The following is a 57,131-nucleotide window of genomic DNA, read 5'->3' on the forward strand; positions in this document are numbered from 1 at the left end:
GTGTGCAACGTCTGCGAAACCGAGCTGCCCTGGCTGATGGAGCAGTGCGAGGTCTGCGCCCTGCCCTTGCCGATGGACGGTCTGATCTGCGGCCAGTGCCAGAAACACCCGCCGGCCTTTAAACAGGTCATCACCGCCTGGACCTACAGCTTCCCCATCGACACGCTGATCAGCCGGTTCAAGCATCAGGCGCGCTGGCCCCTCGGGCATCTGCTGGGCCGTTTGCTCGGACGCCACCTGCAACACCGCCTCGACAACACCGAACTGCCGCGCCCCGACTGCCTGTTGCCGGTGCCCATGGCGCGCAAACGCCTGCGCGAGCGCGGCTATAACCAGGCGCTGATGCTGGCGCGCTGGCTCAGCGCCGAGCTGCACATTGCCTACGATGAACACCTGTTGTTACGCCCCCATGAAACCGTCGCGCAACAGGCGCTCGACGCCAAGACCCGCCAACGCAACCTGCGCGGCGCCTTCGCCCTGGCGCGCGACATACCGGTACACGACCGCCACTTTGCGCTGGTCGACGACGTGCTCACCACCGGCGCAACCGCCCACAGCCTGGCACGCCTGTTGATGGACGCCGGGGCGCGGCAGGTTGACGTGTACTGCCTGGCCCGCACGCCCAAACCGGGCACCTGACTTGACTCCGCCCGGCCTTGCCCGCAACGTTCCGTTCATCTCATCGAAGCGTAGTCCCATGTCTCTGCCGACCTCCCTCAGCCAACACATCATCCGCCGCCCCCAGCGCATCGCCTTGCTGGCGCATATCGCCGAGCAGGGTTCGATCACCCGCGCGGCGAAGAGCGCCGGCTTGAGCTACAAGGCCGCCTGGGACGCCATCGACGAACTGAACAACCTCGCGCAAAAACCGCTGGTGGAACGCAGCGTTGGCGGCAAGGGCGGCGGCGGCGCCAAGCTGACGGCCGAAGGTGAGCGCGTACTGCGCCTCTATCAGCGCCTGCAAGTGTTACAGGCCGAAGTGCTCGGCTCGGACGAAGCCGCCAGTGACTTCAACCTGTTGGGCCGCCTGATGCTGCGCACCAGTGCGCGCAACCAGCTGCATGGCCAGGTCGTCGCCATCGAGCCTCACGGCCGCAATGATCTGATCCGCCTGCAACTGGCCGGCGGCCTGACCCTGACCGCGCAGATCACCCACGACAGCACGCAACGGCTGGAGCTGGAAGCCGGTGTTGAAGTGGTCGCCCTGATCAAGGCCGGCTGGCTGGAAGTGTGCGCCAGCGAGCACCCCGAAACACCTGGACACAATTGCCTGATCGGCAGCGTCGACGCCATTCTCGACGCCGAGGACGGCCCCAGCGAAGTGCGAATCGCCCTGCCCAACGGCCAGGTACTTTGCGCCCTGGCCCAGCCCCACGCGCTCAAGACCCTGGGCGCCGCCGAAGGCCAACCGATCCAGGTGCAATTCGCCCCGAGCAATGTGTTGCTCGGCACGCCCGTCTAGGCGGTAGCACTGCTGCGCCCGCCGTCAAACTGCAACAATTTCGTCATGCCCGCTCCTTATGGTGTCTGCAAAAACCGCAGGGAGCCTGACATGAGCCTATTAGAAGAAAACCAAGCCACCGACCTCGAACAGATGGTCGGCCTCACCCGCCGCCGCTTCATCGGCGCCGGTGCCCTGTGCGGTGCCGCAATGTTCCTCGGCGGCAACCTGCTGAGCCGCAGCGCGCTGGCCGTGAATGCCGCCAATGCCAGCCCGCTGCTGGGGTTCGCCAGCATCGCCGCCGCCACCAGCGACAGCATCACCCTGCCGCCCGGCTACAGCGCCTCGGTGCTGATCAGCTGGGGCCAGCCGCTGCACAAGAACGCCCCGGCGTTCGACCCGTCCGGCAACGGCACGGCCAAGGCCCAGGAGCAGCAGTTCGGTGACAACAACGACGGCATGAGCCTGTTCGCCTTCCCCGGCGACGACAACCGCGCGCTGATGGCGATCAATAACGAATACACCAACTACCGCTACCTCTTCGCCCACGGCGGCGCGCCGCAATCGGCCGAAGACGTGCGCAAGGCCCAGGCCAGTGAAGGTGTGTCGGTGATCGAAGTGCGCCGCCAGGGCGACACCTGGCAGTTCGTCCAGGACTCGCGCTACAACCGGCGCATCCACGGCAACTCGCCGATCCGCCTGAGCGGCCCGGCGGCCGGCCATGACTGGCTGAAAACCAGCGCCGACAAATCCGGCAAGAAAGCCCTCGGCACCTTCCAGAACTGCGCCAACGGCAAGACGCCGTGGGGCACTTATCTGACGTGCGAAGAGAACTTCACCGACTGTTTCGGCAGCAGCAACCCACAGCAAGCCTTCGACGCCGGGCAAAAGCGCTACGGCGTGGTCGCGGCCAGCAAAGACATCAACTGGCACCTGCACGACCCGCGTTTCGATATGGCCAAGAACCCCAATGAGCTCAATCGCCATGGCTGGGTGGTGGAAATCGACCCGTTCGACCCGCAGTCCACACCCGCCAAACGCACCGCCCTCGGCCGCTTCAAGCATGAAAATGCGGCCCTGGCGGAAACCCGCGACGGCCGCGCCGTGGTGTACATGGGCGACGACGAGCGCGGCGAGTTCATCTACAAGTTCGTCAGCCGCGACCCGATCAACCACCAGAACCCCAAGGCCAACAAAGACCTGCTCGACCACGGCACGCTGTTTGTGGCGATCTTCGACGCCGGCGACGGCAACGCCGACCACCCCCAGGGCAAAGGCCAGTGGGTCGAGCTGACCCACGGCAAAAACGGCATCGACGCCAGCACAGGTTTTGCCAGCCAGGCCGAAGTGCTGATCCACGCACGCCTGGCTGCCAGTGTGGTGAAAGCCACACGCATGGACCGCCCGGAATGGATCGTGGTCAGCCCCACCGATGGCCAGGTCTATTGCACCCTGACCAACAACGCCAAGCGTGGCGAAGACGGCCAGCCGGTCGGCGGTCCCAACCCACGCGAGAAAAACGTCTACGGCCAGATCCTGCGCTGGAAAGCCAATGCCGATGACCACGGCGCCGCCGATTTCACCTGGGATCTGTTTGTGGTCGCCGGCAACCCCGGCGTGCATGCCGGTACGCCGAAGAGCGGCTCGTCCAACATCAACCCGCAGAACATGTTCAACAGCCCCGACGGCCTGGGTTTCGACAAAGCCGGGCGCCTGTGGATCCTGACCGACGGCGACTACAGCAACAGCGGCGACTTCGCCGGCATGGGCAATAACCAGATGCTTTGCGCCGACCCGAGCACCGGGGAAATCCGTCGTTTCATGGTCGGGCCGGTGGCGTGCGAGGTGACGGGGATCAGCTTCTCGCCGGATCAGAAGACCTTGTTCGTGGGGATTCAGCATCCGGGGGAAACCGGTGGTTCGACCTGGCCGGAGCATCTGCCCAATGGTAAGCCGCGGTCGTCGGTGATGGCGATTCGGCGGGATGATGGGGGGATTGTTGGGGCCTGATAGACCGCCATCGGGGGCGAGCCCCCTCCCACAGTTGAAGGTATTCACAAATCAAAATGTGGGAGGGGGCTTGCCCCCGATAGCAATGCCACAGCCGCCCCCTATCTCAAGCCCGGTGCGTTACCATACCCGGCCGGACGCGGCGCCCTGCTGCGCGCAGGAGTTTGCATGGCCCATCCGTTTGAAACACTCACCCCCGACCTGGTGCTCGATGCTGTCGAAAGTATCGGCTTCCTCAGCGATGCGCGCGTATTGGCGCTCAACAGCTACGAAAACCGCGTGTATCAGGTGGGCATCGAAGACTCAGAACCGCTGATCGCCAAGTTCTACCGGCCGCAGCGCTGGACCAACGAGGCGATCCTCGAAGAACACAGCTTTACCTTCGAGCTGGCCGAGTGCGATGTGCCGGTGGTCGCGCCGATGATCCATAACGGCGCCAGCCTGTTCGAACACGCCGGGTTCCGCTTCGCCCTGTTTCCGCGCCGTGGCGGCCGGGCGCCGGAGCCGGGCAATCTGGACCAGCTCTATCGCCTTGGCCAGTTACTCGGGCGCTTGCACGCGGTCGGCGCGACCCGTCCGTTCGAACACCGTGAAGCCCTGGGCGTGAAGAACTTCGGCCACGATTCCCTCACCACCCTGCTCGAAGGCAACTTCATTCCCAAAAGCCTGCTGCCGGCCTACGAGTCCGTGGCCCGCGACCTGCTCAAGCGCGTGGAAGAGGTGTACAAGGCCACGCCGCACAAAAACATCCGCATGCACGGCGATTGCCACCCCGGCAACATGATGTGCCGCGACGAGATGTTCCACATCGTCGACCTCGATGACTGCCGCATGGGCCCCGCCGTACAGGACCTATGGATGATGCTCGCCGGCGACCGTCAGGAATGTCTGGGCCAGTTGTCGGAGTTGATGGACGGCTACCAGGAATTCCACGATTTCGACCCGCGTGAACTGGCGCTGATCGAACCGCTGCGCGCCTTGCGCCTGATGCACTACAGCGCCTGGCTCGCACGGCGCTGGGATGACCCGGCGTTCCCCCACAGCTTTCCGTGGTTCGGCAGCGAGCGGTATTGGGGTGATCAGGTGCTGGCGTTGCGCGAACAGTTATCGGCGCTCAACGAAGAACCGCTGAAACTGTTCTGACGGTTTCGCTTCCTGTAGGAGGGAGCAAGCCCCCTCCTACACAAAGCAAAGCAGACCCCACGCGCGGACAAATATCCTTACAATCGCGCTTTGTTAGCTGCCTAAGCAAGGATTCTGCAATGCACGCCGCCAACCCCCGCAAGGGCTACATCCTGGGCCTGAGTGCCTATGTCATCTGGGGTCTGTTCCCGCTCTACTTCAAAGCCATCGCCAGTGTCCCCGCCGCCGAAATCATCGTGCATCGCGTGCTGTGGTCAGCGCTGTTCGGCACGCTGTTGCTGATGGTCTGGAAACACCCCGGCTGGTTCCGCGAACTGCGCGACAACCCCCGGCGCCTGGCGATCCTGGCCCTCAGCGGGGCGTTGATTGCGGCTAACTGGCTGACCTATGTGTGGTCGGTGAACAGCGGACGCATGCTCGAAGCCAGCCTGGGTTACTACATCAACCCACTGGTGAACGTGTTGCTCGGCATGCTGCTCCTCGGCGAACGCCTGCGCCGCCTGCAATGGGTCGCCGTCGGGCTGGCAGCGGTGGGTGTGGCGCAGCAGGTGTGGCAGGTGGGCAGTTTGCCGTGGGTGTCGCTGGTGCTGGCGCTGACCTTCGGCTTCTACGGCCTGATCCGTAAGCAGGCGCCGGTCAAGGCGCTGCCGGGGCTGGTGGTGGAAACCTGGATGCTGGTACCGATCGCCGTCGCCTGGTTGCTGTTCAACCCCTCGGCACACAGCGCGCAACTGGCATTCTGGAGTACGTCCGAAGCCTGGTGGCTGGTGGCCGCCGGCCCGGTGACGCTGATTCCGCTGGTGTGTTTCAACGCCGCCGCACGGCACTTGCCCTACACCGCCCTGGGCTTTTTGCAGTACGTGGCACCGACCCTGGTGCTGCTCGAAGCGGTGCTGCTGTTTGGTGAACAACTGGCAACCAGCACGCTGATCGCCTTCGCCTTTATCTGGGCCGGCCTGGCGGTCTACAGCCTGGACGCGTGGCTGACAGTGCGCAAACGCTGATCAAATAACGTACAAATCCCTGCAAGCCACAGTCTGCCTGGCTTGCAGAGATCCACCCCAAGGTTATCCACAGCCTGATCCCCGCCATTTGTGTACAAGCCCTTGAAACTGCTCATTTTTTGCTCAGATGACGGAGAAGCACGGCCGGTGTGGCCTGGCGTCGGGTCTCTACAGGTTATCCACAGGCCCATGCAAGATTTCCATGCATAACCTTGTGGGTGGTTATTCCTCGCTGCGCAGTTCCAACTCCACCATCAAGTCGTCGGCCAGGGTTTCCAGCGCCGCTTGCAGGGTGTCCAGCGCCAGGCCCGCCGGCACGGCCAGTGACGCATCGGCGTGGAACAGTGGGTCGCCGCTCATCGGCGCCGGGCGCACGTCGGTGCTCAGGCGTTCGAGGTTCACCCCCTGCTTGCTCAACAGCGCGGTGATCTCACGCACGATCCCCGGCCGGTCGTTGCCCACCAGCGTCATGGTGATCGGTTTGGACGCCGCCGCCTGCCCCGCGCCGCTCTCGCCCACCAACACGCGGATGCCGTGTGTGGATAAGTCCTCCAGTGCATTCACCAGGGCCTGACGGTTCTCGGCGGGGACACTGACCCGCAGAATCCCGGCAAACTGCCCGGCCATGTGCGCCATGCGGCTCTCCAGCCAGTTGCCGCCGTGGGCCGCAATGTTCTGCGCGATGCGTTCAACCAGGCCGGGTTTGTCGGCGGCAATGATAGTGAGTACAAGATGGTCCATGGCGAAGCCCTCTGGAATTCAATCTACAAGGTGGACGCAGATGCCCTCGAAGACAAATCGTGTACCATTTTTATATTTATCTGGAACAATCCATCGCTTTCTTGAGAACATCCGATACCCCACTGTGACCATACGACCAAAGTGGGTCGCTAAACGACGTATTTAGTCTAATTTTCACAACCGCAAGTCATCATGTAGTATGCGCAATCGCGCACTACATAAACGTTGGGTCGATGTCTGCCACGGCAACCTTGCTCCGCGACACAGCCTGCCCAGCCGCCTTCACAGGCATGTACCGGCGCAGCGTGCCTGCGGTTTAAATGGCCAGAGGCTTCATTGGTAAATTGAAAAGCTGAAAAGCGCATAAGCTCCGTAGAGTGAGGCAAGCAATGACTGAACACGTTCAAGTCGGTGGCCTGCAGGTCGCCAAAGTCCTGTTCGACTTCGTGAACAACGAAGCCATTCCCGGTACCGGCGTCACTGCCGACCAGTTCTGGGCCGGTGCCGACAAGGTCATCCACGACCTCGCACCGAAGAACAAAGCCCTACTCGCCAAACGCGACGATTTCCAAGCGCGGATCGACACCTGGCACCAGACTCACGCTGGCCAGGCGCATGACCCGGTGGCCTACAAAGCCTTCCTGCAAGATATCGGATACCTGCTGCCAGAAGCCGCAGACTTCCAGGCCTCGACCCAAAACGTCGATGACGAAATCGCCCGCATGGCCGGCCCCCAGCTGGTCGTGCCGGTGATGAACGCCCGTTTCGCCCTCAACGCCTCCAATGCGCGCTGGGGCTCGCTGTATGACGCGCTGTATGGCACCGACGCCATCAGCGAAGCCGACGGCGCCGAAAAGGGCCAGGGCTACAACAAGGTGCGCGGCGACAAGGTCATCGCCTTCGCCCGCGCCTTCCTCGACGAAGCCGCGCCGCTCAGCGCCGGCAGCCACGTCGATTCCACCGGCTACAAGATCGTTGACGGCAAACTCGTGGTCAGTCTCAAAGGCGGCAGCAACAGCGGCCTGCGCGACGATGCCCAGTTGATCGGCTTCCAGGGCGACAGCGCCCAACCGATTGCGGTCCTGCTCAAGCACAACGGTCTGCATTTCGAAATCCAGATCGATGCCAGCACCCCAGTCGGCCAGACCGACGCGGCCGGCGTCAAAGACGTGCTGATGGAAGCCGCGCTGACCACCATCATGGACTGCGAAGACTCCGTCGCCGCTGTCGATGCCGATGACAAAGTGGTGATCTACCGCAACTGGCTCGGCCTGATGAAAGGCGACCTGGCCGAAGAAGTGGCCAAGGGCGGCAAGACCTTCACCCGCACCATGAACGCCGACCGCGTCTACACCGGCGTGGACGGCCAGGGCGTGACGCTGCACGGTCGCTCGCTGCTGTTCGTGCGCAACGTTGGCCACTTGATGACCATCGACGCGATCCTCGACAAAAACGGCAACGAAGTACCGGAAGGCATTCTCGACGGCCTGCTCACCAGCCTGGCGGCGATCCACAGCCTCAACGGCAACAGCAGCCGCAAGAACAGCCGCACCGGTTCCGTGTACATCGTGAAACCGAAGATGCACGGCCCGGAAGAAGCGGCGTTCACCAACGAGCTGTTCGGCCGCATCGAAGACGTGCTGAACCTGCCGCGCAACACGCTCAAAGTCGGGATCATGGACGAGGAGCGCCGTACCACGGTCAACCTCAAGGCCTGCATCAAGGCCGCCAGCGAGCGCGTGGTGTTTATCAACACCGGCTTCCTCGACCGCACCGGCGATGAAATCCACACCTCCATGGAAGCCGGCGCGATGGTGCGCAAGGCCGCGATGAAGACGGAAAAATGGATCGGCGCCTACGAAAACTGGAACGTCGATATCGGCCTGGCTACCGGCCTGCAAGGCCGTGCGCAGATCGGTAAAGGCATGTGGGCCATGCCCGACCTGATGGCGGCGATGCTCGAACAGAAAATCGCCCACCCGCTGGCCGGCGCCAACACCGCCTGGGTGCCGTCGCCGACGGCGGCTGCGCTGCACGCGTTGCACTACCACAAGGTCGACGTGTTCGCGCGCCAGGCCGAACTGGCCAAGCGCGAGCGTGCGTCGCTGGACGATATCCTGACCATTCCGCTGGCCAGCAACCCCAACTGGTCGGACGAAGAAATCCGCAACGAGCTGGACAACAACGCCCAGGGCATCCTCGGTTATGTGGTGCGCTGGATCGACCAGGGCGTCGGCTGCTCGAAAGTGCCGGACATCAACGACATCGGCCTGATGGAAGACCGCGCCACCTTGCGCATCTCCAGCCAGCACATCGCCAACTGGCTGCGCCACGGCGTGGTCACTCAGGACCAGGTGATGGAAAGCCTCAAGCGCATGGCGCCGGTGGTGGACCGTCAGAATGCCGGGGATAAACTGTATCGCCCACTGGCGCCGGATTTCGACAGCAACATCGCGTTCCAGGCGGCGGTGGAGTTGGTGATTGAAGGCACCAAACAGCCGAATGGGTATACCGAGCCGGTGTTGCACCGCAGGCGTCGGGAGTTCAAGGCTAAAAACGGCCTGTAAATGAAAAAGCCCTGATCTTGCGATCAGGGCTTTTTCTTTGAGGCTTGTGGTGACCGGAATGGCCTCATCGGGGGCAAGCCCCCTCCCACAGTTGACCGCGTACATCCTGTGGGAGGGGGCTTGCCCCCGATGAGGCCTTTACATACACCGCAAAAATCAGGAGACCATCCCCAACTCCCGCTTCACCATCTTCGCCAACTTCACGCTATCAATCGGCTTGAGCAAAAAGTCCACCACGCTCAAATGCATCGCATCGATCACATCCAGCGCTTCGGCGTTCCCGGACACAACGATGATCGGCAACGCCGCGCGCTCGGATTCGCGCACTTCGCGAATCAACTGGAGGCCATTGCTCGGCTCCATGCGCAGGTCGGTGATCAGCAACCCAATGGAGCGGCTCGATTCCAAGAGTTTCAAGGCCGCGTCACCACTCTCGGCGGTCATGCAGCGAATACCGTCCAGCCCCAGGATCTCCGCCAGCAGTTCGCGCGCGTCCTTGTCGTCGTCGACAATCAACACGCGTTGTGGCGGTAAATCAGGCTCCAGCATCACGGCGCTCAGCGCCTCGCGCTCGGCATCACTCAAAATATCGTGGTCGGACATACGGTTCTCAGCTAGCTCTCATCAATCTCCCTGCACACCCGTCAGACATCTGCGGAAGGCCGAACAATGTGCCCTTCGTCGGAAAGTTTGCCTAGTGGGCGTTCTACGGGGTTTAGACGATTGTCGTGTAAGGTTTTTCCCTAGTTATGCGCCATTTTCATCGACCTAGACTTACGTCCAATGGGCACCCGCCGTGCAGGAGTCGACCATGCAGAACGATAACGACAAAAACATCGCGGTCATAGTTATGAGTAAAGCTGATGCATTCGCCCAGGCGGGAAAAACTGCGGTGTTGCAGAACATCCACGGCACCTTGCAGTTCCTGCAACGCTTCCCACCGTTCAACCAAATGGAAAACGCGCACCTCGCGTTCCTGGTAGAGCAGTGCCAATTGCGCTTTTACGGCCCCGGCGACAGCATCCTCAAGCCGGCGGACGGGCCGGTGGAGCACTTCTATATCGTCAAGCAGGGGCGGGTTGTCGGCGAGCGGCCGGATTCGGCCGAAACCACCTTTGAGATTGCCACCGGCGAGTGCTTCCCCCTCGCGGCACTGCTGGGCGAACGCGCGACGCGCACCGAGCACAAGGCCGCCGAAGACACCTTCTGCCTGCAACTGAACAAGCCGGCGTTTATCAAGCTGTTCGCGCTGTCCAGCGAGTTCCGCGATTTTGCCTTGCGCGGCGTCAGCAGCCTGCTCGATCAGGTCAACCAGCAAGTGCAGCAAAAAGCCGTGGAAACCCTCGGCACCCAATACTCCTTGAATACCCGCCTGGGCGAGTTGGCCATGCGCCACCCGGTGACATGCGGCCCGGATACGCCGCTGCGCGAAGCGGTGACGCTGATGCACGAGCAACAGGTCGGCAGCATTGTGATCGTGGATGAGCACAAGGCGCCCCTGGGGATTTTCACCCTGCGCGATCTGCGCCAGGTGGTGGCCGACGGCACCAGCGATTTCACCCTCGCGATCGACGCGCACATGACCCACGCACCGTTCTTCCTCACGCCGGACCACAGCGCCTTCGATGCCGCCATCGCCATGACCGAGCGGCATATCGCCCACGTGTGCCTGGTCAAAGACCATCGCCTGTGCGGCGTGGTGTCCGAGCGCGACCTGTTTTCCCTGCAGCGTGTGGACCTGGTCCACCTGGCCCGCACCATCCGCAATGCACCCAAGGTGGAAAACCTGGTGGCGATACGCGGTGAGATCGGCCAGTTGGTGGAACGCATGCTGGCCCATGGTGCGTCGTCGACCCAGATCACCCACATTATTACCCTGCTCAACGATCACACCGTGTGCCGGGTCATCGAGTTGACCCTCGCCGACAAAGGCGACCCCGGCGTGCCGTTCACCTGGTTGTGTTTCGGCAGCGAAGGCCGGCGCGAGCAGACGCTCTACACCGATCAGGACAACGGCATCCTGTTCGACGCCAAGGACGCCGCCGAAGCGGCTGAGATTCGCGCGCGCCTGCTGCCCCTCGCGCAGCAGATCAACCAGAGCCTGGCGCAGTGCGGCTTCACCCTGTGCAAAGGCAACATCATGGCCGGCAACCCCGAGCTGTGCCTGTCGCGGGCCGAATGGGCGCGACGGTTTGCGGCGTTTATCCGCGAAGCGACGCCGGAGAACCTGCTGGGGTCGACCATCTATTTCGACCTGCGGGTAGTGTGGGGCGATGAGCAGGGTTGTGAACAACTGCGCCAGGGCATTCTCGATCAGGTCGCGGATAACCGCCTGTTCCAGCGCATGCTGGCGGAGAACGCCTTGCGCCAACGCCCGCCGGTGGGCCGCTTCCGCGAGTTCGTGCTGACGCGCAAAGGCAGCGAAAAAGCCACCCTCGACCTCAAGGTGCAAGGCCTGACGCCCTTTGTCGACGGCGCGCGCCTGCTGGCCCTGGCCAACGACGTCCACGCCATCAACACCCTGGAGCGCTTGCGCCAGTTGGTGGTCAAGGAGGTGATCGAGCCGCTGGATGGCGCCGCCTATGAAGAGGCGTATCACTTTATCCAGCAAACCCGCATGCAGCAGCACCAGTTGCAAACGCGGGAAAACCTGCCGTATTCCAACCGCGTCGACCCCGATAGCCTCAACCACCTGGACCGGCGCATCCTGCGTGAATCCCTGCGCCAGGCCCAGCGCCTGCAAAGCAGCCTGACCGTGCGGTACCAGCTGTGAATTTGTTTGGTTGGTTGCGCACGGCCAAACCCCATCTCGACGCAACGCAACGCCAGCGCCTGGAGCAATTGCCCCTGCCTGCCGCGCTGGGCGACGTTGCCTTGCGCAGCCAGCGCTGGGTGGTGCTGGACCTGGAAACCAGCGGCCTGAACCTGAACCGCGACCAAGTGTTGTCCATCGGTGCGGTGGTGATCGAGGACGGCGCGGTGGACTTTTCGCAAATGTTCGAGCGCACGCTGCAACGCGCCGAAACAAAACTGAACCCCGCCGTGCTGATCCATGGCCTCGGCCCCAGTGCACTCGCCGCCGGCAGTGACCCAGTGGATGCGCTGCTGGATTTCATGGACTTCGTCGGCGACAGCCCTTTGCTGGCCTTCCATGCGCCGTTCGATCAACACATGTTGGGTCGAGCGCTCAAGGACAGCCTGGGTTATCGCCTGGCCCATCCGTTCCTCGACGTGGCCGATATCGCCCCGCTGCTGTGCCCCGAGGCGCCGATCCGCGAAGCCGGGCTGGATGACTGGATCGACCACTTCCACCTGCAGGTAGGCGAACGCCACCACGCCAGCGCCGACGCCCTGGCCACAGCGGAACTGATGCTCATCCTGCTCAGCCGCGCGCGCCAGCAGCACATCGACACGCCACGCGCCCTGCAAGCACGTTTGAGCCAATGGAAACGGCGTAAACAAGCGCACTCGTTTTAATAGCGTCTCCCGACAGACGCCAATTGCGCCGGCTCCACGCCTCTGACACAATCGCGAATAATTCTCGTTATTTTAAACTTGTTTATTCGGTGATGCCTTGTCGTCGGTCCAGCCCCCCCACAGTGAGCTCGTTGGCGCGTTGTATCGCGACCATCGCGGCTGGCTGCTGGCGTGGCTGCGACGCAACGTGGCCTGCCCGAGCCGCGCCGAAGACCTGAGCCAGGACACCTTCATGCGCCTGCTCGGCCGCGACGGGTTGCGCGAACCCCGCGAGCCGCGCGCCTTTCTGGTGGCGATCGCCAAGGGCTTGCTGTTCGACTACTTCCGCCGCGCCGCCCTGGAACAGGCCTACCTCAGCGAATTGATGCTGATCCCGGAAAGCGAACACCCGTCGCCGGAAGACCAGCAACTGATCCTCGAAGACCTCAAGGCCATCGACCGCCTGCTCGGCACACTGTCGAGCAAGGCCCGCGCCGCGTTCCTCTACAACCGTATCGACGGCCTGGGCCACGCCGACATCGCCCGGCGCCTCGGCGTGTCGGTGCCGCGCGTGCGCCAGTACCTGGCCCAGGGCATCCGCCAGTGCTACATCGCGCTGTATGGCGAGCCGTTATGAGCGCGGTCAGTTGCAAACCGGTGGCGGCCCGGGTGCTGGATGCGGCGATTGCCTGGCAACTGTCCCTCGACTCAGGCGACGGCAGCACCGTGGAACAGGAGGAATTCGCCAAGTGGCTGGCCAGCGATGCCGAACATGCCCGCGCCTGGCACCAACTGGGCCTGCTCGACCAGCGTTTCAGCGTGGCCTCTGGCCCAGCGCGCGCGGCGTTGTTGCAGTCACGCGAAGGCATTCGCCAGCGTGTGCGCAAACTCGGCAGCGGCCTGGCGAGTATCGCGCTGGTGTGCGGCCTGGCCTTGTTTGCCGCTGAACGCTATGGGCCGCTCGACTATTGGCTGGCCGATCAACGCACCGCCACCGGCGAACAACGCACGCTGACACTGGCGGACGGCACGCAGATCAACCTCAACACCCACAGCGCCATCGATGTGCGTTTCGATGAAAACCGCCGGCTGATCGTGTTGCAGGCAGGCGAAATCCTCGTCGAAACCGGCCACAACGATGCGCGCCCGTTCTATGTGCAAACCCGCGACGGCAGCCTGCGCGCGCTGGGCACGCGGTTTATCGTCAAGCGCGAGGACGCCGCCACGCGCCTGAGCGTGCTGCAATCGGCGGTGGCCGCCCAACCCGAGGCGCTGCATCAGGAGCAGATTTTCAAGGCCGGCCAGCAAGTGCTGATGCGCAGCGACGGCCTCGGCCCGCTGCTGGCCGTCACCCCAGGCACCGACGCCTGGACCCGCGGCATGCTGGTGGTGGACAACGCCCGCCTGGGCGATGTGGTCGAGGAACTGAGCCGTTATCGCCGTGGCCACCTGGGTGTGGATAACCGCGTGGCCGACCTGCGCATCACCGGCAGCTTCCCGCTGCACGACACCACTCTGGCGCTGAACGCGCTGCTGCCGACCCTGCCGGTGCAGATCGAGCAGCGCACGCCGTGGTGGGTGACGGTGAAGGGTAGGCCCTAGGTCCGGCGGTGTCTGGGATATTGCTATCGCGGGCAAGCCCGCTCCCACCTTTGATCCCGTTACATCTGGCTGAACGCGGTCGAATGTGGGAGCGGGCTTGCCCGCGATGAGGCCCTCAAGAACACCGAATAGCCCCAGGCAACAATTATTTTCCCCAAGCCCTATCACTTTTCAAATCTCGCTCGGCACAGGGGTAATTGCGAATTACTTCCATTCAGGAGCCGCCCCATGTCCCGCACGCTAGACACCTTGTTGCGCCCCAGCCTGTTAGCCGTGGCCATTGCCCTCAGCACCCCGCTGGCAAGCACCGTGCTGATCGCCGCCGAGCAAGCGTCCAACGTGCGCGTCTACAACCTACCCGCCGCGCCATTGGCCGCCACCCTGAACCAGATCGCCAGCCAGGCCGGCCTTGCGCTGACCCTCAGCCCGGCACTGGCCGCAGGCAAAACCTCCGCGCCGGTGCAGGGCCAGTTCGATGCGCAAGGCGCACTGAGCGAGGCACTGCGCGGCACCGGCTTGCAGGTGGAGCAGAGCAGCGCGGGGACTTACACGCTGGTGGCGATTGCGGAAGGGGTCGTGGCGTTGCCGCAGACCAATATCGTTGCCCAGGGCGACGCTGAAAGTGCCTGGGGCCCGGTGCAAGGCTACCTGGCGACGCGTACCGCCGCCGGCACCAAGACCGACACCGCGCTGGTCGAAGCGCCGCGCTCGATCTCCGTCGCCACCCGCGAGCAGATGCAGGACCGCAACGTGCAGAACCTGGACGACGCGGTCAAATACATGCCCGGCATCGTGTCCGCCAGCTACGGCAGCGACACCCGCTACGACTGGATGCGCGTGCGTGGCTTCGAGCCCACCCAGTTCCTCGACGGTCTGCCGTTGCCACGCGGCGTGTACGCCAACCCGAAAGCCGAAACCTGGAACCTCGACCGCATCGCCCTGCTGCGCGGCCCGGCGTCGTCGGTGTATGGCCAGACACCGCCGGGCGGCCTGCTGGACATGGTCAGCCGGCGTCCCAGCGCGGAATCGAACCATGCCATTCAAGTGCAATACGGCAGTGACAACTATCGCCAAATCAATTTCGCCAGCACCGGCAAGATCGATGATGAAGGCCAGTTCCTTTACGGCGTCAGCGGCGTGGTACGGGATGCCGGCACCCAGGTCGACCATATCGACAACAAGCGCTACAACATCGCCCCCAGCCTGACCTGGAACATCGACACCGACACCCAGCTGACCCTGCTCTCGCAGTTCACCCGCGACGATACCGGCACCACCAGCCAGTTCCTGCCGATCCAGGGCACCAAGATCAAATCGGCCCTGGGCGAGGTCTCCCACCACAAGAACCTGGGCGATCCGGACTATGAATTTTACGACCGCACCTACTACGCGCTGGGCTATGCCTTCGAGCATCGCTTCAACGACACCTGGCAGTTCAAGCAGAACCTGCGCTACACCAAGTCGGAGTTGTCGTTCCAGCAACTGACCGTGGGTTCCTATGCCTACTCCCCGGCTGACGCGGCGGGCACCATCACCCGCTCGACCACCAACGTTGACGAGAACATCGGTCAGCTTGCGCTGGACAACCACTTCCAGGCTGACTTCACGACCGGCGACGTGACCCACACCGTGTTGCTCGGCCTGGATCACCAGCGCACCGATACCGCCTTCCGGACGATCTACGGTACAGCGTCGAGCATCAACATTTTCAACCCGGTCAACACCGGGCCCACGGTCCGCCCGACCGGCGATGCGTATTACGACTACAACCAGAAAACCGTACAGACCGGCCTCTACGCGCAAGACCAGATGGCCCTGGACAACTGGCGCCTGACCCTCGGCGGACGCGAAGACTGGGTGCACCAGGGCACCACCTACTTCAACAAACTGGATGCGACCAACACGGATCGCAGCAAGAATTTCAGCGGCAACGCGGCGCTGAGCTATGTCTTCGATTCGGGCTTCGTGCCGTACCTGTCCTACGCCGAATCGTTCCAACCGGCGAGCAACGCCAGCGTCGACCCGGTCAAATCGTACAAACCCACCGAAGGCCAGCAATGGGAACTGGGGATCAAGTACCAGCCGCCCGGCTCCACGACGCTGCTGAGTGCGGCGGTCTATGACCTGACCCAGAAAAACGTGCTGGTGACCCGAATCGGCTCGGGCAACCAGTCGATCACCGACCAGGCCGGCGAAGTGAAGGTCAAGGGCCTGGAGCTGGAAGCGGTGTCTGACGTGACCGAGAACCTCAAGGTCATCGCCGCCTACACCCTGGCCAAGTCCGAGGTGCAAACAGGCACCTACAAAGGCAACCGCCTGCAACTGATGCCCAATCAGCAAGCCTCGCTGTGGACCGATTACACCTGGCACAGCGGCGTGCTCGACGGTTTCGGCATCGGCTTCGGTGCCCGTTACACCGGCAATACCTATGGCGACCAGGCCAACACCTGGCTGGGCAAGGCGAATGCCTACACGGTGTTCGACGGCGCGGTGCATTACGACCTCGGCCGCCTGGACAACAGCCTCAAAGGTGCCTCGGTGAAGTTGAACGCCACCAACCTGTTCAACAAGGACTACCTGTCGACCTGCGATGGCAGCTACTGCTACTTCGGCGACCAACGCAGCGTCGTGGCCAGTGCCACCTACCAGTGGTGACCGACTGCGTTAACCGCCAGCCGTCCCCAGGGGCGGCTGTGGCGTGTCTGAAGGCCAACAAATGAAAAGCACAACCATCCGCCGCTGGTCCTTTATCCACACCTGGACCAGCCTGATCTGCACCGTGTTCCTGCTGCTGCTCGCCCTCACCGGCCTGCCGTTGATTTTCCATCACGAGATCGATCACCTGCTGGGCAACGAACCCGCGCTGCAGTCGATGCCTGCCGACACGCCACAACTGAACCTTGAGCAACTGGTGGCCAAGGCCCAGGCTCATCGCCCCGGCGAAGCCCTGCAGTACCTGGCCTGGGACGAAGACGACAAAAACGGCGTGATCGCAATCATGGCCGCCACCGCCGGCACCGAGCCCAACGCCTCCCACACCTTCATGCTCGATGCGCGCACCGGCGAAGCCGTCGAGATGCCATCGGCCAACGGCGGCTTGACCCTGTTCCTGCTGCGTCTGCATGTGGACATGTTCGCCGGCCTGCCGGGCAAGTGGCTGCTGGCGTTCATGGGCCTTCTGTTTGTGCTCGCGATTGTCTCGGGCACGGTGCTGTACCTGCCGTTCATGCGCCGCTTGAAATTCGCCACCGTGCGCCAGGACAAGTCCACCCGCCTGCGCTGGCTCGACCTGCATAACCTGATCGGCGTGGTCACCCTGACCTGGGCGCTGGTGGTCGGCGTGACCGGCGTGATCAGCGCCTGTGCCGATCTGATCATCGCCGCCTGGCGCACCGACAGCCTCAGCGCGATGGTCGAACCGTACAAGCACGCCCCGCCGCTGACCCAGCGCGCACCGGCCAGCGATCTGCTCAAAATCGCCGCTGAGGCCGCGCCCGGCATGCAGCCCGACTTCATCGCCTTTCCCGGCACACGCTTTTCCAGCGAGCACCATTACGCCGTGTTCATGAAGGGCAGCACCCACCTGACCGCGCACCTGCTCACCCCCGTGCTGATCGACGCCAGCACGCTGGCCGTCACCGCCATCGCCAAACGGCCGTGGTACATGGACGCGATGGGCATGTCGCAGCCGCTGCACTTCGGCGACTACGGCGGGATGCCGATGAAAATCCTCTGGGCAGTGCTGGATGGGCTGACCCTCATCGTGCTCGGCAGCGGCGTCTACCTGTGGGTCGTCAGACGCAAGGCAGGCAAGGCATGAGGCCGCGTCAGTCGAGTTTCTGGAAGGTGTTCGGCGTGCCGCTGGGGATCGGCCTGCTCAGCGCGGCCGGTTTGTTTGCGGCGCTGCTGGGGGATGGGTGGTGGGATGCGCTGAGCTGGGTCGGGTTGGGGATTCCTGCGGTCATTGGGAGTTGGGGGTTGTTCAGGCGGCGTGGCTGAGGACGCCATCGGGGGCAAGCCCCCTCCCACAGGGAAATGCATTCCAACTGTGGGAGGGGGCTTGCCCCCGATGAGGCCCTCAAGAACCCCAAAAATCCCCCTCGCCAGCCACTGCGCAACCCTCTAGGCTAGCGACTGCCCATCCAGAGGAATGCCTATGTCCGCTCCCAGCATGACCCTGTTCCACAACCCCGCTTCGCCGTTCGTGCGCAAAGTCCGCGTGTTGCTGGCTGAAACCGGCCAGCAGGACCGTGTGGCCCTGCAGCTCTGCATGCCGACACCCGTCAACCCGGATGTACAACTGGTCAACGAAAACCCGGTGGGCAAGATCCCGGCCCTGCGCCTGGCCGATGGCACGGTGCTGCACGATAGCCGGGTGATCCTCGATTACCTCGACCACCAGCACGTCGGCAACCCGCTGATCCCGCGCGACGGCTCGGCCCGCTGGCGCCGCCTGACCCTGGCCTCGATGGCCGACGGCATCATGGACGCCGCCGTGCTGGTGCGTTACGAGAGCGCCCTGCGCCCACCGGAAAAACACTGGGCGCCGTGGCTCGACGAACAGCGCAACAAAATCCGGCGCACCCTGGCGGAGCTGGAAGCGGATGCGATTGCCGAACTGACCAGCCACTTCGATATCGCCGCGATCAGCGTGGCCTGCGCCTTGGGTTACCTGGACTTCCGTCACCCGGACCTGCACTGGCGCGACGCCAACCCCCGGCTTGCCGCCTGGTACGCCGAAGTCAGCCAGCGGCCTTCGATGCTTGAGACACAACCGCCGGTTTAACCCTGCGCACAGGTGGCGCGGGCAACAACGCCACAATCCTCGCCACCAACTGCGCTCGCTCCCGCTGGTCCTCACGCAACCCGATCATTGCACGGCCTCCAGATCGAATGCCAACGGCTCGGCCGCCTTGCGCTTGCCCACGCCGTACCAATCCAGTTTGCGCGTCAGCACCATCACCGTACCCAGCAGGCCGAACAGCAGCAGCGAGCCCATCAGCAGCGCGTAGTCCTCGGCACTCAACAGCCCGTACAACAAGCCATACAACGCCGCCAGCCCGGCCGAAAACCCCAGGCCGTGGGCGACGCTGCGCAGCACATAGCACACGTAGAAACCAATCAACAACACACAGGCACTGGCGGAGATCAGGTACGCCAAGGCAAAGCCCAGGTGCTCGGACAACGACAGCAACAGCAGGTAGAAAAACGCCAGGGCAACACCTACCAGGGCGTACTGGATCGGATGCACCGCCAAGCCCTTGAGCACTTCGAACAGGAAGAAACCGGCAAAGGTCAGCGCGATGAACAGCAGCGCATATTTGATCGCGCGGTCGCTCTTGAGGTACTGGTCCACCGGGTCGATGAAGTTCACCCCGAAGCTGCGGTTGTTGAAGTCGTCACAGCCGCGTTCGGCCAGGCAGCCGCGCAGGGCTTCTTCGAGGTTGGTGGAGAAGAATGAGGTCTGCCAGTTGGCAGTGAAGCCCTTGTCGGTGACGTTCCGTTGCGCCGGCAGGAAGTTGCCGATGAAGCTCGGGTGCGGCCAGTTGGAGGCGAGTGTGACCTGGCTGGTCTTGCCCACCGGCACCACTTGCAGTTGCTCGGTGCCTTGCAGGCGCAGGTCGAAGGCGAAGTCCAGCGCGACCGGTTTTTTGCTGTCCTGTTCGGGGAGCGCCACATGCACGCCCTCGCCCAGCCATTCCACTTGGGTGCCTGGCGCGAACTCCAGGCGCTGGCGGCCCAGCTCCAGTGTCAGTGCGTTTTCGATCCCGCGAATATCGCTGATACCCACCGCCAGAAACGCCGGCTCAAAGCGGTAATCGGCGAAATTTTCCTTGATCCCCCATTGCTCCGGCAAGACGAAGCGCCCGCTGATGCGGTTGTCGGCGTGGAACAACCGCGCCTGGTAGATGCCACGCGCACGCAGTTCGGTTTGCACCCGCCCATCGAGCTCAAAATGCTCCGGCAGGAAATACAGACGACCGCGCACTTCACGGGTCTCCTCGTAGCGCTTGTTGAGTTTTTCATTGAGCTTCCACTCGCGCACAGTCTTGCGGTACGGCACCACCATCACCGGGCCGGTGAGGCGCTGGCTGTAGCTGGAGCTGCGGGCGATGTCCGTCAGCACCGTGTCGCGAGTGTATTGGCGGTCGGCGATGATGCCGTTGATCATCAGCAATGGAATCAGCAATAGCAGGATCAACAGCGCAATCGCGCCCAGTTTGAAAAGCAGGTGGCGGTTCATGGGACTCTCCCTGTTTGGATGGGCAGAGCGTGAGCCGCGCATGTGGGGGATTTATGTGGGCAATGTGGAGACTGTGTGGAGATGCAGCACCACTTGCACGCCACCGGGTACATTGCCGATCTGCAGCGTGCCGCCATGCAGCTTCATCACTTCCTCGACAAAGTTGAGGCCCAGGCCGGTGCTCTTGCGCCCGCTGGCCGGGCGCGGCAGCGAGTAGAAACGCTCGCTCAGGCGCGGCAAGGCGTAGTCGGGAATCGGCGCGGCCTGGTTGAACAGGCTGACCTGCACAGCGTTGTGCCGGGTCTGCGCGCTGAACCGCAACACCCCGCCCGCCGGCGTGAAGTCCAGGGCGTTGTCGAGCAGGTTGCCCAGGGCCTGGCGCAGCAGGAACGGTTCGCCGAAGACCTTCACCTCAGCGTCGATCGTTTGTTCGACGTGCAACCCGGCGCTTTCGATGCGCGCGCATTGGGCCTTGAGCACATCGTCCACCAGCGCGGCCAGCGACAGGCTCGCCTGCGCCTCCAGCCCCTGGCGTTGCTCGACTTGCGCCAGGTTCAGCAAGCGCTCGATCAACTGCTGCAGGCGCGTACTTTCGCTGTCGATATTGCCGACAAAGCGCTGTTGCTGCTCGCGGCTCATGTCGCCCTGCAACAGCTCGGCCGCGCCGCGAATCGCCGCCAGCGGGCTCTTCAATTCGTGGGTCAGGGTGTGGACGTAATGCTCGACGTAGGCCTTGCCTTCCAGTTGCGTGCGCATGTGCTCCACGGCGGTGGACAACTGCTTCAGCTCGCCGCCACGGTAATGCGGCAATTCGGCGCGTCGACCCTCGCTGACCGCCTCGGCATACGCGGTGAGCCGGCGCAGTGCCACGCTCAACCACCACGACAACAGCGCGCCGAGCAGCAGGCCGAGGATCACCAAGCCGGCGCCGTACCACAGCAATCGGCGCTCGGTGCGGTCGATATAGGGCTGCAGCGAACTGTTCGGCTTGGCCACCGTGACCACGCCGATGATCTGCCCGTTGTCGCGAATCGGCGCGCCCACGTGCATCACCGACGAGGACGGGTCATCCGGCGCGCTGCGGGTGGAACGCGCGCCGTACTCGCCGCGCAGGGTCAGGTACACGTCGTTCCATTTGGAATAGTCCTGGCCCACGGCTTCGCCGCTGGAGTCGAGCAACACCGTGCCATTGGCGTCGGTCACGTAGATGCGGTGGTTGACCTGGTTTTTCGGCAGGCCCCAGATGGTCGCGCCCGGCTGGCGGGTGCCGTAGGCCCTGAGCAGTTCCGGCCAGTGGCTTTGGCCGAGGGTGCCGTTCTTGACGTCGTTGCGCAGGATTTCGGCCAGCAGGTTGGCGGTGTCCACCAGGGTTTCCTCGGTGGACTGGCGCACGCCGGGGCGGATTTCCTTCATCACGGTGCTCAGCACGAAGTAACCGGTGAGGCCGATAAACAGCGCGTAGACCAGGAAAATCCGCAGCCCCAGGCGCATCAGCTATGGCTCGGGCTGTAGCTGTAGCCCAGGCCGCGATGGGTCTGGATCGGTTCGGCCTGCGCCGCCACGCGGCGTAGTTTGCTGCGCAGGCTTTTGATATGGCTGTCGATATTGCGCTCGTAACCGGCATCGGCCGGCACGCCGACCGCGTCCAGCAGTTGTTCGCGGCTGAACACGCGCTCGGGCTGTTCCAGCAGGCTTTGCAGCAGGCGGAACTCATGGCGGGTCAGGCTCAGTGCCAGGCCCCGGTAGCTGATCTGCATGCGCTCCAGATCGACCTGGAACAACGCCGGAACGATGCCAGGGCCGACGCGCTTGAGGATCGCCCTGACCCGCGCCGCCACTTCCCGCGGGCTGAACGGCTTGACCACATAATCGTCGGCACCGATCTCCAGCCCGACCACGCGGTCGATCTCGCTGTCGCGGGCACTGAGAAACATCACCGGCACTTCACTGAAACGCCGCAGTTGCTTGCAGGTTTCAAAGCCGCTGATGTCGGGCAGGCCGATGTCGAGGATGATCAGGTCGGCCGGGGTCTGGCGCTGGTGGGCCAGCGCCTCCTGGCCAAGGCTCAGCCAGGTGGTGGAAAAGCCTTCGCCTTGCAGGGCAAAGACCAGCGTGTCGGCTATCGCCGCTTCGTCTTCGACAATCAGGATGTGCGGCATGGCGGTCCGTCAGCAGTCCGGTTTGTCGGCGGTGTAGCGACGCGCCGGGTTCACCGCTGCGCCGAATTCACGCAGGGCCTTGGCACCGATCAGCAGCGGGTAGTTGAAGCTGCTGCGGTCGGTGAGGTTGACCTCGACGGTGCGCTTGACGTTGCCCAGGCACATTTCCAGGTCGATCACCGGGCGCTTGGCCACGGTGGCGTCTTCCTTGTCCTCGTCTTCGTCGGCGCGGCTCTTGATCTTGCTGATGCGCGCCACCTTGTGTTCGTAGACTTTGTTGCTGGCGTCCTTGCCACCAACGCGGAAGCGCACCCAATCGTCGCCGTCACGGGTGAAGGTCTCGATGTCACGGGCCGACAGCGAGGCGGTCAGCGCGCCGGTGTCCATTTTGGCCTTGAAGGTTTCGCCGATCTCCGGCAACTGGATGTATTCGTAGCGACCGTAAAGGGTCGGTTCGGCGGCCATGACGGGCAAGGCCGCCAGAGCGAGCGAGGCAAGGAGCAGTTTCACGAAGTGATTTCCTCGGAAAGAAGTAGACGAATTCTAGACCGCAACGGCAGCACTTAGTTAGTTCTACGACCATACCCGGCACATTGTGAAACATTCGTCGGACGATTTGCGATTTGGCCTCTAGACGCCGCTCTCTTATCATGGCCCGCCCACAGGATTCCAAGAGTTACTTATGCGCCGCCTGCTCACCGGCTGTTTCGTCTCACTGCTGCTCCTGCTCAACACCCTGGTCCTGATCGGACCGCTGACGGTGTTTGCCCTGCTCAAGCTGGTGGCCCCCGGTCGCTATCGCGATTACGCATCATGGGCCGTGATGTGGATCGCCGAGACCTGGGCCGAGATCGACAAACTGATCTTCGCGCTGTGCATCCCGACCCAATGGGACATTCGCGGCGCAGACGACCTGCGTCGTGACACCTCCTATCTGGTGATCAGCAATCACCAATCCTGGGTCGATATCCCCGCGCTGATCCAGGCCCTCAACCGCCGCACGCCGTTCTTCAAGTTCTTCCTGAAGAAAGAACTGGTCTGGGTGCCCTTCCTGGGCCTGGCCTGGTGGGCGCTGGATTATCCGTTCATGAAGCGCTACAGCAAGGCGTTCCTGGCCAAGCACCCGGAACTGGCGGGCCAGGACCTGAAGATCACCCGCCAGGCCTGCGAGCTGTTCAAACGCCAGCCGGTGACGGTGGTCAACTATCTGGAAGGCACACGGTTCAGCGCGGCCAAGCGTGCCCAGCAACACTCACCGTTTACCCGCCTGCTCAAGCCCAAGGCCGGTGGCGTGGCGTTCGTATTGGCAGCGCTGGGCGAACAACTGGACGCGGTGCTCGACGTGACCGTGGTCTATCCGCAAGCGAAGATCCCGGGGTTCTGGGACTTGATCAGCGGCGCGGTGCCGAAGGTGATCATCGACATCCGCACCCGTGAACTGGACCCGGCGTTATGGCAGGGGGATTACGAAAACGACCCGGCGTTTCGCCAGGTCGTGCAGAACTGGGTCAACCAGCTCTGGAGGGAGAAAGATGCGCGCATCGAAACGCTGCATCGCTATACGGAGCAGCAATAGGGCATCGTCTGAAAACGCATAAAAACTGTCAGAGTTAACAGTTTCGCCCGCCTTGGGCGGCTGATTAGGCTAAAGGCCCCATCTCAGCCGAGTGCCCTCATCATGAGCATCAAAGTCCTCTTCGCCGGCATGGCGTTACTGACAGTAGCGAGCATTGCCCATGCAGAAATGGCCACGTGCCCCGCAGTCAGCTCGATAAGCGCCGCAGCGTATACCGACCCGTCCCTCCCTTCAGGCTACAACGAAGGCTTCAAATACACGGCCCCCGGGCCCGGCGGCATGATGTGGGAGGGCCAGTCCACAGCCACAACCGACACGTATCTTGAGCCTCAATACAACCTGATGTTAGTCGGTGCAGAAATGAGCAACGGGAAAATACTCTGCAGTTATGGCGGTACCGCGCAAAGAGAAAGCGCAGAGCCCGCGGACAAGGTTTCCAGACCCTATGTTCAACTGCGCCTGCCGTTGAACAACCTGATGGCGGCGCCCGGCACATCATGGACAGGAACCAGCTGTGGGAATCAAGGCAGCGACTTATCGATCGACGCTTCCAAATGTACTTTTGAGTACCAACCGTAACCCTGCCCCCCGCAACCTGCCGGCCACTTCAAAGCGGGGGCGAACCCGCTTTGAAGAACCACGCCCTTAGCTACCGGTGCCCCAAGCCTGGGCCAGTTTGCCCAGCAGCGAACTGTTGGCACCCTGGCCGCCCAGGTATTGCAGGATCACCGGGGCGAATTGGCCGATCATGCCGCTGTCCATGCCCAGCGCGCTGAACGCGGTGTTCAGGTCGTTGGTGTTCTTCACGTTACCCAGCAGGCCGTCCAAGCCGCTGGTCTTGCTGCCGCCGCTCTGGCCAAGCATCCCGCTCAAGGCGCCGAGGCTGCCCAACGCATTGCTGCCCGACAGTTGATCGAGGCCCGGCACGCTTTTGCCCAGTTGCGAATAGTCGGAGCCACTCAGTTGGTTCTTGGCCAGGCCGAGCATGGCGCCAGTGCCGCCGACGGCTTGCTCGGGGGTGACATTCAATTGTGAGGTCAGGGCACTCAGCAAACCGGCCGTCTCGGACGACGGCGCGACGGCAGCGGCTTTGTTGTTACCGCCCTGCATGCCGGAAATCGCATTGGCCGCATCGCCAAGGCTGAATCCGGCGGCGAACACCGGGCCGGCTGCCAGGGTCATCAGGCAGGAAAGGGCGAAACCGCGTGAAATCTTCATCGAAACAACCTCAGGATGTAGGGGTAAAAGCAGGCGTTTGACTGGCCTTTGCGTCACTTGTTCCAAACCCGCGCCGGAACCCAACTGCGATACGCCGGTCCATGAACTGACTACATAATTTGTCAGGAAGCGACTTATGACTGCGATCCAACCCCAAGTGATTGATCACAAGCCTTCATTCTGGAGCCGTCCGCGCCTGTTCATCGGCGCCTGCGCAGTCGTGGCTGCTGGCGTCGGCGCCGCGCTCTACACCCAAGACACCGTCAAATCCGCCGCCACGCTGGTGACCACCACCCAGCAGCCGGCGGCGCAGATCATGGCCCACAAGGACTACCTGGAAGTGCAGCCGATCGCCTCGACGGCGCCCGCCCCTGATCAGAGCCTGGAATTGTGGGCGATTCCCGAAGGCGGCCAACCTATATCCCTCGGCCTGTTGCCGGAAGATGGCAAAGGCATCATCGGCTTGAATCCACGCCAGCAGGAATCCATCAGCAAACCGGTGGAGTTGATGGTGAGCTCGGAAACCAAGGGTGGATCGGTGAGCAAGCAGCCGACCGGGCCGACGGTGTATCAAGGCGCGCTGGCGATTCGCTAAGCCACAGGCACCACAAAACCCTGTGGGAGTGGGCTTGCCCGCGATAGCGGAGTTTCAGTCAGTGTTGCAGGGGCTGTCACACCGCTATCGCGGGCAAGCCCACTCCCACATTTGATCGTCGGCGTCCAGGCGACTTGCTCCCGGCGAAGGATGGCGCTTATAGTTCGGCGGTCGTCCACATGGCGATACGGGTTTGGCGACCCGGTGAATGGTGCAAAAGCTTCTGCTTTTTTGCAGGTTCTTTTGCATCCGCAATAGCTGCTTTCATGGCGGCTGTGCGCGGGAGACCTTCGGGTCTGCCGGCTCCATTCCCGGTTCGCCAACCTGCGTACAGCTGCCACCCAATTCGTTTGGCGACGGATAAGTGTGTAGCCCACGCGATGGGTGTGATTTGCTCGACGTGATCAGCCGGCGCTTGCAGGCTTAAACACCAGAGGCAAAAACGGTGAGGGGGTCGACCCCTACCTGCGCCTCACAACGCTCAAATGACTAACCTATTGTCAGCGTCCGCCTGGAGTTATTTAGCCCATGTCTGAAACGCCAACAACAGATACAACCAAACAAAAAGAAATATCCCCCATGCAAAAAAGCCATAGCCAACTGTCAAATCTCACAGTATCAACAGCCAACCCGTCTATCTAGAATCGAGTTTCCAAATCAATCCGAGACATTGAGATGAACTCTAAACTTACGTTGGGAATGTTGGCCATCATGGCTCTTACTGGGAGCGCTTATGCTGCAGATATCAGTATCTGCCCAAAAGTCAAGGACATAACGGCAGTTCGTTTCAAAGACACTGACCCCGTCGTCGCGACTGAGAAAGTCGACGGCGCCGTAGAAGGAGAATTTGCCAATGCATTTAAATACACAGCCTCCTCTGGCGGAAAACAATGGACAGGTGAAGTACACGGATCCAACGACACTTACCTTGAAGACAAGTACGAACTAAAAGCAGAGACTGTTCAGGAGGTTAACGGAAAACTATTCTGCAACTACGGCGGAAAAACAATTGAAGTACCGGGGACAAATGCGAAGGGCGAGCCAGAAACTATAAAATCGACCGCTAACCTTAGACTCTCGACCCCACTCTAATTGATAAGGGCGCCCGTCGGGGCGCCCATATTTTTTGCTCTGGCATTTACGCCGCACTGAACAACTTATGCGGGTCAATCACAAACTTCTTCGGCACGCCCGCATCAAACTCGCCATACCCACGCGGCGCGTCATCCAGGCTGATCACCTCGACCCCGACGATGTCGGCGATGTGAATACGGTCCCACATGATCGCCTGCATCAACTGGCGGTTGTACTTCATCACCGGCGTCTGCCCGGTGTGGAAGCTGTGGGATTTGGCCCAGCCCAGACCAAAACGGATGCTCAGGCTGCCCATCTTCGCGGCGGCGTCGACGGCGCCTGGGTCTTCGGTGACGTACAGGCCGGGGATGCCGATCTTGCCCGCCACGCGCACCACGCCCATCAGCGAGTTGAGCACGGTGGCCGGGGCTTCGTGCTTGACGCCGTCATGCCCGTGGCCGCGGGCTTCGAAGCCCACGCAGTCGACCGCGCAGTCCACTTCCGGCTCACCGAGCAGGGCGGCGATTTGTTCGTGCAGCGGGGTGTCGGTGGACAGGTCGACCACTTCAAACCCTTGCGCCTTGGCGTGGGCCAGGCGGATGGAATTGACGTCGCCGATGATCACCACCGCCGCGCCGAGCAGGCGCGCGGAGGCGGCAGCGGCCAGGCCGACCGGGCCGGCACCGGCGATGTAGACGGTGCTGCCGGGGCCAACGCCGGCGGTGACGGCGCCGTGGTAGCCGGTGGGCAGGATGTCGGAGAGGCAGGTCAGGTCGCGGATTTTCTCCATGGCCTTGTCGCGGTCCGGCAGTTTCAGCAGGTTGAAGTCGGCGTAGGGCACCAGCACGTATTCGGCCTGGCCGCCGGTCCAGTCGCCCATGTCGACATAGCCGTAGGCGCCACCGGCACGGGCCGGGTTGACGGTGAGGCACACGCCGGTGTGTTGCTCTTTGCAGGAGCGGCAGCGGCCGCAGGCGACGTTGAAGGGCACGGACACCAGGTCGCCGATTTTCAGGTTCTCGACGTCGCTGCCCTTCTCGATCACTTCACCGGTGATCTCGTGACCGAGCACCAGGCCGGTCTGGGCGGTGGTGCGGCCGCGCACCATGTGTTGGTCGGAGCCGCAGATGTTGGTGGAGACCACGCGCAGGATGACGCCGTGTTCAATCTTCCTGCCACGCGGGTCCTGCATTTTGGGATAGTCGATTTTCTGTACTTCGACCTTGCCGTTGCCGAGATACACGACACCACGATTACCAGACATGCTTTCACCTCGCTGTTGTTTTTATGGAAGCGCGTTGCCCGTGGGTGGGCAGCGCGTTGAGTGCTCGGGTACAGATGCTGTTTCTTGTGTTGTTTGTTAGGGCCCTATCGGGGGCAAGCCCCCTCCCACAGGGGAATGCATTCCAACTGTGGGAGGGGCGGTGCGACGATTCGACTTGCCCCCGATGGCGTCAGTCAGAGCACCACCGTCCGATTGGCATTCAAAAACACCCGCCGTTCAATGTGATACCCCACCGCCCGGGCCAGGGTCAGCCCTTCGATATCGCGCCCCTTGGCAATCAGGTCCTCGGGGTAATGACTGTGATCCACCACTTCCACGCCCTGGGCGATGATCGGGCCTTCATCCAGGTCGTTGTTGATGTAATGCGCCGTCGCGCCGACCAGCTTCACGCCCTTGTTGTACGCCTGGTGATACGGCTTGGCGCCCTTGAACCCCGGCAACAATGAGTGGTGGATATTGATCGCCTTGCCATCGAGCTTGCGGCACAGCTCCGGCGACAGCACTTGCATGTAGCGCGCAAGAATCACCAGTTCGGCGCCGGTCTGTTCGATCACTTGCCACACCTGACGCTCCTGGGACGGTTTGTCGTGGGGGTCGAGGGCGAAGTGGTGGTAGGGAATCTGGTGCCAGTCGGCCAACGGTTTCAGATCGGCGTGGTTGGACACCACCGCGACCACGTCCATCGACAACTGGCCGATGCGCTGGCGATACAGCAGGTCGTTCAGGCAGTGATCGGCCTTCGACACCATGATCACCACTTTGGGCCGGTAGTTCGGCGCCGTCAGCTCGAAGATCATCCCAAACGCTTGCCCGCGCGCGGCCAGGCCATCGCGGAACGCTTGTTCATCGAAACCGTCCGGCTGACGAAACTCCACGCGGATAAAAAAGCGCGCTGACAGCCGGTCATCGAACGAGTGGTGCTCAGTGACGTAGCAACCCTGCTCGAACAGGTAGCGGGTGACCGCGTCCACCGTGCCGAGCACGCTGGGGCAGTCGGCGGTCAAAATCCATGTATCGGGTGCGCGGCTCATGACAGGTCACTCCTCAAGCAAAGCCCGGCCTCACCCACCCCTGTAGGAGCGAGCTTGCTCGCGAAAATCGTCAACGATAACGCGGGCATCCTGGATGACCGCGGTGCCCTTGAGGTTTTCGCGAGCAAGCTCGCTCCTACAGGGTGGCGGGTGAAGGGGGTGGGGGTCATATCAGGCTTGAACGCTCAGGCCGAATTCGGCCGAGGCATCCTGCAACCACAACCACCAGTAATCCGAGAAGCTGCGACGAATCACCAGCTCCCAGGTGTCTTCAGCGGTATGGCGGATCACCAATTGCGACTTGGCGAACACCGTGCCCACCGCCTTACCCACCGGGAAGTTGTTGGGATGTACGTCGTAGCTGGTGGACTTCATCAGCACGTCGCGCACGTTCGGGCCACGCAGTTCGAGGATCTGTTGACCGCCGCTGACGTTGACGATCTGGATGTGCAGATCGCCCAGGGCGGCACGCAGGTTTTGTTCGGCGGCGAATTCTTCACCGCTCGGCACCACCAGCAACCACTCATCCGGGCCGAGCCATTGCAGGCTGGTTTCGCCGTTGACGATTACCGTCAGAGCGCCGGGCAGTTCGATGCCCAAGGCTTTGTGGACGCCTGCGGCGAAGGCGGCGTCATGGCCGTCGCCACGGATAGTCAGGTGGCCGAGGAGTTTCTTTTCACGCACGGTCACGCCGGCATTCTTGCGGCCCTTGCCGACCAGGCTGGCGAGGTCGGCATGGTGCAGCGACGACTCGGCCTTGGCGCCGGTGGTGGGGCGTTGTGGGTATACGTTGGCTGCTGTCATAGAGCACCTGTTTGAATTCTGTGGTGACTGTTCTGGCCTCATCGGGGGCAAGCCCCCTCCCACAGGGGAATGCATTCCAAATGTGGGAGGGGCGGTGCGACGATTCGACTTGCCCCCGATGCAGGCGACTCGGTCCGTCAGATGTTCTGGCGTTCGCCTTTCGGGTCAAAGAACACCGAAGACACAATCTCCGCCTCGATCACGCTGCCATCGGCCTGGGGCGAAAACACCCGCTCGCCGATGCGCTTCAAGCCGCCCTTGACCACCCCCATCGCAAACGAATAACCCAGGGAGTTATGCGCATAGCTGGAAGTGACGTGGCCGACCATCTTCATCGGGATCGTCTGCTTGGCGTCGAACACCAGTTGCGCACCTTCCGGCAACCACACCGTCGGGTCGATCGGCTTGAGGCCGACCAATTGCTTGCGATCTTCGCGCACGCAGTCTTCGCGGTTCATCCCGCGCCAGCCGATCCACGAGAACGGCTTGGTACGGCCGACGCACCAGCCCATGTTCAGGTCGTCCGGGGTCATCGAGCCGTCGGTGTCCTGGCCGACGATGATGAAGCCCTTCTCCGCCCGCAGCACGTGCATGGTCTCGGTGCCATACGGGGTCAGGTTGTACTTTTTGCCGGCCTCAACGATCTGTTCGAGCACGCCCATGGCGTAGTCGGCCTGCACGTTGACTTCATACGACAGCTCGCCGGTAAACGAGATGCGGAACACCCGCGCCGGCACGCCGCCGACCAGGCCTTCTTTCCAGGTCATGAACGGGAAGCCGTCCTTGTCCAGGTCGATGTCGGTGACTTCGGCCAGCAGCTTGCGGCTGTTGGGGCCGGACAGGGTCATGGTCGCCCAGTGGTCGGTGACCGAGGTGAAGTAGACCTTGAGGTCTGGCCATTCGGTCTGTTGGTAGATTTCCAGCCACTGCAGCACACGGGCAGCGCCGCCGGTGGTGGTGGTCATCAGGAAGTGGTTGTCGGCCAGGCACGCGGTCACGCCGTCGTCGAAGACCATGCCGTCTTCCTTGCACATCAGACCGTAGCGCGCCTTGCCCACGTCGAGCTTGGTCCAGGCGTTGCTGTAGATGCGGTTGAGGAACTCGCGGGCATCCGGGCCTTGAATGTCGATCTTGCCGAGGGTCGACGCATCCAGCAGGCCGACGCTGTCGCGCACCGCCAGGCATTCGCGTTTGACCGCCGCGTGCAGGTCTTCACCGTTGCGCGGGAAGTACCACGGGCGTTTCCACTGGCCGACGTCTTCAAACTCGGCGCCATTCTTCACATGCCAGGCGTGCAGCGCGGTGTAGCGAACGGGCTCGAAGATATGCCCACAGTGCCGGCCCGCGACCGCGCCGAAGGTCACCGGCGTGTAGTTGGGGCGGAACATGGTGGTGCCCATCTGCGGGATGGTCACGTTCAGCGAGCGCGCGGCAATGGCCAGGCCGTTGACGTTACCCAGCTTGCCCTGGTCGGTGCCGAAGCCCAGCGCGGTGTAGCGTTTGACGTGCTCCACCGACTCGAAACCTTCGCGGGTGGCGAGCTCGATGGCGGCGGCGGTGACGTCGTTCTGCAGGTCGACAAATTGCTTGGGCGCCCGTGCGGTGGCTTTTTCGTGAGGCACCTGGAACAGTGCCAGGGTTGGCTCTTCCAGGCGGTTCAAGGCTTTTGGCAGCGTGCCTTGCACTGGCGCGAAACCGGCTTCGCTGGCGGCGCGCACGCCGCCTTCAAAACCATCCGCCAGGGAATCGCCAAGGCCGTAGACGCCGTTGATGCCGCCGACGCACACGCGCTTTTGCGGTGCTTCGCCCGGTACAAAACCGAGGATGTCTTCGCGCCAGGTCGGCTTGCCGCCCAAGTGCGACGCCAGGTGGACCACCGGGCTGTAGCCGCCGGAGCTGGCGACCAGATCGCAGTCCAACCACTCGCCGGGGCTGGTGACGGTATGCGCTTTGACATCGATGGCGGCAACGCGGGCGCCGGTCACGTGTTTGCTGCCACGGGCTTCGATCACGGCGCTGCCGGTGAGGATACGAATGCCTTTGGCGCGAGCTTCTTCCACCAGCGCACCGCGTGGGTTGTGACGGGCATCGGCCACGGCCACCACCTTCAGGCCGGCCTCTAACCAATCCAGCGCGACGCGGTAGGCGTGGTCGTTGTTGGTCGACAGCAGCAGCTTTTGACCCGGTGCCACGCCGTAACGGCGCACGTAAGTCGAGACCGCACCGGCAAGCATATTGCCCGGCACGTCGTTGTTGCCGTACACCAGCGGACGCTCGCACGCACCGGTCGCCAGCACCACGCGCTTGGCACGCACGCGGTGGATGCGCTGGCGCACCTGGCCGATCGGGGCGCGGTCGCCGAGGTGATCGGTGAGGCGCTCGTGAATGGTCAGGAAGTTATGGTCGTGGTAGCCGTTGACCGTGGCGCGGGGCAGCAGCACCACGTCCGGCAGGGCTTTGAGTTCGACAATCACGCTGGCGACCCATTGATCCGCAGGCTTGCCGTCGAGGCTTTCGCGGGAATCGAGCAACGAGCCACCGAACTCTTCCTGTTCATCGGCGATGATCACGCGGGCACCGCTGCGCGCGGCGGCCAGTGCGGCAGCCAGGCCAGCCGGGCCGGCGCCCACCACCAACACGTCGCAGTGACGGTTGAAGTTGTCGTAGGTGTCCGGGTCGTTTTCGGTCGGCGAGCGGCCCAGGCCTGCGGCCTTGCGGATGTACTTCTCGTAAGTCATCCAGAACGACTGCGGGTACATGAAGGTTTTGTAGTAGAAACCCGGCGGCATCAGCTTGCCGCCGACTTTGCCGAGAATGCCCATCACGTCATTGTTCACGCTCGGCCAGCCGTTGGTGCTGGTGGCGACCAACCCCTGGTACAACGCCTGTTGCGTGGCGCGCACGTTGGGAATCTGAGTGGCTTCGGTGGCGCCGATCTGCAACACCGCGTTCGGCTCTTCGGCGCCCGCAGCAAAGATGCCGCGTGGCCGCGAGTACTTGAAGCTGCGGCCGATGATGTCGACACCGTTGGCCAGCAGCGCGGCGGCCAGGGTGTCGCCTTCGAAGCCTTTGTAGGTCTGGCCGTTGAAGCTGAAGGTCAGGACTTTGTTACGGTCGATCCGACCACCGTTGGACAGGCGATTGATCTGGCTCATACCTTCGCTCCAGCAGCCTTGGCGGTGAATTGCGGCGTGGTGCCGATCTTGTAGGTTTCAAGAATTTCGTAGGTGACGGTGTCGCGGGTCGCGTTGAAGTACTGACGGCAACCGGCGGCGTGAATCCACAGCTCGTGGTGCAGGCCACGGGGGTTGTCGCGGAAGAACATGTAGTCGCCCCACGCTTCATCGGTGCAGGCGTTGGGGTCCAGCGGGCGCGGGATGTGCGCTTGGCCGGAGGCGTGGAATTCCTCTTCGGAGCGCAGTTCGCCACAGTGAGGACAGAAGATATGCAACATAGGAAATTTCTCCTGTTAGTGGGCTACGGCCGCGGCGCCGTGTTCGTCGATCAACGCACCGTTGTGGAACCGGTCGATGGAGAAAGGTGCGGCCAACGGGTGCATTTCACCCTTGGCCAGGCTCGCGGCAAATACGTTGCCTGAGCCCGGAGTGGCCTTGAAGCCACCGGTGCCCCAACCGCAGTTGAAGAACATGTTCGGCACCGGGGTCTTGGAGATGATCGGGCAGGCGTCCGGCGTGGTGTCGACGATGCCGCCCCACTGGCGGTTCATGCGCACGCGTGAGAGCACCGGGAACATCTCGACGATGGCCTGGATGGTGTGTTCGATCACCGGGTACGAGCCGCGCTGGCCGTAGCCGTTGTAGCCGTCGATACCGGCGCCGATCACCAGGTCGCCCTTGTCGGACTGGCTGATGTAACCGTGGACGGCGTTGGACATGATCACGCTGTCGATAATCGGCTTGATCGGCTCCGACACCAGCGCTTGCAGCGGGTGCGATTCGATCGGCAGGCGGAAACCGGCGAGCGAGGCCATGTGCCCGGAGTTACCGGCCGTGACCACGCCGACGCGCTTGGCGCCGATGAAGCCCTTGTTGGTTTCCACGCCGATGCACACGCCGTTTTCCTTACGGAAGCCGATCACTTCGGTTTGCTGGATCAAGTCCACCCCGAGGGCGTCGGCGGCGCGGGCAAAGCCCCAGGCCACCGCATCGTGACGGGCCACGCCGCCGCGCCGTTGCACGGTGGCGCCCATGACCGGGTAGCGGGTGTTCTTCGAGCAATCGAGGTACGGAATTTCGTCTGCCACTTGTTGCGCGTTGAGCAACTCGCCGTCCACGCCGTTGAGGCGGTTGGCGCTGACGCGACGCTCGGAATCGCGGATGTCCTGCAGGGTGTGGCACAGGTTGTAGACGCCGCGCTGGGAGAACATCACGTTGTAGTTCAGGTCCTGGGACAGGCCTTCCCACAGTTTCATCGCGTGTTCGTACAGGTGCGCCGACTCGTCCCACAGGTAGTTGGAACGCACGATGGTGGTGTTGCGTGCGGTGTTACCGCCGCCCAGCCAGCCTTTCTCGACCACGGCCACGTTGGTGATGCCGTGCTCCTTGGCCAGGTAGTAGGCGGTCGCCAGACCATGCCCGCCACCGCCGACGATGACCACGTCGTAGACCTTTTTAGGCGTCGGCGTGCGCCACATCTTCTGCCAGTTTTCGTGGTGGCTGAGTGAGTGCTTGAAGAGGCCGAAGCCCGAGTAGCGTTGCATAGTCATTACTCCAAAACCGCGCTCAGCGATAAACCGGGAAATCAGCGCACAGGGCCGACACGCGCTTGGCCACGTCGGCCTCGACATCGGCGTCGCCGAGGTTGTCGAGGATGTCGCAGATCCAACCGGCCAGCTCGATGCATTGCGGCACCTTGAAACCGCGCGTGGTCACCGCCGGGGTGCCGATGCGCAGGCCCGAGGTCACGAACGGCGACTGCGGGTCATTCGGCACGGCGTTCTTGTTGACGGTGATGTGCGCGCGACCGAGGGCGGCGTCCGCCTCTTTACCGGTGAGGCCCTGGCGAATCAGGCTGACCAGGAACAGGTGGTTATCGGTGCCGCCCGACACTACATCGTAGCCGCGTTTGATAAACACGCTGGCCATGGCCTGGGCGTTGTCGATCACTTGTTGCTGGTAGACCTTGAAGCCCGGCTCCTGGGCTTCCTTGAAGCACACCGCCTTGCCGGCGATGACGTGCATCAGCGGGCCGCCCTGGGCGCCGGGGAATACGGCGGCGTTGAGTTTCTTTTCAATCGTTTCGTTGGCCCGCGCCAGAATCAGGCCGCCACGCGGACCGCGCAGGGTCTTGTGGGTGGTGGTGGTGACCACGTCGGCGTAGGGCAGCGGGTTCGGGTACAAACCGGCAGCCACCAGGCCGGCGACGTGGGCCATGTCGACGAACAGCAGCGCACCGACCTTGTCGGCGATCTGACGGAAGCGTGGGAAATCCAGAGTTTTGGAGTAGGCGGAGAAACCGGCCACCACCATCTTCGGCTGGTGCTCCACGGCCAGGCGCTCGACTTCGTCGTAGTCGATCAGCCCGGTGTCGGTGTTGATGCCGTATTGCACCGCGTTGTACAGCTTGCCCGAGGACGACACTTTGGCGCCGTGGGTCAGGTGACCGCCGTGGGCCAGGCTCATGCCGAGGATGGTGTCACCGGCGTTCAACAGCGCCAGGTACACTGCGCTGTTGGCGGAGGAGCCGGAGTGCGGCTGCACGTTGGCGTAATCGGCGCCGAACAACTGCTTGGCGCGCTCGATGGCCAGGGCTTCGACCTTGTCCACATGCTCGCAGCCACCGTAGTAGCGCTTGCCCGGGTAGCCTTCGGCATATTTGTTGGTCAGGCCACTGCCCTGGGCTTGCATCACGCGTTTGCTGGTGTAGTTCTCCGACGCGATCAGCTCGATATGATCTTCCTGCCGCTGCTCCTCGGCATTCATGGCCGCGAGCAGTGCGTCGTCATATCCCTGGATCTGGTCTTGTTTGCTGAACATCGCGTCTCTCCCAGCCTTTCGTATTGTTAAGGCCCATGCAGAGCCCTTTGATGCGATGGTAGGGCTGGCGCCGACAGGTCAAATGCCTACGGACGCCACGCAAAGGTGCGTTTACGACATTGGATGAGCGACACGAAACAAATGTGGGAGGGGGCTTGCCCCCGATAGCGGTGGATCAGCCAGTACCTGTGCAAGCTGACACACCGCTATCGGAGGCAAGCCCCCTCCCACAGGAGATCAGGCGATGATTTGACGGACGAGTAGCAGCAGCAGGAAATGCAGGGGATAGAGGGCATACGCCCAGCGGCGCATAGCCGGTGGCGAGGTGTTTTGGGTGTGTCGCAACAGGACCAGGCCGAGCAGCGGCGCGAGCAGGCAGGCGCTCAGCCCCATCAACGCCACCGGCGTGCCGTTATCGAGCAGAATCTGCCATTGATTGGCAGCCACACACAGCAGCCCCGGCAACACGCTGAAATACCATGGCCGACGAAACACCACCAGCATCGCCCACGGCAGCAACACACCAAAAAAACCGAACATCAAGTGCGCGGAAAATACCGCTGCCACCGCCAGGGCAATCAGCGCCAATCCTCGATCAACCAGCGCCTTCTGCTGCCACCCTCGGGCAACCAGCAGGCCCAACGCCAAGGTGGGCAACACGTTCAACGTATCGGCGTCTTCGATAAACAGCCGGTACGGCACTTCGCTGATCACGCTGAACAGCACCAGCCAGCCCAGGTAACGCCATTGGCCAGTGACTGCTACGTTACGCATCCGATGCAGATTGGCCGCAATCGCCAGGCAAAACCACGGGAACGCCAGGCGGCCCGGCACATACAGGCCGTCCAGGCTCAACCCGACATAACGCAAGTGGTCCAGTACCATGCTCAGCAGCGCCAGCCACTTAAGCAAATCCAAAGCGCCATCGCGGACACGTCCGACAGGAAACGTTTCAGTACCGTGCATAATTCCCCAGTGACTTTGCATTTACAGTGCGTGCGCACGCCCGACAATCTTGGTTACAGTGCGCACCAACATCGACCACAGGAATGGGCCATGACCGACAAGAGCCAACAATTCGCCAGCGATAACTATTCCGGCATCTGCCCGGAAGCCTGGGCCGCCATGGAACAAGCCAACCACGGCCATCAACGCGCCTATGGCGATGATGAATGGACCCACCGCGCCGCCGACGGTTTCCGCAACCTGTTCGAGACCGACTGCGAAGTGTTCTTCGCGTTCAACGGCACCGCCGCCAACTCGCTGGCGCTGTCCTCGTTGTGCCAGAGCTACCATAGCGTGATTTGCTCGGAAACCGCCCACGTCGAGACCGACGAATGTGGCGCGCCGGAGTTTTTCTCCAACGGTTCCAAGCTACTCACCGCACGCACCGAAAACGGCAAGCTGACCCCGGAGTCGATCCGCGAGATCGCCCTCAAGCGCCAGGACATCCACTACCCCAAACCCCGCGTGGTGACCCTGACCCAGGCCACTGAAGTCGGCAGCGTGTACACCCCGGAAGAAATCCGCGCCATCAGCGCCACCTGCAAAGAACTTGGCCTGAACCTGCACATGGACGGCGCGCGCTTCGCCAACGCCTGCGCGTTCCTCGGCTGTTCACCGGCCGACCTGACCTGGAAAGCCGGGGTGGACGTGCTGTGCTTTGGCGGCACGAAAAACGGCATGGCCGTGGGCGAAGCGATCCTGTTCTTCAACCGCGCACTGGCCGAAGACTTCGACTACCGCTGCAAACAGGCCGGCCAGCTCGCGTCGAAGATGCGCTTCCTCTCCGCGCCGTGGGTGGGCCTGCTGGAAAACCACGCCTGGCTCAAACACGCACGCCACGCCAACCACTGCGCGCAGTTGCTGAGCAGCCTGGTGGCGGATATTCCCGGCGTGGAATTGATGTTCCCGGTGCAGGCCAACGGCGTGTTCCTGCAACTCTCGGAACCGGCCATCGCCGCGCTGACGGCCAAGGGCTGGCGCTTCTACACCTTCATCGGCAAAGGCGGCGCGCGCTTCATGTGTGCGTGGGACACCGAGGAAGAACGCGTGCGCGAGCTGGCGGCGGATATTCGCGAAGTGATGGGCGCGTGAAACGACGGCCCGCGTCGCAGGCTCATGACCTGCGACGCGGGACGGCGGTAACTCGCGGGGTCACAAGGCCTTCGGCTGAAGCGCTTGCCATTCATCAATAGGACCACGGTTGGTGAGAAGGGTCCCGCCGTTGAATTTCACCGCCAGTTTATTTACCGCGTTCAAGGCCGTCGTCACCGCCCCTTCCGCCCAGCCTCCCGTCCACGAAACATCGTCACCCGCAAGAATGAAGCCATCGGGGTTCGCGCTCGACACACCGTTCATGAACTGAGAAAACAACAAGCGCTGGTACTCGTACTGTCCCGGCAGGTTCATTTTGAACGCGCACAGGAAAAACGGCTGCTCTTCCCAGTTGATTTCAACAAACGGGTTGCTCATGCCGAACTCAGCGGCCAGATTCAACTGATGAGGGGCATACACGCTGTCCAGCAGGGTTGTGCATAACTGCACGTGGGACGGCAGCGGCGCACTGCGATCACCCAGGAATTTGAGGGCGTCATCATTCCAGGTGTAAGACAAAAACAGGCCACTGCCGTTGTGAGGCCCCTGGCTCTCGCTATAGTCCAGCAGGTAGGTGCCGCGGGTGATTCGATCCGACAACGTCACACTCATCCTGTACTGCGAATCAGCCTCCCTATCGGTCCAGAACGGTCGCTTGGTTTGCGCGAAGATTTTTGCCGACTGCATGTAATGGGTGTACATCACCGCTTCCCACTCCTTGCCGGATAACAGGTCATTCATCGCGTTGAAGCGGGCAGCGCCATCCATATAACGGAACTTGTCGAGGACCCGTTTGTGCGGGGTATAGACCACGGCAGGAAAGGTGTATTGACGGTCGCTTCCCAGGTTGTGATCAAACACCCACACGTCGAACTCGCCATCCGGCCGCCGCAGGATCTGCCGCACTTCCTGCTTCAAAGGCTGAGCGATAACCTGAGTGGTCAGGCCTTGGACGGTGGTGCCCGCAGGCCAATGGACCATGGCGTCGTCGAAGGTATCCGGGGCACGCGTCCACAGCCGGTTTGGCAGCTCGCTGGCGCCGTCATACATCAGCTTGTGGTTGGTATCCAGCCCGGTATACAGCACCCGTAACACCTCCAGGAAGCAGTTCGGGTAATCGGTATTCCAGCCGCCAGTGCCGAAGCCGATCTGGCCGAACAGATCGATATCTTCGCGACTCCAACCCGCCTGCTCGACCATCGCGGCAAAAAAACTGAGGTTGTCCCAACCCGCATCAAGGATCGCGTTCCACAAGGCTTTGATCCGGGCCTGATCAAGGCTGCCCTCGGACATTGCCGCTTCCATCTCAGTGAACTTGATCGGGTCCTGTTCAAGAAATACTTCGAATAGCTTGCGCTCGATCTCGGCGTAATCAACCGGCAGATTATCGCCTTCGTAATAAACCTGTTTTTGCTGGTAGTCGACGACCGTGCTGGGGGTAAAAGACGACCCCGGATTGGGAAAATCCGTCGAGTTGGCCCGCATGCCAACTTTGTCGAAATAGTGCATCAACGCCTTGCCTGAAACAGGAAAGCGCATGGCTCCCATTTCGCAGATAACACTGTTATCCGGATCTTGCGGATCACCCGTCACATAGGAATACAGGCGCCCACCGATGCGGCCACTGGCCTCTACCACCACCGGGTGCAACCCCATGCGCATGGTTTCATAGGCGGCCACCATTCCAGCGACTCCGGCGCCGACGATCAATACCTGGCTGCCATACGCCAGGCGGGACACCTGCGCCAACGGCGTGCCGTTCCGGGCGGCCGTATCGAGAAACCGGGCGTAATGAAAAGGAAAGTCTGGAACAAGTGCAGTGACATCGTTGGCAAGCAAGCGCGCTGCGCCTTTACTGCGGGAGGGAATAGCAGACATGGCAATCATCCTTGGCATGTAATGAGGACGTCCACCTACTGCTTAACTGCGAAGGGCGAATACGACGGGTGCGCTGCTCAGCGTAGAGAGCTGTAGGAGATGTCTCTATATCGCTTAGAAATAAAAAGCTGATTCGTAATGCAAGTCCTATGTCAGAGGGGGTTTAGGCAATCAGTTCAGAAAATCGTGAAGTGACTATTTGCGAATACCGATTCAATAATTTATTTAGTTACAAGACTCTTCGTAGCCTCACTCAATAAAAACAGACCGTGATGCCTATGAACACGCCCTCCAACCGATCGGCGGCTGCGCCATCCAGCACGCTGAAAATCGAAACCCGCTCCATTGACTACGTGCCGCGCAATGAACGCCACGGCAAGGTCTGGCATCAGGCGCCGTTCTGGTTCACCGGTAACTTCGTACTGACCACCCTGGTCACCGGGTTTACCGGCGCAGCGTTGGGGCTGAGCCTGGTGTACGCGATCCTGGCGATTGTCATCGGCGTGTGCCTGGGCACGTTCGCCATGGCATTCCACGCCAACCAGGGGCCGCGCATGGGTTTGCCGCAGATGATCCAGTCGCGGGCACAGTTCGGCCTGCGCGGGGCAATCGTGCCCTTTATCGCGGTGGTGTTCGTGTACATCGGCTTTAACGTGTTCAACGTGATTCTGGCGACCGACGCCATCAATACCGTGCTGCCCGGCAACCGCGCCCCGTGGTACGCCTTGATGATCATCCTGGCCGTGGTGATTGCCGTGATCGGCCACAACCTCCTGCACACCGTGCAACGCTGGCTGACCTACGTGATGATCAGTGTGTTCGCGGTCCTCACGGTCGCTGCCGTGATAAACCTGCAGGCCGACGCGGCGGTGGTCGACGCGCATTTTTCCTGGTCGGCCTTTCTGATCCAGCTTTCAGCCGCTGCGGGTTACCAGATCAGCTACGCCGTCTATGTCTCGGACTACTCGCGCTACCTGCCCCATGACACGCCGTCGCGCAGGGTCATCACCTGGACGTACCTGGGGGCTGCCAGTTCGGCGCTGTGGCTGATGTCGCTGGGGGCGTTTCTCGCCTCGGCGCTGCCCTCACCCGACGCCATCGGCAGCGTGCAGACGGTGGGCAACCAACTGCTTCCAGGGTTTGGCACCTTTACCGTGTTGATCGCAGTACCCGCGCTGGTTGGCATCATGGCGGTCAACTGTTACGGCGCCATGCTGACCGGTATCAGCGCGATTGACGGCTTCGTGTCGATCAAACCGGGCATCAAAGGGCGCATCGTGGGGATCAGCCTGGTGGGCGGGGTGATTTTCGCCATCGCCTTGAGTATCCCGCAGAGCTACCTGGAGAGTTTCAATACCTTCGTCTTGCTGATGCTGTATTTCCTGGTGCCGTGGACCGCCGTCAACCTCGCGGACTTCTATGTTGTCCGCAAGGGGCAATACGCAATCAGCGACATCTTCAACCCGGACGGGATCTACGGCCGCTGGTCGGGTGCCGGGCTTGTTTCCTATTTCCTCGGCCTGGGGGCGATGACACCGTTCATCTCCCTGGGGTTTTACCAAGGGCCCATCGCGAAGGCCTTGGACGGGGCCGATATTGCATTCGTGGTAGGCCTGGCAGTTTCTGCGATTGCCTACTGCCTGCTGTCGTGTACGCGTGACCTGACCGTTGAGCAACGCGCCATTGAAGCCAGCGAACGCCTGTTTGAAGGCGATGAGTCATGACACCGATACGCGTTGTCTGCCATCAGTTGGCGCCGCGCCTGGGCGACGCCGACGACAACCGTCGCCTGAGTGAAACGGCGATCCGTGGCGCGGCCAGCCTGGGTGCCCATGTGGTGGTGCTGCCCGAACTCATGCAAAGCGGCTACGCGTTCAATGACCTGGCAGAGGCCAGAGCGGTGTCGGAACCGCTCGATGGCCCGACGCTGAGTCTGTGGAGAGCCCTGGCTATCGAGTTGGGCTTGATCGTCGTCGCGGGCTTCTGCGAGCGCCTGAGTGCCGGCCGAGTGGCCAATAGCGCCGCGTTGATTGAGCCCGACGGTAGGCTGACGGTATACCGCAAGGCGCATCTGTGGGACCGCGAAAAGCTGATCTTCACCGCCGGCACTGCCCCGCCGCCGCTGGTGGAAACGGCTGTCGGGCGCATTGGCGTGGTGATCTGCTACGACCTTGAGCTGCCCGAGTGGGTCCGCCTGGCGGCCCTGGCCGGTACCGACCTGCTGTGCGCGCCAGTGAATTGGCCGGACAGCCCACGGCCCGCCGCCGAGCGCCCAGGCGAAATCGTCCGCGTGCAGGCCAATGCGGCGGTCAATCGGATGTTTATCGCCGCGTGTGATCGATACGGTGAGGAGCGCGGTGTGAATTGGGTGGGCGGCTCAGTCATTGTCGATGCGGACGGCTATCCGCTGGCCGGCGGGGTCTCCCATCAACAAGAACAGCGCCTGGTCGCCGACCTGCCGCTGCTACAGGCCCGGAACAAACACATTAGCGAGCATAACCACGTTCATCTGGACCGCCGCCCAGGGCTGTACTGAAACGCCTGGCGCCCGCGCAGGGCGCATGAGCGTGCTTAGAACTCGATCCGCACGTCGCCCTTCGGCACGCTGCAGCACGACAGGATGTAGCCTTCGGCTTCGTCTTCCTCGGTAATCCCGCCGTTGTGGTCCATCTCGACCTCGCCGCCCAGCTTGAGCACCTTGCATGTGCCGCAAATGCCCATGCCGCAGGCCTTGGGAATCAGCAGGCCGAGCTTGGCGGCGGCGGCGTGGACGGTTTCACCCGGCGCCACGCGAATGCTCTTGCCCGAGGCGATGAACTCCACCTGATGCAGATCCGCCACGTCGACTTCCGGCGCGTCGGCGGCTTGTTCGGCCTGTTCCACTGCATCGGCGCGGGCCTCCGCTGGCGTCGCGCCGAACGACTCTTCGTGATAACGCGCCATGTCGAAACCGGCGGCTTCGAGCAAGCGCTTCACCGCCGTCATGTACGGCGTAGGGCCGCAGCAGAACACTTCGCGCTCGAGGAAGTCCGGCACCATCAATTCGAGCATCTTGTGGTTCAGGTAGCCGCGATACCCGGCCCAGGGTTCGCCCAGGCCGTGTTTTTCGCAGATCAGGTGCAGGCTGAAGTTGTCGATCCGCGAGGCCATATGCTCCAGCTCGCGGTGATAGATGATGTCTTTGGGTGAGCGCGCACTGTGGATAAACGTCATGTCGACGTTGGCGTTGGTATCGTAATACCAGCGCGCCATGGACATCACCGGGGTGATGCCGACGCCGCCGCTGAGGTACAGCACCTTGGGATTGCTGAAATCGATGGCATTGAACAGCCCGACCGGCCCGTGCACCGCCAGCTCCTGGCCCTCGTGCAGGGTGTCGTGCAGCCAGTTGGAGACCTTGCCGCCGGGTACGCGCTTGATCGTCACCGAGAAGCTGTAAGGCACCGACGGCGAGCTGGAGATGGTGTAGGAACGCATGATCGGCTGACCGTCGATTTCCAGCTCCAGGGTGACGAACTGCCCCGGCTTGAAAAAGAACAGGATCGGCTGGTCGGCCATAAAGCAGAAGGTGCGCACGTCCCAGGTTTCCTGGATGACTTTGACGCAACGGACGATGTGCCGACCATTGGCCCAGGTCTGGGTGGTTACCGGATTCAGGAAGTTGCTGGACATGCTGTTCTCCACCGCCGAGGTTCGGCCTTGATAGTGGCGATTCTGCGTAACGCGAGAACCACCCATTTACCTATCTGCGACATTCACATACTTATCGCGACCAGCCCCCAACGACATAGGGTTGCGCGTCGGGAACAGATTGGGCCATGTCGCCCATGGATAAGGTTCACCGCAACAGCGGCCCCACACTCGCTGCCAACAACGACACTTTCTTTACGCCTTGCTGCAAACCTGTTCAGCCACTTTTCGCCGGCCACACAGAATGGCCATGAGGACACATACGATGGACGTCACCGCAACCTTAAGCTTGGGCGATCCGCTGGAACCCGCACGCAAGGCCACCGCGCAGATGCTGCAAGAGCGCGAGCGTACATTCTCGCTGCCACAGCCGTTCTACTCTGATGAGCGGTTGTTTGATATCGACATGCAGGAGATCTTCCAGAAAGAGTGGTTGATCGCCGGCATGACCTGCGAGATCCCCACCAAGGGCAACTTCCTGACCCTGCAAGTGGGCAAGAACCCGATCATCGTGATCCGTGGCGCCGAAGGCGTGGTGCATGCGTTCCACAACGTCTGCCGCCACCGCGGTTCGCGCTTGTGTACCAGCGACAAAGGCAAGGTCGCCAAGCTGGTGTGCCCGTACCACCAGTGGACCTACGAACTGGACGGCCGCCTGCTGTTCGCCGGCACCGAGATGGGCGCCGACTTCGACATGAAGCAGTACGGCCTCAAGCCGATCAACGTGAAGACCGCCGGCGGCTACATCTTCATCAGCCTGGCGCAGAACCCGCCGGCCATCGATGACTTCCTGTCGACCCTGAACCACTACATGGAACCCTACGACATGGAGAACACCAAGGTGGCGGTGCAAACCACCTTGATGGAAAAGGCCAACTGGAAGCTGGTGCTGGAAAACAACCGCGAGTGCTACCACTGCAACGCCTCGCACCCCGAGCTGTTGAAAACCCTGCTCGAATGGGACGACGTCACCGACCCGCGCGCCGACCAGGCCTTCAAGGACCACGTGGCCGCTAGCGCCGCCGCCTGGGACGCCGAGAAGATCCCTTACGCCCACGCCAGCTTCGGCCTGCGCAACCGCATCGTGCGCATGCCGCTGCTCAAGGGCACCGTGTCGATGACCCTGGACGGCAAACAGGGCTGCAAAAAGTTGATGGGCCGCATCAAGAACCCGGACCTGGGCTCGATGCGCATCCTGCACCTGCCGCATTCGTGGAACCACTGCATGGGCGACCACGTCATCGTGTTCACCGTGTGGCCGATCAGCGCCCAGGAAACCATGGTCACCACCAAGTGGCTGGTCCACAAGGACGCGGTCGAAGGCGTGGACTACGACGTGGAGCGCATGCGCCAAGTATGGGACGCCACCAACGACCAGGACCGTCGCCTGGCCGAAGAAAACCAGCGCGGGATCAACTCCACCGCTTACCAGCCCGGTCCTTACTCCAAGACCTATGAGTTCGGCGTGGTGAACTTCATCGACTGGTACAGCGAGCGCATGCTGAGCAACCTCGGCGCGGCGCCGGCACCCTACCTCAAAGGCGTAGCCGCCCAATAACCGCCTCTGGGGGAGCGGGCTTGCTCGCCCCCCATTGGGTTGCACACTGATCAAAACTTGATCAACCCCGCGAAACCCCTCTCGCCGCCTGCCCTCCAGCCGTTGCCTAACAACTTATCCACAGAGCCACCCACAACAATTGTGGGCAAGTGCGCCTGCCCGTGGAAATTAAATCAAGAAAATCCGTGACTTATTCGACTTGGCCGTTTCAAGACGCCACTGGTCATTTTTTGAACAACTCCGCGTAAGCTATATAAACCGTGCCCTGCAGCGGTACGCGAACACCTTATCCACAGAAGCACCAACAGACTTTGGGGGCAACTTTGACCAGGCTGTGGAAAACCTCTTCAAACCTTCATAAATCGCGGCTTTCAGGGTTTTTAACCCGCCAGAGAAGCAAATTGAGCGTTTTTTGACCACATCACTGAAAGCCTTTGTCTATATGGCTTGCAGCCGAGAGCAAACATCTTATCCACAGAAGCGCCAACAGACTTTGGGGGCAAGTCGAACCCTTGCCGACAGAAAAAATCCCGTAAAAACCGCCACTTAACCTGATCATTTTTTATACGGGCTGCTGCAACCCTTGATTCACGTGCCCTGTGGACAACCACCAACATCTTATCCACAGCCAGGCGCACAGCCTGTGTGGGTAAATGACCGCTCATCTACGACCTGTACAAAAAACACTCATATTTAAAGTTCATCTACACTCATCCTTGCAGTTAATTCCACTGGCCTGGGTTAATGCAGCAGTCCTTGGCGCAATAGAGCGAGGTAACAACAGTGATGCGGCAGGGCACGCCCAGCCATCACTGCGCCAATGGTTTTACGCTGATTGAATTACTACTGACGCTGGCCTTGCTGGCCACGCTTTCGACAGTTGCTTATCCGCTGACGGCGTTGATGGGTAAACGCGACCGAGAACTCGACTTGCAACATTCGTTGCGGGAAATACGCCGCGCGATTGATTCCTACAAAGAAGCCAGCGACGACGGCCGTATCGAAAAAAGCATCGGCGACAGCGGTTATCCACCGACCCTGCAAGTACTGGTCGACGGGGTCACGGACAAGACCGATCTCACAGGCAAAAAACTCTTCTTCTTGCGCCGCATCCCCCGCGACCCTCTCTGCGAGTGCCCCGAACTGTCGCCCGCGCAGACCTGGCAACTGCGCAGCTACAAGAGCACCGCCGATAACCCACAAGAGGGAGAAGATGTATTTGACGTTTCATCCCGAAGCCCCCAGGAGAGTTTGAATGGCACGTTATACAGCCAGTGGTGATCGGGGTTTTACCCTGATTGAGTTGCTGGTGGTCATGGCCATCATCGCCACGCTCATGACCCTGGTGACCCCCCAATACTTTCGCCAGCACACCAAGGCCCAGGAAACCGTGCTGCGCCATAACCTGTCCTCGATCCGCCAGGCGCTGGACCAATACCGCGAAGACCACGGCAGTAACCCCGAGTCCCTGCAAACCCTGGTGGAGCGCCGCTACCTGCGGGAAATCCCCCTCGACCCGCTGACCGGCAAGCGCGACACCTGGCAATTGCAACCTTCCGACGAACAGGGCCTGGGCGACGTGCGCAGCGGCGCCCCCGGCAACGCGAACGACGGGAGCACCTATGCGCAATGGTAAACAGCCCCAGCGCGGCTCGGTGTTCATGGGCATGCTGGTGACGGTGGCCGTGGTGGCCGTGATGCTGATGGAAGTGGGCAGCCTGTGGTCCAGCGTGCTGCAGCGCGAGCGCGAACGGGAACTGCTCGCCCGCGGGAATGAAATCCGCCGGGCAATCGGCCTGTATTACGCGGCCGGTAATACCTTTCCAAAAACCCTCGAAGATCTGGTGCTCGACCGCCGCCAACCGACCATCAAGCGCTACCTGCGCCGGGTCTACGACGACCCGCTGACCGGCAACGCCGAGTGGGGCGTGGTCAAAGGCCCTGGCGAAACCATCATGGGCGTGTTCAGCAACGCCCAGGGCACGCCGTTCAAGCAAGGCAACTTTTCCGTCATTAACCACAGTTTTACAGGACAGAGCAGTTATCAAGGGTGGGTGTTTCTGTATGGCCCTGGACAGAGTAACCCTGCAACCCGCACCGGTCCCGAGGGAGATCAGCCGACCCGATGATGCCAATTGAACCAACCTACTGGTCGTTCCAGCAGTTCGGAACTTGTTTATCTGAATTGAAGGTACACACACATGAAAAGCTTACAGCGGCATATACAACAGCTCCTTAAATGGGCGCTGATAGGTATAACACTACTACCCATGCTGGCGTTGGCCCACGTTGCAACGGATATCCCCATTGCACGACAACTGTACTGCTACACACAGCCGGACTTCTGGAGCGGAAACCCTGCCGACAAAGGTTGTAATGAGCTGAATAAAACCAGCGGTACTCACCCCGGCCAACAATGGAACGAAGTGGCAAAGCTGATCAAAGCAGACGATGGGTACGACTACACCAACCAGGAAACCGTAGAGACACTGATACCCAATGGAAAACTCTGCTCGGCCGCCAACCCGCTGATGGAGGGTCTCAACACACCTTCGGCGAACTGGCACAAAACACCGATGACGACAAAAAATGGTGTTGCGGAAGTGCGTATTGTCGGTACCGCACCGCATGTCAGCAGCATCGTGCAGATCTACCTCAGTAAATCCAGTTACAACCCCGCCACAATGCCATTGAAGTGGAGCGACCTGGAGTTGCTCCACGAGGAAACCGTCACGGTCGCACGAACCGATTGGGGCGAGCAGCCACCGTCAGTGGGTGGATTGCAGGGTTATTTCAAATTCAACGTCGCCATACCTAACGGGCGCACCGGCGATGCGGTGCTCTTCACCCGCTTCCAGCGCATCGATCCGGCTGGCGAGGGTTTTTATAATTGCAGCGATATCACGCTCCATAACGATGGGCCCACCCCAACACCGGAGTGGCACGCCAACGGCCTTTTCCAACCTCAGGGATTCACTCCGAAACAAGGGGATACCATCCATTTCCGGGTACTTGGATCAAGCAAGTCCTACAACGAAACGGTAGACCTGCAATACCCGATAACTAACGCGGCCCCCACTGTTTGGGGACCCGGGCTTGTACAAGCGCTGAAGCCCTACGCCTCGATTGTGCAGGTAGGAGAATTGAAAGGCGCCAGCATTGTCTACAACACCACAGACGCCACGAAGAATCTGGTCTATCTGGCTGACGAAAAATCTTCCAAAGCCATGTCAATCATTCCTGGCGGAGGACCCGAGCCTGTCAACCCCGCACCGCCGGTCGCGAGGATCACCGGCCCGACATCATTGACGTCGGGACAAACCTTTACGTTCAGTGGTACCTCATCATCCGGCAGTAATGGCCCCTTGCTCTATAACTGGGCAGTCGCCGGGATGACTGGCCCAACCGACGACGCGACGGTCAACGGCAAAGCCTACACCGTCACGCAGCCGACGATATTCAAGGCACGGCTGAGTGTTCGCGACACCCAAAACGGCAAAACCGACCAAGCGGTGTTTGACTTTACGGTCACGCCTGGTGGCGGCGGCGGCGAGCACCCGGCATACAAGGAAGGCACCGCTTATAAAGCCGGCGACATCGTGACCAACAACGGCAAAAATTATCAATGCAAGCCTCACCCTTACACCGCCTGGTGTGCAGGCGCGGCGTGGGCCTACGCCCCTGGTTCGGGCACGGCGTGGGAGCAAGCATGGGACGAAGTTCAATAAACCGTCGATGCACCTGCGCATATTCAGTTAATGGATAAGCGTAAGTTCCAAACGTTATAGGGCGCCTTGCGGCGCCTTATATCGAGCAACGCTACAGTTAACGATGTATCTGAACTGCATATGTTCTAACGAAGTTCTACCGGCGGTGCCCGTCAAAAAAACGGGCCGGGAGAGTGATACACAACCGCCGTACCTTGGCACTCCCAACAGGGTATCTCCATGCGCACACGCACCGTTATCCACAGCCCCCAACGCGGCTTCACCTTGCTGGAGTTGCTGGTCGTCCTGCTGATCATCGCCCTGCTCGCCGGCTACGTCGGCCCGAAGATGTTCGACCGCCTGGAACTGGCCAAGGTGCAAACCGCCAAGGGCCAGATGAAATCCCTGGGCGACGCCCTGCACCAATACCGCCTGGACAACGGCCATTACCCCGCCGAAACCCTCGGCCTCGGCGCCCTGACCGAACGCCCCGCCAGCGAACCGAACTGGCACGGGCCGTACCTGCCCAAAGCCGCGCCGCCGGACCCATGGAACACGCCCTACGCATACAAAAACCCCGGCACGCCGCCCAACGAGGTGGACATCATCTCCCTGGGCCGCGACGGCAAGGCCGGCGGTGAAGGCACCAACGCCGATATTGTGTTCGGCCTGTGACCCGCCATGCACACGCTGCGCATCCTCCTGACCCTGCTGTGCCTCGCAGACACCGCCCGGGCCGACTGCTGGCAATCGGCAGCCAGCCGTTACCACGTCGATCCGCTTTTGCTGTACGCCATTGCCAAGGTCGAATCCGGTCTCAACCCCGGCGCGCGCAACGTCAACCGCGATGGCAGCCAGGACATCGGTCTGATGCAAATCAACAGCCGCCACTTGCCCGCGCTGGCCCGGTTCGGCATCACCGAACAGCACCTGCTCACGCAGCCCTGTACCAGTGTGATGGTGGGCGCGTGGCTCCTCGCCGGGTTTATCCGCGAGCAGGGTTATGGCTGGCAGGCCGTGGGCGCCTATAACGCCGGAACCCGACCGGATCGGCAAGCGCGGCGCTCACGCTATGCCCTGGCGGTATGGCGCTACTACGACGCGTTGCAGCAACAGCGCCAGCAACTCGCCAGGCAAACCCCATGATCGACATCGACGCCCGCATCATCCGCGACGGCCACTTGCAGCGCCTGCGCCTGCAAGCCCTCGACCTGGCCCACGCACGCCAGCAACTGCAGGCCGACGGCGCCCAGGTCATCTCGTTGCAGGCGCGCCGCGCATTGAAACTGCCCAGCCGCCGCGCCCGGTTCGCCCTGGGGCTGTTTATCCAGGAACTGGTGGTGCTGCTGGACGCCGGGCTGGTGCTGGTGGAAGCGGTGGAAACCCTGCGCGACAAGGCGCCCCCCGGGATCAATCGCCAGGTCATGAGCGACTTGCTGGGGTCGATGTACGAGGGCAATTCGCTGTCCAAGGCCATGCAGCTCAAACCCGAGATTTTTCCTTCGCTGCTGATCGCCACCGTGGCGTCCTCGGAACACAGCGGCCAACTGGCCGTCGCCCTGCGCCGTTACCACCATTTCGAGGCGCATCTGCAAGCCGTGAAAAAACGCGTCAGCGGCGCGCTGATGTACCCGCTGGTGGTGCTCAGCGTGGGTGCGTTGATCCTGCTGTTCCTGTTGTTTTTCGTGATCCCGCGCTTTGCCTCGGTGTTCGATGCGGTCGCCGACTTGCCGGCGACCGCACGGTTCATGGTGTGGTGGGGCGCGCTGGTGGACACGCGTGGCATGGAGCTGCTGCTCGGCCTGGCGCTGGCGATCGCCGGGTTGGTGCTGTTATTGCGCAGCGCCGGGTTCAAGCGCCGCGCCGCCCGGCTGTTCTGGAAAATTCCCAGCCTGGGTGCGCAGCGCACGCTGTTTATCCTCGCGCGCTTCTACCGCACCGTCGGCATGCTGCTGATGGGCGGGATGCCGGTGGTCACGGCGGTGGAACTGTCCGGCGCGTTGCTGCCTGCCGAGCGTCAAGGCGCGCTGCGTCAGGCCATGACCGACATCCAGGCCGGCCAGCCGCTGTCCACGTCGCTGGCGCGCCATCAACTGACCACCGCCGTGGCCGAACGCCTGTTACGGGTGGGTGAGCAAAGCGGTGAGTTGGCGGCCATGTGCGAGCGCATCGCGCAGTTCCACGATGAAGCACTGGAGCGGGCCATCGAGCTGTTCAGCAAGGTCTTCGAGCCGCTGTTGATGTTGGTGGTGGGCGGGTTGATCGGGTTGATCGTGTTCATGTTGTACATGCCGATTTTCGAGCTGGCGGGTTCCATTCAGGGGTAGCGCGATGAGCGAGCAGACACGGCAATGGCAAGCACTGGCGGACCAGCGCGGAATGTCCTTGGCCAATTACCTGCTGGAAGTGTTGCACCAGGCACCCGAGCAGCTGTCGACCATCGCCGCCCCCCTGAACCTGATCCCCATCGTACCGGCGGACCTCGTCGATCATTGGCGCTTCGACCTGTTGCCACTACCCCAGGCACTGACTCACACCGTACTGCCCGTGGACTATCAGGAGCGTCCCTGCCTGGTGCTCGGCGCGCCTTTTACCCTGGCCGACCGCCACTGGATTCAGTCCACCCCAAGCCTTCGCGCCTTACCCCTGGCCATGAGCCTGCCCGGCGCGGTCAAAGCCCAACTGACCCTGGCCGAAGCCAGCCAACGGGTGATGCAACCGTTCGGTGAGGACGACGACAGTGCCCAGGTCAGCCAAACCGCCCAGGAAATATCCCTGAGCAGCATCGCCCGCGATGACAACCCGGTGGTGCGCCTGGTCAACTCCATGCTGTTCGATGCACTGCAAAGCCGCGCCAGCGATATCCATGTGGAAACCACGCCCCAGGGCCTGGTGATCAAGTACCGCATCGACGGCGTGTTGCAGCAGATGGGCCAGGCCAGCGGGCTGGACATGGCCGAGCAGGCGCTGTCACGCATCAAGGTGTTGTCGGAGCTGGATATCGGCGAGCGCCGGGTGCCCCAGGACGGTCGCTTCAAGATGAAAATCCAGGGCCGCGAGGTGGATTTCCGGGTGTCGATCATGCCCAGTATCCATGGCGAGGACGCGGTACTGCGCATCCTCGACAAATCCCAGCGCGGCGAGTCCCTGAGCCTGGAAAGCCTCGGGCTGGCCGCCGACACCATCGCCCGCATCCGCGTGCTGGCCAGCGAGCCCTACGGCATGTTGCTGGTGACGGGGCCTACCGGCAGCGGCAAGTCCACCACCCTGTATGCGGCCTTGTCGGAGACCAATACCGGCGAGAAGAAAATCATCACCATCGAAGACCCGGTGGAATACGAACTGCCCGGCGTGCTGCAGATCCCGGTGAACGACAAGAAGGGCCTGACCTTCGCCCGTGGCCTGCGCTCGATCCTGCGGCATGACCCGGACACGATCCTGGTGGGCGAAATCCGCGACGGCGAGACGGCGGGGATCGCCGTACAGGCAGCCTTGACCGGACATCTGGTGCTGTCGTCGGTGCATGCCAACAGCGCGTTCAGTGTGCTGGAGCGCTTTACCTACATGGACGTCGACCCCGCCAGTTTCGTCGAGGCCCTCAATGGCGTGGTGGCCCAGCGTCTGGTACGGCGCATCTGCCCGGACTGCGGCGTGGCCGCCAAGCCCGACGAGGACATCGCCCGGCTCGCCCAACTGCCCGAGGCCCAGCTCAAACGCGGCCATTACCGCGTGGGCAAAGGCTGCGAGGGCTGTCGCCACACCGGATATCGCGGCCGCCTCGCCCTCGCGGAAGTGCTGACGGTAACCGACAGCATCAAGGACGGCCTGCTCAACCGCAGCTCAGCCGCCACCTTGCGGGAACTGGCGCGCGAAGCCGGGCATGTGTTCATCCGCGATATCGCCCTGGCTCACGCGGCCCAGGGCGACACCACGCTCAAGGAGATCCATCGTGTCATTTCCCTTTATTGAGCACGTGGTGTGGCTGCACAGCGCGGGCGCCGCCTGGGCCGCGCGCCCTCGTTGGCGCGGCGCGAATGTCTGGCGCGCGCGGCAGGCCGGCGAACCGCTGAGCGCCTGCGCCGACCTGTTGGAACAGGCCCCTCGGGGCCGCATGCGCTTTTTGGACCGGGCCACGCTGCTGCTGGGGTTTCCCCACGTGCACTACCTGATGCTGCCGTGGCAAACCGGCCTGTACAGCGCAAGCGATTGGCAAGGCTTCGCCGAGGCCACCTTCAGCCAACAGACGGGCCTCGACCCTGAGCAGTGGCAGGTGCGGCTCGCCAACGGCGCCTTCGGCCATGAGCGCCTGGCCGTGGCGACCGCGCGGGACCTGCTGCAAGACCTGCGTGACCTGTTCAAACTGCGCCAGTTGCCCCTGGTGACCTGCGCACCGCTGCTGACGGCCGTCGCGCAGCAATACTGGCGGCAATTGCCTGCCGACTGCGTGCTGGCGATCCGCGAAGCCGAAAGCCTCAGTTGCCTCTACCGGCACCAAGGCGTCGCCGATCAAGTCTGCGTGATGCCGACACAACCCGGCAGCGCCTTGAGCGACAACCTGTTCGCCGCCGACCTGCTCGCGCAACGGCACGCGCCGGCGATCCGGGTCGTCACCCACAGCCCCACCGAACACTGGCTGGGGCCACTGCATCCATGGCTGGAAGAGACCTGTCCATGATCGCCCGGTTGAGATCCCGTCTCGCCGACGCCTGGCAACCGACGCGCTCGCCCAGCGTCGACTTCCTGCGCCCCAACGCCCTTTACCGGCCGCTGGTCGGCCTGCTGTGGCTGGTCGCCGCAGTACTCGCCTTGCACACCTGGCTGCAATGGCAACGCATGGAGCAGCGGCAACAACAGACCGATGAACTGGAGCAACACTACATCCAACTGACCCGCCGCCAGGAGCAATTGATCCAGGCCGCCAGCCACCTGTCGCCGCGGCAAAAACAACAGCTGGCCAGCTTTGCCCAACAGGCGGCCACGCCCTTCGCGCCGATGGACGCCGTGGCTCAAGCCTGGTCCCGGGAGGTCGCCCTGACCCGCCTGGAGGTCAACACACAGAGCCAACGGCTGCACCTGGATCTGGAGGCCAAAGGGTTGGGCGACGCCTTTCGCTTCGTCGAACGGCTCAAGGCCCAACCGGGCGTCGAGGTGAACCTGCAACAAAGCGCGCGCAAGACCAACGACCCGCAGCACCCGGTGCAGGTCAAACTCAGCGTCGGCGCGGGATAATCGCCGATGGACGCCGTCACTCGCCACCTGCCGCGCCTGCGCTGGCAACTGATGCAATGGCAACAGCGCCTGGGCGTGCCGGGCTTGCTGGCGCTGGGGGTGATGGCGGCGGCGCTGGCGATTGACGTGGCGATCATTTATCCGGCGGGCCGCAGCGACGACCTGCGCCGCCAGGAACTGCAGGCCGGCATCGCCGAACACCCCCAGGAGGTTCAAGTCACCGAACCGGCGGTGGTCGAACGTTTGCCCAGCGCAGAGGACTTCGCCCCCCGTCTGGAGAAGCTGCTGGGTATCCTCACCCAACGCGGGTTTATCATCGAGCAGACGACCCTGGCCTACTCCGCGCCGGGCGACACCGGCTTGCAACGCCTGGACGCGGAGATTCCCCTCGTCGGCCCCTACATCCTGCTGCGCGAGACCCTGGCCGACCTCGCGAAAGAACCGGCCGTGCGCATCGAAAACGTGACCCTGGAGCGCAAGGAAATCACCAGCGGCATGCTCAGCATCGGCCTCAAGGTCAGTGTGTTGGGGGTGGTCGAATGAAGCTGCCGCTGTATTTGCGCGTGGTGTTGCTGCTGACCCTGCTCGGCTGCGGCTGGCTGTTCTGGCAAGACACCCCGGACCGCCCCGCCGACGCGCCAACACCCGTTGCGAGCAAACCGATGGAGCCTGCGCCAGCCGCCCTGCCGCTCCCCGAAACATCAGTGGCGGTCGTCGACCTGTTCCCCGCGCAAACCTGGACCCCGCCGCCGCCGCCCAAACCGGTCGACACCTCGGCATCCGCGCCCCCACCGCTGCCGTTCACCGTCAGTGCGCAGTGGCGCTATCAGAACCAATCGAACATCGTCGTGCTCAGCGGCAATGGCAACCAGTACACCTTGTGCAACCGCTGCTCGGTGCCCGGGCGCATCGTGCCCGGCAAGATGCTCGACGCCCACTACCGGTTGGACAAACTCACTGACAGCGCCGTGGTGCTGACCTACATGCCGCTCAAGCATGTCAGCACCCTGCGCCTGAGCACTCACTGAGCGGGGACGGGCACGATCATGGCGATACGTATGCGGATGTCCCTGGGCCTGGCGCTGATGCTGCTCAATGGCTGTGAGACTCAACGCGCCATCCAGCAGAGCGATGAGTTGCGCCGGCAGGGCGACATTGTGCGTTCGGTCGAAGTGCTCCAGGCCGAAGCCAAGGACGATCCCGACGATGTGCAATTGCGCACCGCCCAGTTCAGCAAGCTCGAATTGCTGGTCGCCCAGTACAGCCGCGAGGCCAGCACCGCGCTGATGCGCGGCGACGATGCGGCGGCCATCCGCGCACTGGAAACGATCCTCAAATACGACCCCGGCAACCTCGGTGCGCGCCAGGAAATCCAAAGCATCCAGGCCATGAAACAACTGCGCCCGCAATTGGCGCGGGCCTACGAAATGAGACGCACCAACCCGGTGGAAGCGCTCAATCTGGTGCGCCAGATCATCGCGCAAAAACCCAACTACCGAGAAGCCCTGGACTTGCGTAACGCCCTGACCCGCGAACTGGTGAGCGCCGACTATCTCAGCGCGGACCTGTCGCAAGCCATGCGCAAACCCTTGAGCCTGGAGTTCAGCGCGCAAAGCCTGAGCACGATTTTCGAGACCATCGCGCGCCTGTCGGGGGTCAACTTCGTCATCGACAAAGACGTCAACCCCAGCGCCTCGGCCAGCATGACCGCGAGCAAAACCACCGCCGAAGACGCGCTCAACCTGCTGCTGGCCACCCAAGGCCTGGACAAGAAAATCCTCAACGCCAACACCATCCTGGTCTACCCCCGGCGCCCGGACAAAGAACGTGAATACCGCGAGTTGGCGGTCCGCACCTTCTACCTCAGCCACGGCGACCCCAAGGTCATCGCCGCCGAGATCAAGCAGGTGCTCAAGCCCAAGGAAGTGCTGGTGGATGAACGCCTCAACGCAGTGATCGTGCGCGACGGCCTGGATACGCTGAGCGCCGTGGAAAAACTGGTGGAGGCCATTGATATCGCGCAGTCGGAAGTGACCATCGATATCCAGGTGCTGGAAGTCAGCCTGACCGACGAACTGAACCTGGGCATCAAATACCCGGAGAGCATCGGCGTGTCGGTGGGCAACCTGGCCAATGTGCCCGCCGGGCTGGCGGGCATCCCTCTCAGCGCATTGCGTGGACTTAACAGCGACAACATCCTGCTGGACGCCGGCAGCACCTCGGCGCGCATCAACATGCTGCAACGCAGCGGCAACACCGTGACCCTGGCCAACCCACGGGTACGCGTGCGCAACCGCGAAGAAGCCCAGGTCAATATCGGCGACAAAATCCCCGTGGTGACCACCACCACCGCCAACCAGATCACCACCTCGTCGGTGTCTTACCAGGACGTGGGCCTGCAGATTACCGTCAAGCCCAACATCAGCCTGAGCGATGAGGTGAACCTGGAACTGAACGTGGAAATGAGCCATATCACCAAACGCATTCCCGGCTCGGAAAACGTACCGGCCACCTTCGAACTCGGTTCACGCGCGACCAAGACCCTGCTGACCGCACGCAACAATGAAACCCAGATCGTCTCGGGGCTGATCCGCACGGCGGACGTCGACGAAGGCTCGGGGTTGCCGTGGTTGAGCCAGATCCCGTGGATCGGCAAAAAGCTGTTCGGCACCAATCAGAACACCCAGCAGAAGACCGAAATCATCCTGCTGCTGACGCCCCGGATCGAACGCAACCTGGACCTGCCGATTTCCCAGATCAGCACCTTCCACAGCGGCACCGAAGCGCGCAGTTCGACCGAGGGCATGATCCTGCGCGATACCACCGAAAAAATGATCCTCAAACCCACTGGGGGCGACCCTACCCCGGCGTTTCCCACGCCGATGCAGCCGTCGGATGGAACGTGGCAGGCATTGCCGCCGCCATTGCCAGACCTGGTGCCCAAACCAGCGCCGACACCGGCACCGACACCCCCTTAATTTCATGGCCAGATCGACGATCAAACTGTGGGAGGGGGCTTGCCCCCG

Annotated in this window: 52 protein-coding genes (1 of these 52 cut by a window edge); 35 read left to right on the forward strand and 17 right to left on the reverse strand. The window is 62.3% G+C overall.

Annotated features, from left to right (window positions below; translation table 11 throughout):
- The 5 genes from J2Y83_RS26320 to rarD form a co-directional block, all read left to right on the forward strand.
- Positions 1–639, forward strand: the 3' portion of a protein-coding gene (locus tag J2Y83_RS26320) for a ComF family protein (RefSeq protein ID WP_253399731.1). 99 nt of this gene lie to the left of the window's left edge; the window shows 639 of its 738 coding nt (coding positions 100–738); its start codon lies beyond the left edge, outside the window; the stop codon is at positions 637–639.
- A 58-nt stretch (positions 640–697) separates the two neighbouring features.
- Positions 698–1,462, forward strand: a complete 765-nt coding sequence (locus J2Y83_RS26325) for a TOBE domain-containing protein (RefSeq protein WP_253399732.1) — start codon at positions 698–700, stop codon at positions 1,460–1,462.
- Positions 1,463–1,552: 90 nt separating this feature from the next.
- On the forward strand, positions 1,553–3,451 hold the full coding sequence (locus J2Y83_RS26330; protein ID WP_253399733.1) for a PhoX family protein: 1,899 nt from the start codon (positions 1,553–1,555) through the stop codon (positions 3,449–3,451).
- Positions 3,452–3,619: 168 nt separating this feature from the next.
- Positions 3,620–4,594: a serine/threonine protein kinase gene (locus J2Y83_RS26335; protein ID WP_247403165.1), complete on the forward strand. Its 975-nt coding sequence runs from the start codon at positions 3,620–3,622 to the stop codon at positions 4,592–4,594.
- Between the two features lie 119 nt (positions 4,595–4,713).
- Positions 4,714–5,598 (forward strand): EamA family transporter RarD, encoded by an 885-nt coding sequence (rarD, locus tag J2Y83_RS26340; protein ID WP_253399734.1) that lies wholly within the window; start codon positions 4,714–4,716, stop codon positions 5,596–5,598.
- A 222-nt stretch (positions 5,599–5,820) separates the two neighbouring features.
- Here rarD and J2Y83_RS26345 read toward each other — a convergent pair whose 3' ends face one another.
- A complete protein-coding gene (locus tag J2Y83_RS26345; RefSeq protein ID WP_253399735.1) occupies positions 5,821–6,339 on the reverse strand; it encodes a glycine cleavage system protein R in 519 nt (172 codons plus the stop codon).
- 389 nt (positions 6,340–6,728) lie between these two features.
- On the opposite strand from J2Y83_RS26345, the gene J2Y83_RS26350 reads away from it, so the two are divergent.
- Positions 6,729–8,906, forward strand: coding sequence for a malate synthase G (locus J2Y83_RS26350; RefSeq protein WP_253399736.1), 2,178 nt, complete (start codon positions 6,729–6,731; stop codon positions 8,904–8,906).
- A gap of 156 nt (positions 8,907–9,062) precedes the next feature.
- On the opposite strand, the gene J2Y83_RS26355 is transcribed toward J2Y83_RS26350, so the two are convergent.
- The gene (locus J2Y83_RS26355; protein WP_253399737.1) at positions 9,063–9,509 is read right to left on the reverse strand and encodes a response regulator; all 447 of its coding nucleotides are present in this window, start codon (positions 9,507–9,509) and stop codon (positions 9,063–9,065) included.
- A gap of 247 nt (positions 9,510–9,756) precedes the next feature.
- Here J2Y83_RS26355 and J2Y83_RS26360 point away from each other — a divergent pair, with 247 nt between their 5' ends.
- The 8 genes from J2Y83_RS26360 to J2Y83_RS26395 all read left to right on the forward strand — a co-directional run bounded on the left by J2Y83_RS26360 (position 9,757) and on the right by J2Y83_RS26395 (position 18,750).
- The gene (locus J2Y83_RS26360; RefSeq protein ID WP_253399738.1) at positions 9,757–11,679 is read left to right on the forward strand and encodes a DUF294 nucleotidyltransferase-like domain-containing protein; all 1,923 of its coding nucleotides are present in this window, start codon (positions 9,757–9,759) and stop codon (positions 11,677–11,679) included.
- Entirely contained in the window at positions 11,676–12,383 is a 708-nt protein-coding gene (locus tag J2Y83_RS26365) for a 3'-5' exonuclease (RefSeq protein WP_253399740.1), read from the forward strand. Before J2Y83_RS26360 ends, J2Y83_RS26365 begins: the two co-directional genes overlap by 4 nt.
- A 97-nt stretch (positions 12,384–12,480) precedes the next feature.
- Complete coding sequence (locus J2Y83_RS26370; RefSeq protein ID WP_253399741.1) at positions 12,481–12,999, forward strand: RNA polymerase sigma factor; 519 nt, start codon at positions 12,481–12,483, stop codon at positions 12,997–12,999.
- Positions 12,996–13,964, forward strand: coding sequence for a FecR family protein (locus tag J2Y83_RS26375; RefSeq protein ID WP_253399743.1), 969 nt, complete (start codon positions 12,996–12,998; stop codon positions 13,962–13,964). The genes J2Y83_RS26370 and J2Y83_RS26375 overlap by 4 nt, the downstream gene beginning before the upstream one ends.
- Before the next feature lie 228 nt (positions 13,965–14,192).
- The gene (locus J2Y83_RS26380) at positions 14,193–16,619 is read left to right on the forward strand and encodes a TonB-dependent siderophore receptor (RefSeq protein WP_253399745.1); all 2,427 of its coding nucleotides are present in this window, start codon (positions 14,193–14,195) and stop codon (positions 16,617–16,619) included.
- A gap of 61 nt (positions 16,620–16,680) precedes the next feature.
- Positions 16,681–17,784, forward strand: coding sequence for a PepSY-associated TM helix domain-containing protein (locus tag J2Y83_RS26385; protein WP_253399747.1), 1,104 nt, complete (start codon positions 16,681–16,683; stop codon positions 17,782–17,784).
- On the forward strand, positions 17,781–17,963 hold the full coding sequence (locus J2Y83_RS26390) for a hypothetical protein (RefSeq protein WP_253399749.1): 183 nt from the start codon (positions 17,781–17,783) through the stop codon (positions 17,961–17,963). Before J2Y83_RS26385 ends, J2Y83_RS26390 begins: the two co-directional genes overlap by 4 nt.
- Before the next feature lie 157 nt (positions 17,964–18,120).
- Complete coding sequence (locus J2Y83_RS26395) at positions 18,121–18,750, forward strand: glutathione S-transferase (RefSeq protein ID WP_253399751.1); 630 nt, start codon at positions 18,121–18,123, stop codon at positions 18,748–18,750.
- Positions 18,751–18,834: 84 nt separating this feature from the next.
- Here the strand turns inward: J2Y83_RS26395 and creD are convergent, their stop codons facing one another.
- Genes creD through J2Y83_RS26415 form a run of 4 tightly spaced genes read right to left on the reverse strand, consistent with a single transcriptional unit; the run spans position 18,835 to position 22,877 of the window.
- Complete coding sequence (gene creD, locus J2Y83_RS26400; RefSeq protein WP_253399753.1) at positions 18,835–20,208, reverse strand: cell envelope integrity protein CreD; 1,374 nt, start codon at positions 20,206–20,208, stop codon at positions 18,835–18,837.
- Between the two features lie 51 nt (positions 20,209–20,259).
- A complete protein-coding gene (gene creC, locus J2Y83_RS26405) occupies positions 20,260–21,699 on the reverse strand; it encodes a two-component system sensor histidine kinase CreC (protein ID WP_253399755.1) in 1,440 nt (479 codons plus the stop codon).
- Positions 21,699–22,367: a two-component system response regulator CreB gene (gene creB, locus J2Y83_RS26410; protein WP_253399757.1), complete on the reverse strand. Its 669-nt coding sequence runs from the start codon at positions 22,365–22,367 to the stop codon at positions 21,699–21,701. Before creB ends, creC begins: the two co-directional genes overlap by 1 nt.
- A gap of 9 nt (positions 22,368–22,376) precedes the next feature.
- Complete coding sequence (locus tag J2Y83_RS26415) at positions 22,377–22,877, reverse strand: ATP-dependent zinc protease family protein (RefSeq protein WP_253399759.1); 501 nt, start codon at positions 22,875–22,877, stop codon at positions 22,377–22,379.
- Between the two features lie 172 nt (positions 22,878–23,049).
- Here J2Y83_RS26415 and J2Y83_RS26420 point away from each other — a divergent pair, with 172 nt between their 5' ends.
- Positions 23,050–23,943, forward strand: a complete 894-nt coding sequence (locus J2Y83_RS26420; protein WP_253399761.1) for an acyltransferase — start codon at positions 23,050–23,052, stop codon at positions 23,941–23,943.
- A 102-nt stretch (positions 23,944–24,045) separates the two neighbouring features.
- Positions 24,046–24,522: a hypothetical protein gene (locus J2Y83_RS26425; protein WP_253399763.1), complete on the forward strand. Its 477-nt coding sequence runs from the start codon at positions 24,046–24,048 to the stop codon at positions 24,520–24,522.
- Positions 24,523–24,588: 66 nt separating this feature from the next.
- Here the strand turns inward: J2Y83_RS26425 and J2Y83_RS26430 are convergent, their stop codons facing one another.
- Complete coding sequence (locus tag J2Y83_RS26430) at positions 24,589–25,161, reverse strand: DUF2780 domain-containing protein (RefSeq protein ID WP_253399765.1); 573 nt, start codon at positions 25,159–25,161, stop codon at positions 24,589–24,591.
- 136 nt (positions 25,162–25,297) lie between these two features.
- On the opposite strand from J2Y83_RS26430, the gene J2Y83_RS26435 reads away from it, so the two are divergent.
- Both J2Y83_RS26435 and J2Y83_RS26440 read left to right on the forward strand, forming a co-directional pair.
- Positions 25,298–25,756, forward strand: coding sequence for an anti-sigma factor domain-containing protein (locus J2Y83_RS26435; RefSeq protein ID WP_253399766.1), 459 nt, complete (start codon positions 25,298–25,300; stop codon positions 25,754–25,756).
- A 675-nt stretch (positions 25,757–26,431) separates the two neighbouring features.
- Positions 26,432–26,848, forward strand: a complete 417-nt coding sequence (locus J2Y83_RS26440) for a hypothetical protein (protein WP_253399768.1) — start codon at positions 26,432–26,434, stop codon at positions 26,846–26,848.
- A 46-nt stretch (positions 26,849–26,894) separates the two neighbouring features.
- On the opposite strand, the gene fdhA is transcribed toward J2Y83_RS26440, so the two are convergent.
- The 8 genes from fdhA to J2Y83_RS26480 all read right to left on the reverse strand — a co-directional run bounded on the left by fdhA (position 26,895) and on the right by J2Y83_RS26480 (position 36,912).
- Positions 26,895–28,094, reverse strand: coding sequence for a formaldehyde dehydrogenase, glutathione-independent (gene fdhA / locus J2Y83_RS26445; RefSeq protein WP_017847873.1), 1,200 nt, complete (start codon positions 28,092–28,094; stop codon positions 26,895–26,897).
- 194 nt (positions 28,095–28,288) lie between these two features.
- Positions 28,289–29,146 carry a formyltetrahydrofolate deformylase gene (purU, locus tag J2Y83_RS26450; protein ID WP_247407268.1) on the reverse strand — a complete coding sequence of 286 codons (858 nt, stop codon included), beginning with the start codon at positions 29,144–29,146 and terminating at the stop codon, positions 28,289–28,291.
- A 171-nt stretch (positions 29,147–29,317) separates the two neighbouring features.
- Entirely contained in the window at positions 29,318–29,950 is a 633-nt protein-coding gene (locus J2Y83_RS26455; protein WP_253399770.1) for a sarcosine oxidase subunit gamma, read from the reverse strand.
- A gap of 137 nt (positions 29,951–30,087) precedes the next feature.
- Positions 30,088–33,105, reverse strand: coding sequence for a sarcosine oxidase subunit alpha (locus J2Y83_RS26460; protein WP_253399772.1), 3,018 nt, complete (start codon positions 33,103–33,105; stop codon positions 30,088–30,090).
- Positions 33,102–33,404, reverse strand: a complete 303-nt coding sequence (locus J2Y83_RS26465) for a sarcosine oxidase subunit delta (protein ID WP_253399774.1) — start codon at positions 33,402–33,404, stop codon at positions 33,102–33,104. The genes J2Y83_RS26460 and J2Y83_RS26465 overlap by 4 nt, the downstream gene beginning before the upstream one ends.
- Positions 33,405–33,419: 15 nt before the next feature.
- A complete protein-coding gene (locus J2Y83_RS26470) occupies positions 33,420–34,670 on the reverse strand; it encodes a sarcosine oxidase subunit beta (RefSeq protein ID WP_247403725.1) in 1,251 nt (416 codons plus the stop codon).
- 22 nt (positions 34,671–34,692) lie between these two features.
- A complete protein-coding gene (gene glyA / locus J2Y83_RS26475; protein ID WP_253399775.1) occupies positions 34,693–35,946 on the reverse strand; it encodes a serine hydroxymethyltransferase in 1,254 nt (417 codons plus the stop codon).
- Between the two features lie 237 nt (positions 35,947–36,183).
- Entirely contained in the window at positions 36,184–36,912 is a 729-nt protein-coding gene (locus J2Y83_RS26480; RefSeq protein ID WP_253399776.1) for a TraX family protein, read from the reverse strand.
- Positions 36,913–37,002: 90 nt separating this feature from the next.
- Here J2Y83_RS26480 and J2Y83_RS26485 point away from each other — a divergent pair, with 90 nt between their 5' ends.
- On the forward strand, positions 37,003–38,043 hold the full coding sequence (locus J2Y83_RS26485; RefSeq protein ID WP_247403718.1) for a threonine aldolase family protein: 1,041 nt from the start codon (positions 37,003–37,005) through the stop codon (positions 38,041–38,043).
- A 60-nt stretch (positions 38,044–38,103) separates the two neighbouring features.
- On the opposite strand, the gene J2Y83_RS26490 is transcribed toward J2Y83_RS26485, so the two are convergent.
- Complete coding sequence (locus J2Y83_RS26490) at positions 38,104–39,921, reverse strand: flavin monoamine oxidase family protein (protein ID WP_253399777.1); 1,818 nt, start codon at positions 39,919–39,921, stop codon at positions 38,104–38,106.
- Positions 39,922–40,193: 272 nt separating this feature from the next.
- On the opposite strand from J2Y83_RS26490, the gene J2Y83_RS26495 reads away from it, so the two are divergent.
- Both J2Y83_RS26495 and J2Y83_RS26500 read left to right on the forward strand, forming a co-directional pair.
- A complete protein-coding gene (locus J2Y83_RS26495) occupies positions 40,194–41,645 on the forward strand; it encodes a purine-cytosine permease family protein (protein ID WP_373423803.1) in 1,452 nt (483 codons plus the stop codon).
- Positions 41,642–42,457, forward strand: a complete 816-nt coding sequence (locus J2Y83_RS26500) for a nitrilase-related carbon-nitrogen hydrolase (protein ID WP_253399779.1) — start codon at positions 41,642–41,644, stop codon at positions 42,455–42,457. The genes J2Y83_RS26495 and J2Y83_RS26500 overlap by 4 nt, the downstream gene beginning before the upstream one ends.
- Positions 42,458–42,492: 35 nt before the next feature.
- Here the strand turns inward: J2Y83_RS26500 and gbcB are convergent, their stop codons facing one another.
- Complete coding sequence (gbcB, locus tag J2Y83_RS26505) at positions 42,493–43,593, reverse strand: glycine-betaine demethylase subunit GbcB (RefSeq protein ID WP_247403715.1); 1,101 nt, start codon at positions 43,591–43,593, stop codon at positions 42,493–42,495.
- 283 nt (positions 43,594–43,876) lie between these two features.
- On the opposite strand from gbcB, the gene gbcA reads away from it, so the two are divergent.
- The 14 genes from gbcA (at position 43,877) to J2Y83_RS26575 (ending at position 57,083) form a co-directional block, all read left to right on the forward strand.
- Entirely contained in the window at positions 43,877–45,169 is a 1,293-nt protein-coding gene (gbcA, locus tag J2Y83_RS26510) for a glycine-betaine demethylase subunit GbcA (protein ID WP_253399781.1), read from the forward strand.
- A 786-nt stretch (positions 45,170–45,955) separates the two neighbouring features.
- Positions 45,956–46,450, forward strand: a complete 495-nt coding sequence (locus tag J2Y83_RS26515; protein ID WP_253399782.1) for a prepilin-type N-terminal cleavage/methylation domain-containing protein — start codon at positions 45,956–45,958, stop codon at positions 46,448–46,450.
- Entirely contained in the window at positions 46,425–46,805 is a 381-nt protein-coding gene (locus J2Y83_RS26520) for a type II secretion system protein (RefSeq protein WP_253399783.1), read from the forward strand. Before J2Y83_RS26515 ends, J2Y83_RS26520 begins: the two co-directional genes overlap by 26 nt.
- Positions 46,792–47,298 carry a pilus assembly FimT family protein gene (locus tag J2Y83_RS26525; protein WP_253399784.1) on the forward strand — a complete coding sequence of 169 codons (507 nt, stop codon included), beginning with the start codon at positions 46,792–46,794 and terminating at the stop codon, positions 47,296–47,298. The genes J2Y83_RS26520 and J2Y83_RS26525 overlap by 14 nt, the downstream gene beginning before the upstream one ends.
- Positions 47,299–47,370: 72 nt before the next feature.
- Positions 47,371–48,897 carry a lytic polysaccharide monooxygenase gene (locus J2Y83_RS26530; RefSeq protein ID WP_253399785.1) on the forward strand — a complete coding sequence of 509 codons (1,527 nt, stop codon included), beginning with the start codon at positions 47,371–47,373 and terminating at the stop codon, positions 48,895–48,897.
- Between the two features lie 219 nt (positions 48,898–49,116).
- A complete protein-coding gene (gene gspG, locus J2Y83_RS26535) occupies positions 49,117–49,551 on the forward strand; it encodes a type II secretion system major pseudopilin GspG (RefSeq protein ID WP_253399786.1) in 435 nt (144 codons plus the stop codon).
- Positions 49,552–49,557: 6 nt separating this feature from the next.
- Complete coding sequence (locus J2Y83_RS26540; RefSeq protein ID WP_253399787.1) at positions 49,558–50,022, forward strand: transglycosylase SLT domain-containing protein; 465 nt, start codon at positions 49,558–49,560, stop codon at positions 50,020–50,022.
- On the forward strand, positions 50,019–51,203 hold the full coding sequence (locus tag J2Y83_RS26545) for a type II secretion system F family protein (protein WP_253399789.1): 1,185 nt from the start codon (positions 50,019–50,021) through the stop codon (positions 51,201–51,203). The genes J2Y83_RS26540 and J2Y83_RS26545 overlap by 4 nt, the downstream gene beginning before the upstream one ends.
- A 4-nt stretch (positions 51,204–51,207) precedes the next feature.
- Positions 51,208–52,845, forward strand: a complete 1,638-nt coding sequence (locus tag J2Y83_RS26550; RefSeq protein WP_253399790.1) for a GspE/PulE family protein — start codon at positions 51,208–51,210, stop codon at positions 52,843–52,845.
- Positions 52,826–53,551 (forward strand): hypothetical protein, encoded by a 726-nt coding sequence (locus J2Y83_RS26555; RefSeq protein WP_253399791.1) that lies wholly within the window; start codon positions 52,826–52,828, stop codon positions 53,549–53,551. Before J2Y83_RS26550 ends, J2Y83_RS26555 begins: the two co-directional genes overlap by 20 nt.
- Positions 53,548–54,105 (forward strand): hypothetical protein, encoded by a 558-nt coding sequence (locus J2Y83_RS26560; protein WP_253399792.1) that lies wholly within the window; start codon positions 53,548–53,550, stop codon positions 54,103–54,105. The genes J2Y83_RS26555 and J2Y83_RS26560 overlap by 4 nt, the downstream gene beginning before the upstream one ends.
- 6 nt (positions 54,106–54,111) lie before the next feature.
- A complete protein-coding gene (locus J2Y83_RS26565) occupies positions 54,112–54,648 on the forward strand; it encodes a hypothetical protein (protein ID WP_253399793.1) in 537 nt (178 codons plus the stop codon).
- Positions 54,645–55,133, forward strand: a complete 489-nt coding sequence (locus tag J2Y83_RS26570; RefSeq protein ID WP_253399795.1) for a hypothetical protein — start codon at positions 54,645–54,647, stop codon at positions 55,131–55,133. Before J2Y83_RS26565 ends, J2Y83_RS26570 begins: the two co-directional genes overlap by 4 nt.
- Before the next feature lie 18 nt (positions 55,134–55,151).
- Positions 55,152–57,083: a secretin N-terminal domain-containing protein gene (locus J2Y83_RS26575; protein WP_253399797.1), complete on the forward strand. Its 1,932-nt coding sequence runs from the start codon at positions 55,152–55,154 to the stop codon at positions 57,081–57,083.
- The last annotated feature ends 48 nt before the right edge of the window (positions 57,084–57,131 follow it).

This window comes from Pseudomonas marginalis, assembly GCF_024169655.1.
GTDB classification, from domain to species: domain Bacteria; phylum Pseudomonadota; class Gammaproteobacteria; order Pseudomonadales; family Pseudomonadaceae; genus Aquipseudomonas; species Aquipseudomonas paraveronii.

What these genes read in the sequence shown, in the direction of transcription:
- J2Y83_RS26325 (WP_253399732.1), top strand. Translation starts at nt 698, where the DNA reads ATGTCTCTGCCGACCTCCCTCAGCCAACACATCATCCGCCGCCCCCAG.
- J2Y83_RS26330 (WP_253399733.1), top strand. Translation starts at nt 1,553, where the DNA reads ATGAGCCTATTAGAAGAAAACCAAGCCACCGACCTCGAACAGATGGTC.
- J2Y83_RS26335 (WP_247403165.1), top strand. Translation starts at nt 3,620, where the DNA reads ATGGCCCATCCGTTTGAAACACTCACCCCCGACCTGGTGCTCGATGCT.
- rarD (WP_253399734.1), top strand. Translation starts at nt 4,714, where the DNA reads ATGCACGCCGCCAACCCCCGCAAGGGCTACATCCTGGGCCTGAGTGCC.
- J2Y83_RS26345 (WP_253399735.1), bottom strand. Translation starts at nt 6,339, where the DNA reads ATGGACCATCTTGTACTCACTATCATTGCCGCCGACAAACCCGGCCTG.
- J2Y83_RS26350 (WP_253399736.1), top strand. Translation starts at nt 6,729, where the DNA reads ATGACTGAACACGTTCAAGTCGGTGGCCTGCAGGTCGCCAAAGTCCTG.
- J2Y83_RS26355 (WP_253399737.1), bottom strand. Translation starts at nt 9,509, where the DNA reads ATGTCCGACCACGATATTTTGAGTGATGCCGAGCGCGAGGCGCTGAGC.
- J2Y83_RS26360 (WP_253399738.1), top strand. Translation starts at nt 9,757, where the DNA reads ATGAGTAAAGCTGATGCATTCGCCCAGGCGGGAAAAACTGCGGTGTTG.
- J2Y83_RS26375 (WP_253399743.1), top strand. Translation starts at nt 12,996, where the DNA reads ATGAGCGCGGTCAGTTGCAAACCGGTGGCGGCCCGGGTGCTGGATGCG.
- J2Y83_RS26380 (WP_253399745.1), top strand. Translation starts at nt 14,193, where the DNA reads ATGTCCCGCACGCTAGACACCTTGTTGCGCCCCAGCCTGTTAGCCGTG.
- J2Y83_RS26385 (WP_253399747.1), top strand. Translation starts at nt 16,681, where the DNA reads ATGAAAAGCACAACCATCCGCCGCTGGTCCTTTATCCACACCTGGACC.
- J2Y83_RS26390 (WP_253399749.1), top strand. Translation starts at nt 17,781, where the DNA reads ATGAGGCCGCGTCAGTCGAGTTTCTGGAAGGTGTTCGGCGTGCCGCTG.
- J2Y83_RS26395 (WP_253399751.1), top strand. Translation starts at nt 18,121, where the DNA reads ATGTCCGCTCCCAGCATGACCCTGTTCCACAACCCCGCTTCGCCGTTC.
- creD (WP_253399753.1), bottom strand. Translation starts at nt 20,208, where the DNA reads ATGAACCGCCACCTGCTTTTCAAACTGGGCGCGATTGCGCTGTTGATC.
- creC (WP_253399755.1), bottom strand. Translation starts at nt 21,699, where the DNA reads ATGCGCCTGGGGCTGCGGATTTTCCTGGTCTACGCGCTGTTTATCGGC.
- creB (WP_253399757.1), bottom strand. Translation starts at nt 22,367, where the DNA reads ATGCCGCACATCCTGATTGTCGAAGACGAAGCGGCGATAGCCGACACG.
- J2Y83_RS26420 (WP_253399761.1), top strand. Translation starts at nt 23,050, where the DNA reads ATGCGCCGCCTGCTCACCGGCTGTTTCGTCTCACTGCTGCTCCTGCTC.
- J2Y83_RS26425 (WP_253399763.1), top strand. Translation starts at nt 24,046, where the DNA reads ATGAGCATCAAAGTCCTCTTCGCCGGCATGGCGTTACTGACAGTAGCG.
- J2Y83_RS26430 (WP_253399765.1), bottom strand. Translation starts at nt 25,161, where the DNA reads ATGAAGATTTCACGCGGTTTCGCCCTTTCCTGCCTGATGACCCTGGCA.
- J2Y83_RS26435 (WP_253399766.1), top strand. Translation starts at nt 25,298, where the DNA reads ATGACTGCGATCCAACCCCAAGTGATTGATCACAAGCCTTCATTCTGG.
- J2Y83_RS26440 (WP_253399768.1), top strand. Translation starts at nt 26,432, where the DNA reads ATGAACTCTAAACTTACGTTGGGAATGTTGGCCATCATGGCTCTTACT.
- fdhA (WP_017847873.1), bottom strand. Translation starts at nt 28,094, where the DNA reads ATGTCTGGTAATCGTGGTGTCGTGTATCTCGGCAACGGCAAGGTCGAA.
- purU (WP_247407268.1), bottom strand. Translation starts at nt 29,146, where the DNA reads ATGAGCCGCGCACCCGATACATGGATTTTGACCGCCGACTGCCCCAGC.
- J2Y83_RS26455 (WP_253399770.1), bottom strand. Translation starts at nt 29,950, where the DNA reads ATGACAGCAGCCAACGTATACCCACAACGCCCCACCACCGGCGCCAAG.
- J2Y83_RS26460 (WP_253399772.1), bottom strand. Translation starts at nt 33,105, where the DNA reads ATGAGCCAGATCAATCGCCTGTCCAACGGTGGTCGGATCGACCGTAAC.
- J2Y83_RS26465 (WP_253399774.1), bottom strand. Translation starts at nt 33,404, where the DNA reads ATGTTGCATATCTTCTGTCCTCACTGTGGCGAACTGCGCTCCGAAGAG.
- J2Y83_RS26470 (WP_247403725.1), bottom strand. Translation starts at nt 34,670, where the DNA reads ATGCAACGCTACTCGGGCTTCGGCCTCTTCAAGCACTCACTCAGCCAC.
- glyA (WP_253399775.1), bottom strand. Translation starts at nt 35,946, where the DNA reads ATGTTCAGCAAACAAGACCAGATCCAGGGATATGACGACGCACTGCTC.
- J2Y83_RS26480 (WP_253399776.1), bottom strand. Translation starts at nt 36,912, where the DNA reads ATGCACGGTACTGAAACGTTTCCTGTCGGACGTGTCCGCGATGGCGCT.
- J2Y83_RS26485 (WP_247403718.1), top strand. Translation starts at nt 37,003, where the DNA reads ATGACCGACAAGAGCCAACAATTCGCCAGCGATAACTATTCCGGCATC.
- J2Y83_RS26490 (WP_253399777.1), bottom strand. Translation starts at nt 39,921, where the DNA reads ATGTCTGCTATTCCCTCCCGCAGTAAAGGCGCAGCGCGCTTGCTTGCC.
- J2Y83_RS26495 (WP_373423803.1), top strand. Translation starts at nt 40,194, where the DNA reads ATGCCTATGAACACGCCCTCCAACCGATCGGCGGCTGCGCCATCCAGC.
- J2Y83_RS26500 (WP_253399779.1), top strand. Translation starts at nt 41,642, where the DNA reads ATGACACCGATACGCGTTGTCTGCCATCAGTTGGCGCCGCGCCTGGGC.
- gbcB (WP_247403715.1), bottom strand. Translation starts at nt 43,593, where the DNA reads ATGTCCAGCAACTTCCTGAATCCGGTAACCACCCAGACCTGGGCCAAT.
- gbcA (WP_253399781.1), top strand. Translation starts at nt 43,877, where the DNA reads ATGGACGTCACCGCAACCTTAAGCTTGGGCGATCCGCTGGAACCCGCA.
- J2Y83_RS26515 (WP_253399782.1), top strand. Translation starts at nt 45,956, where the DNA reads ATGCGGCAGGGCACGCCCAGCCATCACTGCGCCAATGGTTTTACGCTG.
- J2Y83_RS26520 (WP_253399783.1), top strand. Translation starts at nt 46,425, where the DNA reads ATGGCACGTTATACAGCCAGTGGTGATCGGGGTTTTACCCTGATTGAG.
- J2Y83_RS26525 (WP_253399784.1), top strand. Translation starts at nt 46,792, where the DNA reads ATGCGCAATGGTAAACAGCCCCAGCGCGGCTCGGTGTTCATGGGCATG.
- J2Y83_RS26530 (WP_253399785.1), top strand. Translation starts at nt 47,371, where the DNA reads ATGAAAAGCTTACAGCGGCATATACAACAGCTCCTTAAATGGGCGCTG.
- gspG (WP_253399786.1), top strand. Translation starts at nt 49,117, where the DNA reads ATGCGCACACGCACCGTTATCCACAGCCCCCAACGCGGCTTCACCTTG.
- J2Y83_RS26540 (WP_253399787.1), top strand. Translation starts at nt 49,558, where the DNA reads ATGCACACGCTGCGCATCCTCCTGACCCTGCTGTGCCTCGCAGACACC.
- J2Y83_RS26545 (WP_253399789.1), top strand. Translation starts at nt 50,019, where the DNA reads ATGATCGACATCGACGCCCGCATCATCCGCGACGGCCACTTGCAGCGC.
- J2Y83_RS26550 (WP_253399790.1), top strand. Translation starts at nt 51,208, where the DNA reads ATGAGCGAGCAGACACGGCAATGGCAAGCACTGGCGGACCAGCGCGGA.
- J2Y83_RS26560 (WP_253399792.1), top strand. Translation starts at nt 53,548, where the DNA reads ATGATCGCCCGGTTGAGATCCCGTCTCGCCGACGCCTGGCAACCGACG.
- J2Y83_RS26565 (WP_253399793.1), top strand. Translation starts at nt 54,112, where the DNA reads ATGGACGCCGTCACTCGCCACCTGCCGCGCCTGCGCTGGCAACTGATG.
- J2Y83_RS26570 (WP_253399795.1), top strand. Translation starts at nt 54,645, where the DNA reads ATGAAGCTGCCGCTGTATTTGCGCGTGGTGTTGCTGCTGACCCTGCTC.
- J2Y83_RS26575 (WP_253399797.1), top strand. Translation starts at nt 55,152, where the DNA reads ATGGCGATACGTATGCGGATGTCCCTGGGCCTGGCGCTGATGCTGCTC.